The organism is Comamonas sp. JUb58, from assembly GCF_004364775.1.
GTDB lineage: Bacteria > Pseudomonadota > Gammaproteobacteria > Burkholderiales > Burkholderiaceae_C > Comamonas.
In genome coordinates this window covers 112,448-168,119 of sequence record NZ_SOAL01000006.1, presented here as the reverse complement: position 1 = coordinate 168,119, position 55,672 = coordinate 112,448, and the positions used below count along the sequence as shown (strand labels likewise).

General features: G+C 63.7%; 56 protein-coding genes (2 of these 56 cut by a window edge). 22 read left to right on the top strand and 34 right to left on the bottom strand.

Annotated elements, in window-relative coordinates; genetic code table 11:
• From moaA to EDF71_RS08280, 3 genes are all read left to right on the top strand, one after another.
• On the top strand, positions 1-25 hold the 3' end of the coding sequence (moaA, locus tag EDF71_RS08290) for a GTP 3',8-cyclase MoaA (protein ID WP_133856109.1). The gene continues 1,118 nt to the left of window position 1, outside the view; only the last 25 of its 1,143 coding nucleotides appear in the window; its start codon lies beyond the left edge, outside the window; the stop codon is at positions 23-25.
• 69 nt (positions 26-94) lie between these two features.
• The gene (gene mobA / locus EDF71_RS08285; protein WP_133856108.1) at positions 95-748 is read left to right on the top strand and encodes a molybdenum cofactor guanylyltransferase MobA; all 654 of its coding nucleotides are present in this window, start codon (positions 95-97) and stop codon (positions 746-748) included.
• 73 nt (positions 749-821) lie between these two features.
• The gene (locus EDF71_RS08280; RefSeq protein ID WP_133856107.1) at positions 822-1,151 is read left to right on the top strand and encodes a thioredoxin family protein; all 330 of its coding nucleotides are present in this window, start codon (positions 822-824) and stop codon (positions 1,149-1,151) included.
• A 55-nt stretch (positions 1,152-1,206) separates the two neighbouring features.
• Here the strand turns inward: EDF71_RS08280 and EDF71_RS08275 are convergent, their stop codons facing one another.
• The 3 genes from EDF71_RS08275 to EDF71_RS08265 all read right to left on the bottom strand — a co-directional run bounded on the left by EDF71_RS08275 (position 1,207) and on the right by EDF71_RS08265 (position 3,995).
• Positions 1,207-2,112: an adenylate/guanylate cyclase domain-containing protein gene (locus EDF71_RS08275; RefSeq protein WP_133856106.1), complete on the bottom strand. Its 906-nt coding sequence runs from the start codon at positions 2,110-2,112 to the stop codon at positions 1,207-1,209.
• A gap of 243 nt (positions 2,113-2,355) precedes the next feature.
• Entirely contained in the window at positions 2,356-3,369 is a 1,014-nt protein-coding gene (locus EDF71_RS08270; RefSeq protein WP_133856105.1) for an LD-carboxypeptidase, read from the bottom strand.
• 188 nt (positions 3,370-3,557) lie between these two features.
• The gene (locus EDF71_RS08265) at positions 3,558-3,995 is read right to left on the bottom strand and encodes a BON domain-containing protein (RefSeq protein ID WP_133856104.1); all 438 of its coding nucleotides are present in this window, start codon (positions 3,993-3,995) and stop codon (positions 3,558-3,560) included.
• Between the two features lie 246 nt (positions 3,996-4,241).
• Between EDF71_RS08265 and EDF71_RS08260 the strand changes: the two genes are divergently transcribed.
• Together EDF71_RS08260 and EDF71_RS08255 are read left to right on the top strand one after the other, a co-directional pair.
• The gene (locus tag EDF71_RS08260; protein WP_133856103.1) at positions 4,242-5,936 is read left to right on the top strand and encodes a SulP family inorganic anion transporter; all 1,695 of its coding nucleotides are present in this window, start codon (positions 4,242-4,244) and stop codon (positions 5,934-5,936) included.
• A gap of 123 nt (positions 5,937-6,059) precedes the next feature.
• Positions 6,060-6,809: a sulfurtransferase gene (locus EDF71_RS08255; RefSeq protein ID WP_133856102.1), complete on the top strand. Its 750-nt coding sequence runs from the start codon at positions 6,060-6,062 to the stop codon at positions 6,807-6,809.
• Positions 6,810-6,847: 38 nt separating this feature from the next.
• Here EDF71_RS08255 and EDF71_RS08250 read toward each other — a convergent pair whose 3' ends face one another.
• Entirely contained in the window at positions 6,848-7,258 is a 411-nt protein-coding gene (locus tag EDF71_RS08250; RefSeq protein WP_133856101.1) for a DoxX family protein, read from the bottom strand.
• A gap of 81 nt (positions 7,259-7,339) precedes the next feature.
• Positions 7,340-8,041 carry a pirin family protein gene (locus EDF71_RS08245; RefSeq protein WP_133856100.1) on the bottom strand — a complete coding sequence of 234 codons (702 nt, stop codon included), beginning with the start codon at positions 8,039-8,041 and terminating at the stop codon, positions 7,340-7,342.
• Between the two features lie 217 nt (positions 8,042-8,258).
• On the opposite strand from EDF71_RS08245, the gene EDF71_RS08240 reads away from it, so the two are divergent.
• From EDF71_RS08240 to gluQRS, 3 genes are all read left to right on the top strand, one after another.
• Complete coding sequence (locus tag EDF71_RS08240; RefSeq protein WP_133856190.1) at positions 8,259-9,191, top strand: LysR family transcriptional regulator; 933 nt, start codon at positions 8,259-8,261, stop codon at positions 9,189-9,191.
• 112 nt (positions 9,192-9,303) lie between these two features.
• Positions 9,304-10,419: an FAD-dependent oxidoreductase gene (locus EDF71_RS08235; RefSeq protein WP_133856099.1), complete on the top strand. Its 1,116-nt coding sequence runs from the start codon at positions 9,304-9,306 to the stop codon at positions 10,417-10,419.
• Positions 10,420-10,533: 114 nt separating this feature from the next.
• Positions 10,534-11,508 (top strand): tRNA glutamyl-Q(34) synthetase GluQRS, encoded by a 975-nt coding sequence (gene gluQRS, locus EDF71_RS08230; RefSeq protein WP_133856098.1) that lies wholly within the window; start codon positions 10,534-10,536, stop codon positions 11,506-11,508.
• Here the strand turns inward: gluQRS and EDF71_RS08225 are convergent.
• Genes EDF71_RS08225 through EDF71_RS08215 form a run of 3 tightly spaced genes read right to left on the bottom strand, consistent with a single transcriptional unit; the run spans position 11,501 to position 14,788 of the window.
• Complete coding sequence (locus tag EDF71_RS08225) at positions 11,501-12,766, bottom strand: ferritin-like domain-containing protein (protein ID WP_243854223.1); 1,266 nt, start codon at positions 12,764-12,766, stop codon at positions 11,501-11,503. The two genes, gluQRS and EDF71_RS08225, sit on opposite strands and share 8 nt — an antisense overlap.
• A gap of 5 nt (positions 12,767-12,771) precedes the next feature.
• A complete protein-coding gene (locus EDF71_RS08220) occupies positions 12,772-13,638 on the bottom strand; it encodes a PhnD/SsuA/transferrin family substrate-binding protein (protein WP_243854222.1) in 867 nt (288 codons plus the stop codon).
• A gap of 37 nt (positions 13,639-13,675) precedes the next feature.
• Complete coding sequence (locus EDF71_RS08215) at positions 13,676-14,788, bottom strand: acyl-CoA dehydrogenase family protein (RefSeq protein ID WP_208301011.1); 1,113 nt, start codon at positions 14,786-14,788, stop codon at positions 13,676-13,678.
• Positions 14,789-15,110: 322 nt separating this feature from the next.
• Here EDF71_RS08215 and trmB point away from each other — a divergent pair, with 322 nt between their 5' ends.
• The gene (gene trmB / locus EDF71_RS08210; protein WP_133856097.1) at positions 15,111-15,890 is read left to right on the top strand and encodes a tRNA (guanosine(46)-N7)-methyltransferase TrmB; all 780 of its coding nucleotides are present in this window, start codon (positions 15,111-15,113) and stop codon (positions 15,888-15,890) included.
• Between the two features lie 322 nt (positions 15,891-16,212).
• Entirely contained in the window at positions 16,213-17,187 is a 975-nt protein-coding gene (locus EDF71_RS08205) for a succinylglutamate desuccinylase/aspartoacylase family protein (protein ID WP_166656485.1), read from the top strand.
• A gap of 69 nt (positions 17,188-17,256) precedes the next feature.
• Here the strand turns inward: EDF71_RS08205 and EDF71_RS08200 are convergent, their stop codons facing one another.
• Together EDF71_RS08200 and EDF71_RS08195 are read right to left on the bottom strand one after the other, a co-directional pair.
• Positions 17,257-18,048, bottom strand: a complete 792-nt coding sequence (locus tag EDF71_RS08200) for an SDR family oxidoreductase (protein ID WP_133856095.1) — start codon at positions 18,046-18,048, stop codon at positions 17,257-17,259.
• A 47-nt stretch (positions 18,049-18,095) separates the two neighbouring features.
• Positions 18,096-19,736: a 3-(methylthio)propionyl-CoA ligase gene (locus EDF71_RS08195; protein ID WP_133856094.1), complete on the bottom strand. Its 1,641-nt coding sequence runs from the start codon at positions 19,734-19,736 to the stop codon at positions 18,096-18,098.
• A 267-nt stretch (positions 19,737-20,003) separates the two neighbouring features.
• Here EDF71_RS08195 and EDF71_RS08190 point away from each other — a divergent pair, with 267 nt between their 5' ends.
• The gene (locus EDF71_RS08190; protein WP_133856093.1) at positions 20,004-20,705 is read left to right on the top strand and encodes a pseudouridine synthase; all 702 of its coding nucleotides are present in this window, start codon (positions 20,004-20,006) and stop codon (positions 20,703-20,705) included.
• A gap of 27 nt (positions 20,706-20,732) precedes the next feature.
• On the opposite strand, the gene EDF71_RS08185 is transcribed toward EDF71_RS08190, so the two are convergent.
• Positions 20,733-21,437, bottom strand: coding sequence for an SDR family oxidoreductase (locus tag EDF71_RS08185; RefSeq protein WP_133856092.1), 705 nt, complete (start codon positions 21,435-21,437; stop codon positions 20,733-20,735).
• A gap of 240 nt (positions 21,438-21,677) precedes the next feature.
• Here EDF71_RS08185 and EDF71_RS08180 point away from each other — a divergent pair, with 240 nt between their 5' ends.
• Positions 21,678-22,436 (top strand): SDR family NAD(P)-dependent oxidoreductase, encoded by a 759-nt coding sequence (locus tag EDF71_RS08180; RefSeq protein WP_133856091.1) that lies wholly within the window; start codon positions 21,678-21,680, stop codon positions 22,434-22,436.
• Between the two features lie 152 nt (positions 22,437-22,588).
• Positions 22,589-23,773 (top strand): beta-ketothiolase BktB, encoded by a 1,185-nt coding sequence (gene bktB, locus EDF71_RS08175; protein WP_133856090.1) that lies wholly within the window; start codon positions 22,589-22,591, stop codon positions 23,771-23,773.
• 7 nt (positions 23,774-23,780) lie between these two features.
• Here bktB and pepE read toward each other — a convergent pair whose 3' ends face one another.
• From pepE to EDF71_RS08155, 4 genes are all read right to left on the bottom strand, one after another.
• A complete protein-coding gene (gene pepE / locus EDF71_RS08170) occupies positions 23,781-24,482 on the bottom strand; it encodes a dipeptidase PepE (RefSeq protein WP_133856089.1) in 702 nt (233 codons plus the stop codon).
• Positions 24,483-24,634: 152 nt separating this feature from the next.
• Positions 24,635-25,399: a M48 family metalloprotease gene (locus EDF71_RS08165; RefSeq protein WP_243854221.1), complete on the bottom strand. Its 765-nt coding sequence runs from the start codon at positions 25,397-25,399 to the stop codon at positions 24,635-24,637.
• A gap of 112 nt (positions 25,400-25,511) precedes the next feature.
• Positions 25,512-26,492, bottom strand: coding sequence for a CysB family HTH-type transcriptional regulator (locus tag EDF71_RS08160; protein WP_133856088.1), 981 nt, complete (start codon positions 26,490-26,492; stop codon positions 25,512-25,514).
• A 62-nt stretch (positions 26,493-26,554) separates the two neighbouring features.
• On the bottom strand, positions 26,555-27,601 hold the full coding sequence (locus EDF71_RS08155) for a sulfate ABC transporter substrate-binding protein (protein ID WP_133856087.1): 1,047 nt from the start codon (positions 27,599-27,601) through the stop codon (positions 26,555-26,557).
• Positions 27,602-27,906: 305 nt separating this feature from the next.
• Here EDF71_RS08155 and EDF71_RS08150 point away from each other — a divergent pair, with 305 nt between their 5' ends.
• The gene (locus tag EDF71_RS08150) at positions 27,907-28,182 is read left to right on the top strand and encodes an oxidative damage protection protein (RefSeq protein WP_133856086.1); all 276 of its coding nucleotides are present in this window, start codon (positions 27,907-27,909) and stop codon (positions 28,180-28,182) included.
• A gap of 134 nt (positions 28,183-28,316) precedes the next feature.
• Here EDF71_RS08150 and EDF71_RS08145 read toward each other — a convergent pair whose 3' ends face one another.
• Complete coding sequence (locus EDF71_RS08145) at positions 28,317-28,739, bottom strand: cupin domain-containing protein (RefSeq protein ID WP_133856085.1); 423 nt, start codon at positions 28,737-28,739, stop codon at positions 28,317-28,319.
• 166 nt (positions 28,740-28,905) lie between these two features.
• Between EDF71_RS08145 and EDF71_RS08140 the strand changes: the two genes are divergently transcribed.
• A complete protein-coding gene (locus EDF71_RS08140) occupies positions 28,906-29,862 on the top strand; it encodes a helix-turn-helix domain-containing protein (protein WP_133856084.1) in 957 nt (318 codons plus the stop codon).
• 39 nt (positions 29,863-29,901) lie between these two features.
• On the opposite strand, the gene EDF71_RS08135 is transcribed toward EDF71_RS08140, so the two are convergent.
• The 5 genes from EDF71_RS08135 to EDF71_RS08115 form a co-directional block, all read right to left on the bottom strand.
• Complete coding sequence (locus tag EDF71_RS08135; protein WP_133856083.1) at positions 29,902-30,465, bottom strand: lysine decarboxylase; 564 nt, start codon at positions 30,463-30,465, stop codon at positions 29,902-29,904.
• Positions 30,446-31,276, bottom strand: coding sequence for an ABC transporter permease subunit (locus tag EDF71_RS08130; RefSeq protein WP_208301010.1), 831 nt, complete (start codon positions 31,274-31,276; stop codon positions 30,446-30,448). Before EDF71_RS08130 ends, EDF71_RS08135 begins: the two co-directional genes overlap by 20 nt.
• The gene (locus tag EDF71_RS08125; RefSeq protein WP_133856082.1) at positions 31,273-32,355 is read right to left on the bottom strand and encodes an extracellular solute-binding protein; all 1,083 of its coding nucleotides are present in this window, start codon (positions 32,353-32,355) and stop codon (positions 31,273-31,275) included. The genes EDF71_RS08130 and EDF71_RS08125 overlap by 4 nt, the downstream gene beginning before the upstream one ends.
• 61 nt (positions 32,356-32,416) lie before the next feature.
• Positions 32,417-33,445, bottom strand: a complete 1,029-nt coding sequence (locus tag EDF71_RS08120; protein WP_133856081.1) for an ABC transporter ATP-binding protein — start codon at positions 33,443-33,445, stop codon at positions 32,417-32,419.
• Positions 33,442-34,209: an ABC transporter permease subunit gene (locus EDF71_RS08115; RefSeq protein WP_133856080.1), complete on the bottom strand. Its 768-nt coding sequence runs from the start codon at positions 34,207-34,209 to the stop codon at positions 33,442-33,444. Before EDF71_RS08115 ends, EDF71_RS08120 begins: the two co-directional genes overlap by 4 nt.
• Before the next feature lie 161 nt (positions 34,210-34,370).
• Between EDF71_RS08115 and EDF71_RS08110 the strand changes: the two genes are divergently transcribed.
• On the top strand, positions 34,371-35,294 hold the full coding sequence (locus EDF71_RS08110; protein WP_133856079.1) for a LysR substrate-binding domain-containing protein: 924 nt from the start codon (positions 34,371-34,373) through the stop codon (positions 35,292-35,294).
• Between the two features lie 200 nt (positions 35,295-35,494).
• On the top strand, positions 35,495-36,694 hold the full coding sequence (locus tag EDF71_RS08105) for a cellulase family glycosylhydrolase (protein ID WP_133856078.1): 1,200 nt from the start codon (positions 35,495-35,497) through the stop codon (positions 36,692-36,694).
• Positions 36,695-36,704: 10 nt separating this feature from the next.
• On the opposite strand, the gene EDF71_RS08100 is transcribed toward EDF71_RS08105, so the two are convergent.
• The 10 genes from EDF71_RS08100 to ppa form a co-directional block, all read right to left on the bottom strand.
• Entirely contained in the window at positions 36,705-37,982 is a 1,278-nt protein-coding gene (locus EDF71_RS08100) for an amidohydrolase family protein (RefSeq protein WP_133856077.1), read from the bottom strand.
• A gap of 54 nt (positions 37,983-38,036) precedes the next feature.
• Positions 38,037-38,960, bottom strand: coding sequence for an ABC transporter permease (locus EDF71_RS08095; protein WP_021025091.1), 924 nt, complete (start codon positions 38,958-38,960; stop codon positions 38,037-38,039).
• A 49-nt stretch (positions 38,961-39,009) separates the two neighbouring features.
• The gene (locus EDF71_RS08090) at positions 39,010-40,071 is read right to left on the bottom strand and encodes an ABC transporter permease (RefSeq protein ID WP_133856076.1); all 1,062 of its coding nucleotides are present in this window, start codon (positions 40,069-40,071) and stop codon (positions 39,010-39,012) included.
• Between the two features lie 9 nt (positions 40,072-40,080).
• A complete protein-coding gene (locus EDF71_RS08085; RefSeq protein ID WP_133856075.1) occupies positions 40,081-41,655 on the bottom strand; it encodes an ABC transporter ATP-binding protein in 1,575 nt (524 codons plus the stop codon).
• Positions 41,656-41,792: 137 nt separating this feature from the next.
• Complete coding sequence (locus tag EDF71_RS08080; RefSeq protein ID WP_133856074.1) at positions 41,793-42,797, bottom strand: BMP family protein; 1,005 nt, start codon at positions 42,795-42,797, stop codon at positions 41,793-41,795.
• Between the two features lie 411 nt (positions 42,798-43,208).
• The gene (locus EDF71_RS08075) at positions 43,209-43,550 is read right to left on the bottom strand and encodes a hypothetical protein (protein WP_133856073.1); all 342 of its coding nucleotides are present in this window, start codon (positions 43,548-43,550) and stop codon (positions 43,209-43,211) included.
• A 17-nt stretch (positions 43,551-43,567) separates the two neighbouring features.
• Positions 43,568-43,966: a phage holin family protein gene (locus EDF71_RS08070; protein ID WP_133856072.1), complete on the bottom strand. Its 399-nt coding sequence runs from the start codon at positions 43,964-43,966 to the stop codon at positions 43,568-43,570.
• 107 nt (positions 43,967-44,073) lie between these two features.
• Entirely contained in the window at positions 44,074-44,391 is a 318-nt protein-coding gene (locus tag EDF71_RS08065; RefSeq protein WP_133856071.1) for a DUF883 family protein, read from the bottom strand.
• A gap of 234 nt (positions 44,392-44,625) precedes the next feature.
• On the bottom strand, positions 44,626-45,738 hold the full coding sequence (locus EDF71_RS08060) for an NAD(P)/FAD-dependent oxidoreductase (RefSeq protein ID WP_133856070.1): 1,113 nt from the start codon (positions 45,736-45,738) through the stop codon (positions 44,626-44,628).
• A gap of 137 nt (positions 45,739-45,875) precedes the next feature.
• Positions 45,876-46,403 carry an inorganic diphosphatase gene (ppa, locus tag EDF71_RS08055; protein WP_116927687.1) on the bottom strand — a complete coding sequence of 176 codons (528 nt, stop codon included), beginning with the start codon at positions 46,401-46,403 and terminating at the stop codon, positions 45,876-45,878.
• A gap of 262 nt (positions 46,404-46,665) precedes the next feature.
• Here ppa and EDF71_RS08050 point away from each other — a divergent pair, with 262 nt between their 5' ends.
• The 5 genes from EDF71_RS08050 (at position 46,666) to EDF71_RS08030 (ending at position 52,294) form a co-directional block, all read left to right on the top strand.
• Positions 46,666-48,099 (top strand): aldehyde dehydrogenase family protein, encoded by a 1,434-nt coding sequence (locus EDF71_RS08050; RefSeq protein WP_116927686.1) that lies wholly within the window; start codon positions 46,666-46,668, stop codon positions 48,097-48,099.
• Between the two features lie 250 nt (positions 48,100-48,349).
• Positions 48,350-48,979, top strand: a complete 630-nt coding sequence (locus EDF71_RS08045; RefSeq protein WP_133856069.1) for a DUF2889 domain-containing protein — start codon at positions 48,350-48,352, stop codon at positions 48,977-48,979.
• A 445-nt stretch (positions 48,980-49,424) separates the two neighbouring features.
• Positions 49,425-50,408: a TRAP transporter substrate-binding protein gene (locus tag EDF71_RS08040; protein ID WP_133856068.1), complete on the top strand. Its 984-nt coding sequence runs from the start codon at positions 49,425-49,427 to the stop codon at positions 50,406-50,408.
• Positions 50,409-50,499: 91 nt separating this feature from the next.
• Positions 50,500-51,006 carry a TRAP transporter small permease subunit gene (locus EDF71_RS08035; protein WP_133856067.1) on the top strand — a complete coding sequence of 169 codons (507 nt, stop codon included), beginning with the start codon at positions 50,500-50,502 and terminating at the stop codon, positions 51,004-51,006.
• Positions 50,999-52,294 (top strand): TRAP transporter large permease subunit, encoded by a 1,296-nt coding sequence (locus tag EDF71_RS08030; protein WP_133856066.1) that lies wholly within the window; start codon positions 50,999-51,001, stop codon positions 52,292-52,294. Before EDF71_RS08035 ends, EDF71_RS08030 begins: the two co-directional genes overlap by 8 nt.
• 62 nt (positions 52,295-52,356) lie before the next feature.
• Here EDF71_RS08030 and EDF71_RS08025 read toward each other — a convergent pair whose 3' ends face one another.
• From EDF71_RS08025 to EDF71_RS08015, 3 genes are all read right to left on the bottom strand, one after another.
• Positions 52,357-53,247 carry a LysR family transcriptional regulator gene (locus tag EDF71_RS08025; protein ID WP_021025105.1) on the bottom strand — a complete coding sequence of 297 codons (891 nt, stop codon included), beginning with the start codon at positions 53,245-53,247 and terminating at the stop codon, positions 52,357-52,359.
• A gap of 82 nt (positions 53,248-53,329) precedes the next feature.
• On the bottom strand, positions 53,330-54,733 hold the full coding sequence (gene cycA / locus EDF71_RS08020; protein ID WP_133856065.1) for a D-serine/D-alanine/glycine transporter: 1,404 nt from the start codon (positions 54,731-54,733) through the stop codon (positions 53,330-53,332).
• A 131-nt stretch (positions 54,734-54,864) separates the two neighbouring features.
• A protein-coding gene (locus tag EDF71_RS08015) for a hypothetical protein (RefSeq protein WP_133856064.1) crosses the window boundary here: on the bottom strand, positions 54,865-55,672 show its 3' portion. The gene runs 56 nt beyond the window's last position; 808 of the gene's 864 nt are visible here — the last part of the coding sequence; its start codon lies off the right edge, out of view; the stop codon is at positions 54,865-54,867.

Below are 55,672 nucleotides of genomic sequence, written 5' to 3'. Positions count from 1 at the left end.
CGAGATGAGCTATATCGGCGGCTGACAGCGGCATCGCCCTCTGCTGATGGCTGCCACAATCAGAGGGTCTGAAACCCTGCTGCCTTTACCGACCATGCCCTCTTCCTCACCCGCCATTCCCCCTGAACACATCACCGGCCTGGTACTGGCGGGCGGCCAGGGCACGCGCATGGGCGGTGTTGACAAAGGGCTGCAACTGCTGGGCGGCCAGCCGCTGGCATGGCACTGCGCCCAAAGGCTGCAGCCGCAGGTGGGGCCCGTGTTCATCAATGCCAACCGCCATCTGGATGCCTACCGCGCGCTGGGCTACCCCGTGGTGGCAGACCTGAGTTTGCCGGACACCGAAGCCTATGCAGGCCCGCTGGCAGGTTTTGCCGCCGGCTTGGCGGCCTGCCAAACGCCCTGGCTGTTGACGGTAGCCTGCGATACGCCGCACTTCCCGCAAGACCTGGCCCAGCGCCTAGCGCAGGCAGCGGCCGCCCAAGATTGCCCCATTGCGATGGCCTGCACCCCGCCTGAGGAGCCCGGCAGCGACCGCCCGATTTTGCAACCCACCTTCTGCCTGATCCATGCCAACCTGACGGATAGCGTGCGCCAATTTGTGGCTGGCGGCGGGCGCAAACTGCGGCAGTGGGCGGCACAGCATGGCCAGTGCCGGGTGCAGTTTGACGATGCCCAGGCCTTTTACAACGCCAATACGCCCGAGGAGCTGGCCCGGCTGCAGGACATGACAGCGCCGCACAAGTGACTGGCGCTGACGAACGCTGGCTGTGCCAGTGCTATAACGGATTAGATCAGCATTCCCACCTTGGAGCCGCCTTTTGACCTACTCGGCACAGCACCTCAGCCAGGAGCCCCAGCGCTCAGACATCGATACCCAGCCCGGTTTGACTGTTCTGGAATTTGGCACGCCCTGGTGTCCGCATTGCCTGGGCGCACAAGGCCTCATCGAGCAAGCGCTGGGCCCGCGCGCCGATATCCAGCATCTGAAAGTGGAAGATGGCCCTGGTAAGCCATTGGGCCGCAGCTACCGCATCAAGCTATGGCCAACCCTGGTGATGCTGCGCGATGGCCAGGAAGTGGCCCGTGTGGTGCGCCCAACCGATGCGGCCAGTATCAACACCGCACTGGCAGCGCTGCAAACGCCATAAGTTGAAAATTATTGAAGCTGGCTCGGCGCATGCATGCCGGGCCTGCCATGCGTGCCTAGACCGGCGTCACCGAAAACGCCGTGCTCGGCGCCGTCGGGTCTTCGGGCGATACGCCAAAGTACATCACGCCCACGCCATGCAGTTGCACCGATTCACGGCGCACGGCGGTCGCGGGGTTGGCACCAAAGCTCACCCAGGTGCCATAGCGACTCAGGTCGGTGTAGATCACATTGCCACTGCGCCAGTCGATGCGGCCATGCTGGCGGGAAACACGTCGGTCCAGCACGACCCATTCGGAATCGGAGGAGCGGCCCACAAACAGCGGCATCTCCTGTGTGCTGAAAAAGCGCTCCACCCCGCCGGATGCCAGCCGCAGGCGCATCTGCACCACCGCCTCGGGCTTCATCGGCAAGACGGAGTCATAGGCGGTCACGATGTCCTGGGCTTCGGGCTCAATCCATTGCACCTGGTAGAGCATTTGCTGCTCGGCCTTGCCACGCACATCCATCCAGCCCATGGGCACAAATACCGTGTCCGCACGTGCGCCAGACTCCATCGTTGACGAGGCGGCCCAGATCTCGCGGTGACCGGCCTTTTCGCAGAGGCGCGCAGCCATGTTGACCGAGTCGCCATAGCAATCGCCCTCCATCAGCACCACTTCACCGGTGCTCATGCCGACACGTACATGGAATTTTTGTGAGGCAGGCAGGGAATCCCATTGCCCGTAGTGGCGGCGCATCAGCATGGTCATGGCGCTCACGGCCAGCGCACTGCTGTTGAAAATGGCCAGCACCCCATCGCCCAGGGTTTTGACCACCCGGCCCCCCGCTTGAACAACGACTTGCTTGAAAGCATCCGTCATGCCCGCGACTGCTCGTGCAGCACGTTCATTGCCCAAGGTTTCGAACAATGCGGTACTGCCCGAGATATCGATGAATACCACGGTGGCGACAGTTGTCATGGATTTTCTTGTTACTGCTGGTGCTACCTCCTCCCCAGGAGCAACGCCAGCTTATGCATGAGTAGCGACCATGCATATTACACTGCAAACCGGGCCTCGCGGCCAGTCCAAGCCCGTGGTAGAACTTACGAATTGTTTAGATTCCAACAGACGGGCTAAGCCAGGGTTCTGGCAAACCCCGGTTCCAGGCCGCTTGCAGCATGGCAAAGCGCCCATCCGCCAGACACGGTCTGGCGCAGTTACTTATTGATGGCCCCAATAAATCAAGGCATCCCGGCCTTCCACGCTCAGCGAGACCTGAGCGCCCACCGGCAGCAGCACCTTGGTCGGCACATGGCCAAAAGGCAGGTTGGTGAACACGGGAGCCTCGATCTGCGTGCGCAGCCACTGCACCACGCTGGCCAGCTTGAAGCCCTTGTCATGCGCATTCAGCTGGTAATCACTGAACTGGCCAAACACCACGGCCTTTTGCTGGGCCAGCACGCCGGCATGCAGCAGGGTGGTGAGCATGCGTTCGATCTTGTAGGGCGTCTCGCCGACGTCCTCGATAAACAGCACCCCGCCCTTGACCTTCGGCAGATAAGGCGTGCCCACCAGCGAGGCCACCATCGCCAGGTTGCCGCCCCAGAGCGTGGCCTTGGGAATGTAGACATCGTCCGAGGCCGAAGCGCCCGTCACCGTGCCGGCCTTTTCAGGTGCCAGGCGCCAGCCCGCGCCTTCACCCGCGCCGCTCAGCAGGTCTTCAAAGCAGTCCTGCATGATGTCGTCCACGCCGTCTTCGGCGCCAAAATCGCCCACCAGTGCAGGGCCGGCCCAGGTCATAGCACGGGTCTTGGCGTAGAGCGCCAGCTGGAACGCGGTGAAATCGCTCAGGCCGACAAAGCGCGTGCCCGAGGCCACGGCCTTGGCGATCTGTTCATAGTCCAGGCGGTGCAACAGGCGCGAGAGCCCGTAGCCGCCCCGGCTGATCATGGCCACATCGGCACCGCTTTGGCAGGCGCGGTCAATGGCTGCAAGACGGGTCTCGTCATCACCGGCGAAACGGGTGCTGGAAGCCAGCGCGTCCTGGTCCACTTCCACCTGGTGGCCCATGGCTTCCAGGCGCTTTACCGCCAGCTTGAAGGCCTTTTTGTCGCGCACCGCGCCCGAGGGCGAGTACACATAAATATGCTTGGGGCCGTGGGCATGGTGGTGCTGGCAGTGCTCGTGGTCGCAGTGACCATGGTCGTGGTCATGGGAGTGGTCGTGCTGGTGCATGGCGGCGAAGGGAGGTAGAGAAAGGCAGGCCCGAGGCCGCCCAATAATAAGAGCAGTGCCCGGCTCTGCATGCAAAACCGGCACCTTCGGTGTTGGGCGGCATTATGCGGCCAAGCGCCTTAGCTGCGGCGCAAACGGGGACTAAGGCCATGGATGGGACAGGGACGGCAGCACGTGAATGGCCTCGCTCAACCCAGCGCATCCGCACGCACCTGGATCAGGCTGAAGACGCCATGCACCCCGGGCGCGCTGTTCGCAATCGCCACCGCACGGTCCAGCAGCGGTCTGGACGAGACCGTGCCGCGCAAGGTGACCATCGCATGCGAGGTCTCCACCTGCAGGGCCAGCAGATCCTGGTTTTGCGAGGCCGCCAGCGCATCCATCACCTGCGACGAGATGGCGTCATCGTCAGCACGGCGGCGGTTGGCCTGCGCAGCGCGCTCTACCGCCTGGCTGGCGCGCTGGCCCGAGGCATCCAGCGTCTGCCCCACACCCTGGCTCCAATGCCAGGCCTGCTGCAGCGCCCCGCCTTGCCACAGCGCCGCCAGGCCAGCGCCCAGCAGGGCAAGTGCCAGCGCAGCGATGGCGAGGGTTTTGACAACGGAGGAGCGACGGATCAAGTGCATGGGAAGCGGGAGCCAAGGCAGGCACAGGAAAGGGGCTGGACCACGCCAGCATGGCGCTGGCAATGCTCACCATTGTGGCGGCGACCCGCACAGTTGCCTAGGCTCTGCGACAAGAAACTGCAAGCTATACCCGCAAGATACCTGGCCTTGGCAATTCTTCACAGTCCAGGCTTTACACAACCCCTGCAGTCACCCTTGCGCAAGCGCCGAGCTGCAAGCCTGGGTCGATGCAGCGACAATGCTGGCATGCAGTCCTCCCTGATCTACCGAATTTTCCCCTTCCTGCGCTGGCCCAAGCCGACCAAAGAGCTGTTGCGGGGCGAATTCATGGCGGGGATGACAGTGGGGCTGATGCTGGTTCCGCAGGGGGTGGCCTATGCGCATCTGGCTGGCATGCCGTTGATCACCGGTATCTATGCCTCGATCATTCCGGCGGCCGTGGCCATTCTCTTCAGCCCCTCGCCACGTCTGGGGGTCGGTCCCACCGCCCTCAGCACCTTGCTGATTGGCGCGTCGCTGACCGGCATGGCCGAGCCGGGCTCGGCCCAGTGGGTGGTGCTGGCTGCCTGGATGGCCATCATGGCCGGCCTAGTGCAATTGAGCCTGGGCCTGGTGCGCGCCGGCTGGCTGCTGAACCTGGTGACCTCGCCGGTACTGGCCGGCTTTACCCAGGCTGCCGCGCTGCTGATTCTGGCCTCGCAGCTGCCCAGCTTGCTGGGCATGCGCAGCGACTGGGCCACTGTCTGGGACAACCCCTCGCTGGGCCTGTTCGACTGGCGCTCCATCCTGCTCGGGCTGGCCAGCATTGCCCTGCTGGTGGTGGCCAAAAAGTGGCGCCCGGCCTTTCCCTCGGCCGTTTTTGTCATTGGCTGCACCGGCTTGATCAGCTGGGCCACCGATTTTGCCGACAAGGGCGGCGCCGTGGTCGGCCACCTGCCCACCGGCCTGCCCCACCTGGTCTGGCCCGGCATGCTGGACTGGTCGCAGTTTGGCCTGCTGGTCATGCCGGTGTTGGTGATCTCGCTGGTCAGCGCACTGGAGACGGCTTCGAGCGCCCAGGTCGAGCACCAACAGGCGGGCACCCGCTGGGACAGCAGCCAGGAGCTGGTGGCCCAGGGCCTGTCCAAGATGAGTGCCGGCCTGTTTGGCAGCTTTGCCACCAGCGCCTCGTTTTCGCGCTCGGCCGTCAATCTGCTGGCCGGCGCCAAGACCGGTTATTCCAATGTCTTCTCGATCCTGCTGGTTGTCGCCGTGGTGTTGTGGTTCATCCCCGCGCTCTACCATGTGCCGCAGGCGGCGCTGGCGGCCATCGTGATGACGGCCGTGGCCAACCTGGTCAAGCCACGCGCCCTGCTCTATTTGTTCAAGATCTCCCGCATCGAAGGCTGCATTGCGATGGCCACCTTTGGCATCACCTTGCTGACCGCGCCGCGCATCTACTGGGGCGTGCTCTCGGGCATCCTGCTCAGCTCCTGCTACTTTCTCTACAACCGCCTGCACCCGCGCATTGTGGAAGTCGGCCTGCACCCGGATGGCAGCCTGCGCGACCGCCATCTCTGGCAGTTGCCACCGCTGGCCCCGGATGTGCTCGCATTGCGCATGGATTCGGAGCTGGACTTTGCCTCGGCCGCCGCGCTGGAAGAGCGCGCCGCCAATGTCTGGACCCAGCATGCCCACTACCGGCAGTTGGCCCTGCTGGCCCAGCCGATGAACCAGATCGACATCACCGGCGTCGAAGCCTTTGTGCGGCTGGAGCGCATGGCTGCCAAGCGCGGCGGCATGCTGCATATCGTCGGCATGAAGCTGCCCGTTGAAGCCCGCCTCAAACGCGCCGGCCTGCTGCAGGACAACCCGCATCTGCGCATGTACCGCACCGATGCCGAGTTTTTGCAGGCGATGAACCGCGCGCACAGCGATGACGGCATCGAGTATTCGATCTAGAGATTCGGGCGCTGTCGCAAGGGCCTGAGCAGCGGCCCGTGCTTCCCTGGCTAAAATAGCCGCCCGCCATGCACTCCGGCACAGGCGGCTATTTCATCCCCTGAAGCTTTGCCAGAAACCACCGTGTCCTCGATTCTCAACATCTCCTGCTACAAGTTTGTCAGCCTGCCTGACTGTGAGGCGCTGCGCGAGCTGCTGGCCCAGCGCGCGGCCGATCTGGCGCTCAAGGGCACGGTGCTGTTGGCCGAGGAAGGCATCAATTTCTTTCTGGCTGGCCCCGCCGAGGCGGTACACGCCTGGGTAGATGCGCTGCGCGAGGACCCGCGTTTTGCCGACGTGCAGCCCAAGGAGAGCTGGTCGCAAACGGTGCCGTTCCGCAAGATGCTGGTCAAGGTCAAGCCCGAGATCATCCGCATGGACCACCCAGCCATCCGCCCTGCCAATGGCCGCGCGCCATCGGTCAGCCCCCGCGATCTGCAGCGCTGGCTGCAGCAAGGCCATGATGACCAGGGCCGCCCGGTGGTAACCCTGGACACCCGCAATGACTACGAGGTGGACGAAGGCGCCTTTGTCGGTGCAATCGACTGGCGGCTGCGCAAGTTCACCGAGTTTCCAGACCAGCTGCGAGCCCACCGAGACGACTTGCAAGGCAAGACCGTAGTGAGCTACTGCACCGGCGGCATCCGCTGCGAAAAGGCCGCCATCCTGATGCAGGAAGAAGGCCTGACGCATGTCTACCAGCTGGAAGGCGGCATCCTCAAGTACTTTGAAGAAACCGATGGCAGCGGCTACCAGGGCAGCTGCTTTGTGTTTGACGAGCGCCGCGCTGTCGATGACGACCTGCGCAAGACGGCGCTCAAGACCGAGCCCTGACAGCTAGGCTACTGCCCGGCTCGGCATGCTACGTACGATCAAGCAGCGTGGCGCTTGGCGTCCAGGCTCCAGGCTCCGGCCCCAAAGGCGGCAAAGGCCAGCAGACCGCCCACGATGGCGATGTTCTTGTTGAACAGCAGCTTGGTCACCATCACGGCCTCGGCGGGAACCGACCAGTAGGCATGGAAGATCATCGTCGCGGCCAGGGTAAAGATAGCCAGAATGGCGGCGGCATAGCGCGTGCCAAAGCCCAGCAGCAAGGCCAGACCACCCAGAATCTCGATCGCCAGGCCAACGGCCACGCCCACCTCGGGCATGGGCATGCCGGCGGATTGGGCATAGCCCACGGCCCCGGCAAAGCCGGTCAACTTGCCCCAGCCCGGAATGATAAAGAACCAGGCAATCAGAATGCGGCCCAACAGAGCCAGAGGATTTTGCAAAGCGTTCATTTTCTTCTCCTTGAATTAACACCACCACCACTCACACCCGCACACGGGGCGCTGTCCGCAATGGCAGCGCCCCTGTGAACATCAAGCAGCCAGATCAAATACCAGCACTTCGGCATCGCGGGCTTGCGCCAGGCGCAGCGATGTCTCCTGGTCCAGATAGGCAGCATCCCCGGTGTGCAGCGCCGTGTCATTCACAGACACATCGCCCCGCACCACATAGACATAGGACTTGCGTCCGGGCGACAGGCGCAGGCTGGCCTCTTCATCGCCATCAAGCAAGCCGGCATACATGCGCGCATCGGCATTCATCGTCAGCGAGCCTTCTGCCCCATCGGGCGACACCACCAGGCGCAGTTGGCCGCGCTTGTCCGCATCGGCAAACGTCTTTTGTGCATAGCTGGGCGCAATGCCCTTGCGATCGGGCTCAATCCAGATCTGCAGAAAATGCGTTTCCTGGCCGCTGGCATGGTTGAACTCGCTGTGCTGCACGCCGGTGCCGGCGCTCATGCGCTGCACATCACCCGGTGGCAGGCCTTCGATATGGCCCATGCTGTCCTTGTGGGCCAGGTTGCCCTCCAGCACATAGCTGATGATTTCCATGTCACGGTGGCCATGGGTGCCAAAGCCCTTGCCTGGTGCCACCCGGTCTTCATTGATCACACGCAGATTGCCCCAGCCCATGAAGCGGGGGTCGTAGTAGCCGGCAAACGAGAAACTGTGGTTGGAGCGCAGCCAGCCATGGTCGGCATGGCCACGATCAGCAGATTTACGAACCATCAACATTTTTGATCTCCTGTCTGGCAAACGGCGCCCATTGCGCTGTTCATCACCATGTCCATGACTGTAAAACCGCAGCTTCTGCCTGCGGGGCAGCGGTTTTGATGGCATCATTCAAAAAATCTGATGGGCCTATTCCAAGGCCGAAATCAAGCCGGCCTCAGCAGCGAAGATTTACCGATCTGCCCAGAGCCGCATGTAGGAAAGAACCGTCAAAATGGCCTTGTTGCGTGATCGCGATGTGCTGACCCCCGATACCCTGGCCTTGCTGCAGCTGGTGGCTGACTCCGGCAGCTTTGCCGCGGCAGCGCGCCAGCTGGGGCTGGTGCCCAGCGCCCTCACCTACCGCATCCGCCAGGTCGAAGACGCCTTGGATGTACTGCTGTTTGACCGCAGCGCACGCCAGGCAAGGCCGACCGAAGCCGGCCAGGAGCTGTTGCGCGAGGGCGCACGCCTGCTGTCCGAAGTGGATGCCGTCGCCAACCGCGTGCGCCGCGTGGCCACCGGCTGGGAGCCGGAGTTGCGCATTGCCGTCGATGGCGTCATCTCGCGCACCACCTTGCTGGAGCTGATCGAGGCCTTCTACACGATTGCACCGCCCACCCGGCTCAAGATCACCGACTCCATCCTGGCCGGCACCCTGGAAGCCCTCAGCTCGGGCCGCGCCGATCTGGCCATTGGCATTGCCGTCGATGCATCGCACGTCGCAGGCCTGCAGCAGCTGGACCTGGGTGAGATCACCTTCCGCTATGTTGTCGCACCCCACCACCGCCTGGCCGACGAGATGCAACCGATCAGCGACGAGGTGCTGCGCCAGCACCGCATCATCGCGGTCGCCGATTCCTCGCGCAGCGGAAACGGCCAGACCATCGGCGTGATCAACGGCCAGGATGTGCTGACGGTGGACACCATGCAGGCCAAGCTCCAGGCGCAGTTGCGCGGGATTGGTGGCGGCTTTCTGCCCGACAACATGACCATGCCCTATCTGCGCAGCGGCCAGCTGGTGGAGCGCGAATTGATGCGGCCACCGCGCAAGATCAAGCTGCGCTACGCCTGGCGCGGCACCAACCCGGGCAAGGCTTTGCAGTGGTGGCTGGACCAGCTGCAGTCCGAGGCCACACGCACTTCTTTACTGAGCAATCACTATGTGGGATAAATCCTGAGCAAAATGGGCGTGCACACCGTGTAGAGTGGTTCTCCAGATGGCGCTGCACCCGCAGCCATCTGTGACGCCTTATCGTTTGTCGAAACAGTACAGAAAGTCTTTCATGTCTTCTCGCATTCCCCCCAAACCCAAACGATCTGCATCCTCCTCCAACATTGTCCTGGCCACCCGCAAGCACTATGCCGTGGTGGGCGCTGGCATGGCCGGCGTCGTCTGCGCGCGCACCTTGCAGCAAGCGGGCCACCAGGTTACCGTGATCGAAGCACAACCCCAGGTGGGTGGCCGCATGGCCAGCCGCCACAGCGCACACGGCAGTTTTGATGTCGGCGCCCAGTTCTTCACGGTGCGTGACCCGCGCTTCAAATTGGCGCTGGACACCACGCCCCATGTCACCCGCAACTGGAGCGTCAACGCCATCCGCACCCTGGATGCCACCGGCAAGGTCGCCGTCACCACCCAGCGCGGCATGGAAGCCCACCTGATTGGCGTGCCCACGATGGACAGCCTGCTCGCCTCCTGGGCCGCACCGCTGGATGTGCGCCTCAACGAATACGCGCTGGCCTTTGAGCGCGATGCCCTCAACGCCAACCAATGGCAGCTGCGCACCGAAGATGTGGACGGCGGCGTGCATGTCTACGCCGGCCTCGATGGCGTCGTGCTGGCTATTCCTTCGCCCGAAGCGCAAGAGCTGCTGGCCGACAGCGAAACCCATGTGCCCGCCGACTGGCAGCTGTCCGATGTCTATATCGCTCCAAGCTGGACCCTGCTGCTGACCTTTGCCCACGCGGTCGACCCCAGCATCACCAATATGGGCCCGCAGTGGAATGCCGCCCGCACCGAACACCCCCGCATCACCTGGCTCTCGCGCGAGTCGTCCAAGCCCGGTCGCGGCAAGGTCGAGCGCTGGACCGTGCAGGCCAGCCCCGACTGGGCGCGCAAGCACGAGAACGACGAGCCCCAGCGCGTCGCCGCCAAGATGCTGCAGGCCTTCTCCGAGCTGACCCGCATCCGCGCCACCCCCAGCGACATCCGCGTCGTGCAATGGGGCTATGCCAAAACGATCAACCCCCTGCCCAAGGATGCCAAGGGCCAGCCCCGCAGCCACCTCTGGAACGCCAAGAGTGCCATCGGCCTCTGCGGCGACTGGTGCCTGGGCTACAGGGTTGAAGACGCTTTTGTATCCGGACTGGAACTCGCGCTGGCCGTGCTCGGCGAATAAGCGCAGCGCGCCCGGCAGCCTGCTGGGCGCATTTCCGTTCTCTCCATCCTCAGCCGTTGCCGATACCTGGCAACGGCTTTTCGCGCTGGCCAGCGGCATTACACTTGCTGTCCCATGAGCTCACGCGTTTATACCGGCCGTTTTGCCCCCTCGCCCACCGGCCCGCTGCATGCGGGCTCTCTGGTGGCGGCCCTGGCGTCCTGGCTGGATGCCCGCGCCCATGGCGGCACCTGGTTGCTGCGTATCGAAGACATCGACCCGCCCCGCTGCCCGCCCGGCATGGACCAGGAGATCCTGCGCCAGCTCCATGCGCTGCAGCTGGTCCCCGATGCGCCACCGCAGTGGCAGTCTGCCCGCCATGCCCTCTACGCCCAGGCCCTGGCGCAACTGCAGGCAGCCGGCTGGGCCTATCCCTGCGCCTGCACGCGCCGTGACATGGATGCCGCGCTCGCCGCCCAGGGCCATGTGCACGAGCGCCATGGCGAGCGCCCCTATCCGGGTACCTGCCGCGATGGCCTGCATGGCAAGACCGGCCGCAGTTGGCGCTTTCATACCCAGCGCTACCAGCAGCATGCCAGCGCAATCTCGGCCGAAGATGACTTGTTGCCCACACCCCACCACCCGGTGCTGCACAGCGACCAGCAGCTGCTGTGGCAAGACCGCTGGCTAGGCCCCATGCAGCAGGATGTAGCCGCCAGCGTGGGCGATTTTCTGGTACAGCGCGCCGATGGCCTCTGGGCCTACCAGCTGGCCGTGGTGGTCGATGATGCGGCGCAAGGCATCAGCGATGTGGTGCGTGGCGCCGACCTGGCCGACAACACGCCGCGCCAGTTGCTGCTGCAACGGGCGCTGGGCCTGCCAGCACCGCGCTATATGCACACGCCCTTGGTGCTGCAGGCCGATGGCGAAAAGCTCTCCAAACAATATGGCGCCCCGGCCCTCGTGGTGGACAGTGCCGAGCAGCGCATCGCCGTACTGCGCCAGTCGGCCCAGCACCTGGGGCTGGAGGCCGGCCAGGCCAGCAGCATCCCCGATGCGCTGGCCGACTGGACGGCGCAATGGGCGCGCCGCCATCTGGCCGCTACATGAAATTGCGCGTGTGCAAGGAGGCCAGCTCCTGCGCATGTCCACGCTCAAAGCCCAGCCGCACCAGCTTGGTGTAGCGGCCATCGGCCATGTCCTGCATCAGCTGCTGCACGCGCTGGCTGCCCAGCGCCAGCGCATCGGCGGACAAGGCACCGGCGCCCACCAGGATCAGCGCATCAAACACCTCTTCATTCAGGCCGGATGTGCCAGCCAGCGCATCGTGGCGCGCTTCCACCGCCTGCGCCAGCCGGTGGCGAAAGTCCGGCTTCAGCTTCAGGCGATGCAGCAGGTGCGACATGCCCAGCGCCACATGGCGTGCCTCATCGCGGGCAGCCAGGCGGCAGATCTGGCGGGTCAGCGGATCGGGCGCATAGGTCTGCAAGAACTGCAGCAGGTTAACAAAGCTGCCCTCGCCCAGCACCGACAGCAAAAAGCCCGCGACCGAAAAATCCTTTTCCGCCAACAGGCTCTGCAGCGATGCCTGGCCGCCAGCGGTGGAGAGCGCCGGCTCACGCCCATGGCGGCGAATGCGGCGGGTGAACACATCGATATGGCGGGCCTCGTCGGCCACCTGGATCGCCAGCGCCGCCTGCAGCTCGCGGTAATGCGGGTGCAGCTCGCCCAAAAAACGTGCCGGCACGATCAGCGCCGCATTCTCGTTCTCGACCATATAGGTCATCACCTGGACAATGGCGTCCTCGATCACCGCCGCTGGCTCGGATGCATGCGCCCAGTCGATGTCGGTGTCGGCATTCCACTGCGCAGCCACGGCCTGGGCATACAGGTCACCGGCCTGGTCGGTCCAGAACTCGGCCTTTTCCTGCAGGCGAAAGGCAAAGGCCGGTGCCCCGGCCTCCACCGCGGCACCGCGTGCTGCCAGGCCCCAGGCCGGATCGGCCTGCGCGGCCACCGCACCGGGCTGGCTGGCATCGCTGTGGCCCGCCACCGCCGCATGGCGCCAGCGGCCGGCTTGCGCACTGCCACGCCGCACCAGCAAGGCCGGCTGCCGCAGCCAACCAGTCGGCGTTTGCAGCGCATGGCCCTGGGCTTGGCACCAGGCGGCCAACTGCGCCTGCCAGCCCGGCGCCTGGCCGCTGACCCGAATGGACTCGCCGACAGCCACAGCGGCCAGGCCGTGCTTGACCAGCAGGTGCGCACCAGCATCAAAGCCCAGCCGGCCCAGATCCACCAGCGGCAGGCGGGTGGGATCGGCCTGGCCTGGGCTGCCAGAGCTGCTGGAGGCTGCGGGCGGTTTTTCCATGGGCATCAATACCGGTAGTCAGCCGCGAGGATGCGGCCCGCGTCATCATAGAAGCGCTCGTCGCGCACCGCACGGGCCAAGGGCACATAGCCCGAAGCACGGCCAGGGTGCCAGACCTTGAGGCCTTCCAACTCCAGCAAGGGGCGGATCAACGGGTCGTCCCAGGACATGGCCAGCAGGATCTCGGTAAAGCGCGCGGCATCGGCAGCGCTGATGCTGGGCCCGGAGGTCATATTGCAATGGTCAAAAGGCTGCGAGGTGTCGAGCACGCGCGTGGCGCCGGCAGGCAAAGTGCCTTCGGCGGCAAAGGCCAGGTAGTTCTTGGCAACCATCCAGGACGCCGCAATCTCGCCCGCCACCATGGCCTTGGCCGCCAGGCGCTCGCCACCAATATGGTCGCCATGCTTGCCGCCCAGAACATCAAAGCGGCGCGCCTGAAAATCCTGGCCCGCCAGCATGCCCTGTTGGCGCAGGTGGTCCAGCGGGATCAGGGTGGCCTGGGGCGAATCAATCGCGCCAAAGCCCAGGGTCTGGCCACGCAGGTCGGCCAGGGTCTGGGCCGGGCTGTCTGCGCGCACCACCAGCAGTGATTGCACGTCCATGTCGGTGTCGCGCATCGCTATCGAGCGCACCTGCTGGCCGGCAGCCCGCGCCATCAGCTCCGCACGCACAAAGGCCAGCGGAGAGTTCCAGGCCAGCTGCACCGTGCCATCCATCAGCGCCTCGGTCAGCGATTCATAGTTGGAATACAGCACATAGTCAAAGTACAGGCCTTGCTCGATGAAGTGGGCCTTGAAGCCCTCCCAGATGGTGATCACCTTGGGCGCATAGGCGACGGCGCCCATCTTGAGGGTCGTGTAGGAAGCGGTCATGGGTGCATGTCTCTCCAGTTAGTTGGGTCACGGGGGCTCAGGCTGCAGCGTCGCACAGCGCCTTGCCCAGCAGGTCATAGATCACATCGGTGGTGGGCGCCATCACAGAGGCCGCGCGGGCATCGCGGAACAGCCGCTCAATGCCCAGCTCCTTGCGGAAGGCCGCGCCACCGCAGACGCGCATGGCGGTATCGCTCACCTCCAGCGCCGCCTCGGCCGCAGCGGCCTTGCATTGCAACAGTCGGGTCTTGGCATCGGGGCGTCCTGCCAGCACCGCTTGCACGGCGTCATCGCGCAACAGGCGGGCCTGGTCGGCCTTGAGCTGGGCCTTGGCCAGGTAGGCGCGGATGGTGGGCAGGTCGGCCAGGCCGCTGCCGTTTTCGGCAAAGCGGGTGTGGGCCACATGCTGCAGCGCGCGGCGCAGCACGCCTTGCATCAGGCCGACCGAGGTGGTCGCGATCAGGGTTGGAAAGTAAGGCATCAGGTAGCGGGTCTTGACGTCCTCGCCCTGGCCATCCTCACCCAAGCGGCAGGCCAGCGGCACAGCCACATCTTTGGCGATGATCGGTGACGAGGCATTGCCGCGCAGCCCCATGCCATCAAAGCGCGACGGAATCTGCAGCCCGGGCAGGCGGCTGTCGACCAGCCACAGCGTATTGCCCTCGCCCGTGCTGGCCCGCGAGATCCAGACATAGGAATCGGCCTCGCCTGCCGAGGTGATCATGCTTTTCTGGGCATTGAGCAGAACCGCGTCCTGGCCCTGCGCAGCGGCGGTACCCGTTGGCGCCCAGATATGGCTGCGGGAGCCGGTCTCCGACACCGCCAAGGTAGTGATGTGGTGGCCCTGCGCGATCGAGCGGCGCGTGTCTTCGGCCGCAAAAGGCTCGATCAGCGCCACGCCACAGTAGTGCATGGTCAGCACCATGGCCGTGCAGGGGCAGTCCTGGGCAATGCGCTCCACCACTTGTACGGCTTCGGGCAGGCCTGCGCCCATGCCGCCCACCTCAGCGGCACTGATCAGGCCCAGCAGCCCCTGGCTGCCCAAGGCCTGCAGCGCCTGGCGCGGGTAGACCGCCTGGCTATCGGTATGCGCGGCCGCCGGCGCGATGAGGTCGCGCACGATCGGCTCCAACGACGAAAGGATGTCCATGCTGCTCCAGATGCTGGCGCAACTGGCAGGCCCATACCGGAACCCATGGGGCAAAAAAAAGGCCGCCAGGCGCATGCCGCGCGCGGGCCCCAATACCCCGTGTTTCCTGCCGCATACAGACCTGCAATCACGACAGACTTCACATTGAAAAGGGCATTATAGGCAGCGACTTTGCCGCCAGATGGCAGCCAGCACGCACGGCGATTGCCCAGTGTTTTGCCACTGCAGACCGGAAAAATCTACAATAGCCCCTTTTTTGACGCGGCCGAGCGCCCCTTGCCGGGCAAGCGCCACCCTGCCGCTTGTGCTGAGCGGCACCTCCATGACCATGCAATCTTCTTCGACGCCTGCTGCTGGCCCCGTGCCCGAGCCCATCATCACCAACGCACGCGATGCCAGCAGTGCCCCCGGCCATGCGCCTGCGGATGTCGCCCATCCCAAGACCATCCGCTCCTATGTGCGCCGCGCAGGCCGCACCACCACCGGCCAGGCCAAGGCCTTTGAAACCCTGGGCACCCGCTATGTGCTTCCCTATACCGGTGAGGCCTTCAATGCCGAAGCCGCCTTTGGCCGCCAGGCCAAGGTGATTCTGGAGATCGGCTTTGGCATGGGCGAGGCCACCGCGCACATTGCCCGCGTGCGCCCGGACGACAACTTTCTGTGCTGCGAAGTGCATGAGCCGGGCGTGGGCGCACTGCTCAAGCGCATTGGCGAGCAGGACATCACCAATATCCGCATCTTCCAGCATGACGCCGTGGAAGTGCTGGAGAACATGCTGCAGCCGGGCTCGCTCGACGGCATCCATGTGTTCTTCCCCGATCCCTGGCACAAGAAAAAGCACAACAAGCGCCGCCTGATCCAGTCGCCCTTTGTGGCCCAGCTGGTGGCCCACTTGAAGCCCGGTGGCTATATCCACTGCGCCACCGACTGGCAGCCCTATGCCGAGCAGATGCTCGAAGTGCTGTCGGCCAACCCCGACCTGAAGAACACGGCCGACGGCTATGCGCCGCAGCCCGAGTACCGCCCTCTGACCAAGTTCGAGAACCGGGGCCTGCGCCTGGGCCACGGGGTCTGGGACCTGGTCTTCACCCGCGCCGCATAAGCGTGCTGGGCCCGGTTGCCCACGCTCCCGCAAAGGCTGCCTTGGCAGCCTTTCTCATTTTTGGCTGCCCCGGGCACCGAGCTGGCCAGGTAACAATTGCTTTGCGTATCAAAATTGATAGCAGAATCGACCGCCTGCAGCGCCCGATGCGGTAGGATGGCTGCTGGCACCTGCTAGCAGCTGCCAATGGCACACGCCGCCCCCTGCCCCACGGTTGTGGGTATAAACCTTGCGCCCTGCTCTGGTGCGACAGTCCCTGGCGGGATGCAAGGCTTGTGACGCAGCGGCCCGGGCTGGCATGCCATCACACCGGAAAACTGCAATGACTGTCTCTCGCTTCCACATTCCGCAACTGGACCACAGCCCCTCCGCCGAGCAGCCCGCGGCCTTGCGCAGCTACGGCTGGGCATCGTCCGTGCCGGGCCCGTCCCTGCTGATCTTTGGTGCTGTGCATGGCAATGAACAAAGCGGCACGCATGCGATCCGCCGCTGGATCGAGCGCTTTGAATCGGGCCAGGTGCGCCTCAAGCGCGGGCGCCTCACCATGGTGCCCGTGGCCAACCCCAAGGCCTTTATCAAGAACGAGCGCGAAGGCGACCGCAACCTGAACCGCAACTTTGTGCCCCAGGCCGAGCCGCAGAACTTTGAAGACCACATGGTCAATGCACTGGCACCGCTGCTGGAGAGCCATGATGCGCTGCTCGATCTGCACTCCTACAGCGGCGAAGGCCGGGCCTTTGCGATGACCGGCCCGCTCAACAACACCGGCACGCTGGAGCCCTTTGCGCGCCAGCAAGAGGAAGAGGCCTTTGCCAAGGCCGTGGGCCTGCCCGTCATCGTGCAAGGCTGGCTGGAGGTGTACGAGCAAGCGGTCAAGGCCAGCGGCGGCGCCATTCGCCCCGAGCATGGCATCGGCACCAATGAGTTCATGCGCAGCCGGGGCGGCTATGCGATCACCGTGGAATCAGGCTCGCACGAAGAGCCGCAGGCCATCGAGGTGGCGGACCGCTGCATCGCCGGCGTGCTGAACCTGCTGGAGATGGCCGATGTGAGCGTCGAGCCCGTCGCCCAGTACACCACCCACCACATGAAGCAGGTGTTCATGCGCCAAAGCGCCGATGACCGCATGCAAAAAGAGTGGCAGAACTTTGACCCGTTCAGCCAAGGTGACCTGCTCGCCACCCGCGCCGATGGCAGCCAGATTCTGGCGCCCTTCGATGGCTGCGTGATCTTCCCCCAGCCCGATGCCGCAGTGAACCGCGAGTGGTTCTACCTGGCCCAGACGGACCACAGCTGATCCAGCGAAAGCGGGCTGCCCATTAAAGGCAGCCCTTTCAATTTCCGGGACCGAATCAAGCTGTCCGCGTCAGCCGGCCGTGACGATGCTCACCCCGCCATCGACGGCCAGGCATTGGCCGGTGATGTGCTTGCCGGCATCGCTGGCCAGCAGCACGGCAGCGCCCTTCAAATCATCATCCCCGCCCAGGCGCCCCAGTGGCACGCCGGCGGTCATCGCATCCTCGCCGATCTGGTCAATCAGGCCATTGGCCATCTTGGTGCGGAAAAAGCCGGGCGCCAGCGCATTGACTCGGATGCCGTAATGCCCCCATTCGGCGGCCAGCGCGCGGGTGAAGTTGATGACGGCGCCTTTGCTGGTGTTGTAGGCAATGGTTTTCATTGCCACCGGGTTGCCGCCCAGCCCAGCAATCGATGCCAGGTTGATGATGGCGCCCTGCCCGCGTGCAATCATGCAGCGCTTGGCCAACTGCTGCGACAGCAGAAAATAGCCACGCACATTCAGGCTCATCACCTTGTCCCAGGCGGCAGCCGGGTGGTCTTCGGCGGGCGCGCCCCAGCTGGCTCCGGCGTTGTTGACCAAGATGTCCACATCGCCCTCGCGCGCCAGCACCTCTTGCGCCAGGCGCTCGATTTCGCTGTCCACCGCGCAGTCGGCGGCAATCCAGCGTGCATCAATGCCTGCGCCCGCCAGTTCTGCCACCGCGGCTTCGAGCTCGCTGGCCTTGCGGCTGGTCACCACCACCTTGGCACCAGCCTCGCCCAGCGCATGGGCCAGCTGCAGCCCCAGGCCGCGCGAGCCGCCGGTGATCAGTGCCGTCTTGCCCGTCAAATCAAATAATTGCCCAATCTTGCGCGTCATGCAAAGGCCTCCTGGTCTGCCTGAAGAAATGGATCAAATGGAAGCCATCAGGCCGGCAGCACATAGTCCTTGAACTGCTCGCGCAGCCGGGTCTTGAGCATCTTGCCTGTGGCGCCCAGCGGAATCGTATCGACAAACAGCACCGCATCGGGAATCTGCCACTTGGCCATCTTGCCCTGGTAGAAGGCCAGCAAGTCCTGCTCGCTCACAGCCGCATCTTTTTTGAGCGCCACAAACACCACGGGCCGCTCGTCCCACTTGGGATGGGGCATGCCCACACAGGCGGCCATGGCCACGGCCGGGTGGGCCATCGCGATGTTCTCGATATCGATGGAGCTGATCCATTCACCGCCGGACTTGATCACATCCTTGCTGCGGTCGGTGATCTGCATAAAGCCATCGGCATCGATGGTGGCCACATCGCCGGTGGGGAACCAGTCGCGCCCCTGTGCATCGGTGACCAGTGGCGAGGCGCCTTCGCTGCGGTAGTAGTCCGCCACCACCCAGGGCCCGCGCACCAGCAGGTCGCCATAGGTCTTGCCATCCCAGGGCTGGTCCTGGCCATCGTCGCCGACGATCTTCATGTCCACGCCAAAGATGACCCGGCCCTGTTTGGCCAGCAGCTGTGCCTGGGTGTCGGCCGGCAGCTCCAGGTGCTTGTGCTTCAAGGTGCAGACGGTCCCCAGCGGGCTGAGCTCGGTCATCCCCCAGGCATGCAGCACGGTGACGCCATAGTCTTCCTGGAAGGTCTTGATCATCGCCGGCGGGCAGGCCGAGCCGCCAATGATGGTGCGCTGCAGGCTGCCAAAGCGCAGGCCCTGGCTTTGCACATGGCTCAGCAGCATCTGCCAGACGGTGGGCACGCCGGCGGCAAAGGTCACCTTCTCCGCCTCCATCAGCGCGTAGACCGAGGGGCCATCCAGCGCCGGGCCAGGAAACACCAGCTTGGCGCCATTGAGCGGCCCGGAAAACGGCAGGCCCCAGGCATTGACGTGGAACATCGGCACGACCGGCAGCACCACATCGCGCGAGGAGATATCCATCACATCGGGCAGCGAAGCGCCATAGGCATGCAAGACGGTGCTGCGGTGCGAGTACAGCACGGCCTTGGGGTTGCCCGTGGTGCCGCTGGTGTAGCACATGCCGCAGGCGGTGTTTTCGTCAAACTCGGGCCACTGGTAGACGCCGTCGGCGCCGGCGATCCAGGCCTCGTAGGCGACCAGGCCCGGGATGCCGGCATCGGCGGGTAGTTTGTCGGCATCGCACAGCGCCACCCATTGGCGTACCGTCGGGCAGCGCGCGTGGATCGCCTGCACGATCGGCAGGAAGCAGCTGTCAAAGCACAGCACCTCGTCCTCGGCATGGTTGACGATCCATACCACCTGGTCCGGGTGCAAGCGGGGGTTCAAAGTATGGATGACCCGGCCCGAGCCGCCCACGCCGTAGTACAGCTCCATATGGCGGTAGCCATTCCAGGCCAGACTCGCCACGCGCGTGCCTGCGGCCAGCCCCATGCCATCCAGGGTCTGCGCCAGCTGCCGCGAGCGCTGGGCAAACTCGCCATAGGTGTAGCGGTGGATATCACCTTCCACACGGCGCGAGACGATTTCGGTATCGCGGTGGTAACGCTCCGCAAACTCCAGCAGGTTGGAAGTCAGCAGTTGCTGCTTTTGCATCAGGCCTAGCATTGGGTCTCCTTGTGATATGGCCAGTGGCGGCGCGCAGTCAAGGCTGCACATACCACCACCGGCATGCATCTGTTTTTATAGCGCTTGTGCGCGGCAAAGGGCATCGTAGCAACCCGCACTGCCAGCGGGCTGCATGAGCAAATGCCTGCAGCTTATGACGAGGCATACAGTACAGGCTGCGGCGCGCAACGCGCACTGCGCGCTGTCACCTAGGCTGCAGCCCTTAAAATCTGGCGCATTTCTCCGCTGCCTTTTTGCCCTGTTGCCATGCTGATCCCCGCCTACATCGACGAGCACCTGCTGGTGCTGAACAAGCCATCGGGCCTGTTGTGCGTGCCCGGCCGGGGAGAAGACAAGCAGGACTGCCTGAGTGCCCGGGCCCAGCAGCAATGGCCGGATGCGCTGGTGGTGCACCGGCTGGACCAACCCACCTCGGGCCTGGTGGTGATGGCGCGCAGCCTGGCCGTGCAGCGTGCGCTGGGCGATGCCTTTGCGGCACGTGCCGTGCGCAAGCGCTATACCGCCGTGGTCTGCGGCAATCCAGCTGCACAGCCTCTGCCACCCGAGCATGCGCTGCATTCCGCGATGCCGCAGGATGGCCACGCATGGAGCCTGGTGGACCTGCCTCTGATCACCGACTGGGAGCGCCGCCCTTTGCAGCGTGTGGATTGGGAGATGGGCAAGCCCAGCCAGACCTGGTGGCGGGCGATGGACGCTGAAGAAGCGGCCGCGCTGCCGGCCATCCCCGCTGGCAGCACGCGCCTATGGCTGGAGCCGCTGACCGGCCGCACGCACCAGCTGCGCCTGCATATGCAGGCCATCGGCCATGCGATGCTGGGCGACGGCCTGTATGCCAGCGCCGCAGTGCAGACCATGGCGCCACGCCTGCTGCTGCAAGCGCAGCAGCTCGGCTTTGCCCACCCGGTGACCGGCCAGTGGCTGGACTGCCGGCTGGTGGCCGATTTCTAAAGGCCGTCCTGGAACGGCCGGTTCGTCTTAGACGTGGCGCATCAGGCCGCCATCCACGCGGATGTTCTGGCCGGTGATGTAGGCCGCCCCTTCGGAGGCCAGAAAGGCCACGGTGGCGCCAATCTCGTCCGCCTTGCCATAGCGCTGCAGCGGCACGGCCGCCTGGCGCTCGTCCTTCTTGGGCAGGCTGTCAATCCAGCCGGGCAGCACATTGTTCATGCGGATGTTGTGCTTGCCGTATTCGTCGCAGAAGATCTTGGTGAAGGCCGCCAGCCCTGAGCGAGCCATGGCCGAGGTGGGGAACAGCGCTGCGGGCTCAAACGCCCAGGCCGACGAGATATTGATGATGGCGCCGCCGCCCTGCTTTTGCATGATGGGGGCGACCAGGCGCGTGGCACGCACCACGTTCAGAAAGTAGACCTCCAGGCCCTTGATCCAGTCCTCATCGCTGATCGACAGCAGGCCACCCTTGGGGCCGTGGCCTGCGCCATTGACCAGCACATCGATGCGGCCGTAGCGCGCCATCACGGCATCCACCAGTTTTTGCATGTCGGCCACATTCTGGTTGGACCCCGTCACCCCTACACCGCCCAGCTCCTGGGCCAGCGCCTCGCCCTTGCCCGAGGACGACATAATCCCCAGCGCATAGCCGGCCTGGTGCAACTGGCGTGCCGCCGCTGCGCCCATGCCGGATCCACCGGCGATCACGATGGCTACTTTGGATTGGTTCATGCTGTGCTTCCTTTGTCTCAATGGTTCCAAAGCTGTCGATCCTAACCAAGCCGCCGCGCCTGTGCAGGCATCCGGGAAAAACGCCGCTGTTGGAAGCTGTTTGCCATCTTGACGCAGCCGCGTTGGAGTGCAATCGGGATGAGTTCGAAGGGCTGGTTCCGCAGCTTGCACTAGGGTGCAAGCAAGAGCCAGCGCGAAGAAATCGCCCGATTTCACTCCAACCCGTTACGATAGCTGGCTATGACTACCAAACACCTCTCCATCCTGACCGGCGGCTCGCGCGGCATGGGCCTGGCCATGGGCCAGCAACTTCTGGCCAAGGGCCACACCGTGCTGAGCATCGCACGCCGCAGCTCCAGCGAACTGGCCGCTGCCGCCCCATCGCCTGACCAGCTCATCCAGTGGGAGCAGGACCTGGGCGATACCGATGCCGCCGCTCAGCGCCTGGGCGACTGGCTGCGCAGCCTCCAGCCCGCAGACTGGGCCAGCATCACCCTGATCAACAACGCCGGAGTGATTCCGCAGATCGCCCCGCTGTCCGAGCTGGCCACGCCTGACCTGCGCAATGCACTGCGCGTGGGGCTGGAGGCGCCGATGGCGCTGACGGGGGTGTTCCTGGGCGCCACCGACAGCTGGACCGTGCCCAAGAAGGTGCTGAATGTGTCCTCCGGCCTGGGCCGCCGCCCGATGGCATCGCAGGCCGCCTACTGCACCGCCAAGGCCGGCATGGATGCCTATGCGCGCTGCGTGGCGCTGGAAGAAGCCCACAAGCCCCATGGCGCCAAGATCGTCTCGCTCGCGCCGGGCGTGATCGATACCGACATGCAGGTGCAGCTGCGCAATGCCGATGCGGGCGCCTTCCCCGATGTGGGCAACTTCAAGGGCCTGCATGAAGGCGGCAAACTCAGCAGCCCGGCCGAAGCCGGCGCCAAGGTGCTGGGCTGGCTGGACCGCGCCGACTTTGGCCAGAATGTGATCGCCGACGTCCGCGAGCCTTGAACCACGGCGCGCACCGCCGGGCCCATACCCTTATGGACTGTCACCAAGGTGCGCGCTGACCGCCTGCGGTTTGCACAGCGGCGGTCTGGCTGGCAATAATGCTGCAAGGCAACATTTGCATGCCCATTCCAACTTAAACAGGAGACCGTTCCATGTCCCGTGAAGTACTTGTCTGCAGCGCCGTGCGCACTGCCATCGGCACCTTTGGCGGCAGCCTCAAGGATGTTCCACCGACCGAGCTGGGTGCGCTGGTCGTCAAGGAGTCGCTGGCACGCGCCGGCATTGAAGGCAAGGATGTGGGCCATGTGGTCTTCGGCCACGTGGTCAACACGGAACCCAAGGACATGTACCTGAGCCGCGTGGCCGCCATCCAGGGCGGCTGCCCGCAGGAGACGCCGGCCATGAACGTCAACCGCCTCTGCGGCTCGGGCCTGCAGGCGATTGTGACGGCCAGCCAGGGCATTCTGCTGGGTGACTATGACGTGGCGATTGGTGCCGGTGCCGAGAACATGAGCCGCGCACCCTATGCCAGCACCACCAGCCGCTGGGGCGCACGCATGGGCGATTTCAAAATGATCGACATGATGACCGGCGCGCTGCACGACCCCTTCCACAATATCCACATGGGCGTGACCGCCGAAAATGTGGCCAAGGAATTTGGTGTCAGCCGCGATGACCAGGACCAACTGGCCTTGAGCAGCCACCAGCGCGCCGAGCAGGCCTGGGCAGAAAACCGCTTTGCCGGCCAGATCGTGCCGGTCATCCTGAAAAGCAAGAAGGGTGACATCAGCTTTGACAAGGACGAGCACTTCCGCGCCGGCGCCAAGATCGAAGACTTTCAGAAGATGAAGCCCGTCTTCATCAAGGAAGATGGTACGGTTACCGCCGCCAATGCCTCCGGCATCAACGACGCCGCAGCCGCCGTGGTGCTGATGGAAGCCGCCGCCGCCCAAGCGCGTGGCGCCAAGCCGCTCGCCCGTCTGGTGGGCTATGCCCATGCCGGCGTGGATCCCAAGATCATGGGCATTGGCCCAGTGCCAGCGTCCAAGGCCGTGCTGGCCAAGACCGGCCTCAAGCTGGACCAGATGGATGTCATCGAAGCCAATGAAGCCTTTGCAGCACAAGCCTGCGCGGTGACCAAGGGCCTGGGTGCCGACCCGGCCAAGGTCAACCCCAATGGTTCGGGCATTTCGCTGGGCCACCCGATTGGTGCCACCGGTGCGATCATCACCGTCAAGGCCATCCATGAGCTGCACCGCACCGGTGGCCGCTATGCACTGGTCACCATGTGCATTGGTGGCGGCCAGGGCATTGCCGCCATCTTTGAGCGCGTCTAAGTAAGCCTTAAAGCGCCAGCGCAGTCCCCACGGGCAAGTCCTCAACCGGCTTGCCCGCCGCAAAGCGCTTGGCCGCAAACTGCCCCGCCACCTCAGCCTGGCCGCCCTGCACGCGCAGCCAGCTGCCTTCGGGCAATGCGACCACCTGCTTGTCCGGGTTGGCGATCAAGAACTCCGCCAGGCGCTGGTCGCGCGTTTCGCCCTGGTGGCCGGGCGGCAGGCTGTTGTTGTAGTGCGGGTTAATGCAGAACGGCACCAGGCCCAGCGCGCCAAAGCCTTGGGGGTCGACGATCGGCATGTCATTGGTGGTGTTGATCGTCAGGCCCGCCAGATTGGCGCCAGCACTCCAACCGGTGTACGACATGCGGCCCGAGCGCACCGCATCGCCGATGCGCACCAGCCAGCCCCGCTTGCGGCATTCAGCCAGCAGCTGGAAGGTATTGCCGCCGCCGACGATGATGGCCTGAATATCTCCAGCCAAGAACTGGCCCAGGGCATCATCCTGGTGCGCGCCCACCAGCTGCACGCCGGTGTGTGCAATGGCCGCCTGCACCTGAGCGCAGTAATCATCCCAGCTGAGGCTGACCCCAGCAAAGGGCACAAACAATGCTTTTTGCAGGCCCTGCATCTGGGCTGCCAGCGCATCGCGGCAAAAAGTCAGGTAGCCGCCATCGGGGGCACGGGAGTTGCTCAACAACAGTAACTGCATAACATCTCTTGGAGTTGGGCAGCCAGCATAGCAGCCCGCGCTGTGCAGCAAGGTCGCAGAGGCACCGGCGGCAGGCCCCTCCGCGAGGTGCAGACGCAAAAAAGGACTGGTCAGCTGCCTTGCAGCCTGCCAGTCCTTGGTGTTGCGGAGGTTTACTTGCCGCTGTCCAGGCGTGCCTGCATCGCCTTGGCGCGGGCTTCCGACGGGGGGTGCGAATCCATCAAGGAGCCGCCGCCACCGCCGCTCAACTTGGCCAGCTTCTGGAAGGCCGTGACAAGGCCCTTGCGTTCCATCTTTTGCTTGGTGAGCAGGTCAAAGGAGTAGTTGTCGGCGGCAGACTCGTTGGACTGCGAGAACTGCGCATGGATGAACTTTTCACCCAACTCACCCGCTTGCGAGCTCGACAGCGATGCCAGGGTGGCATTGCCGCTGCTTGCAGCGATTTGGCGCGCAGCCGATGTGGCATAAGCGGTTTGCATGCGGCGCTTGCTGTGGCCCAGGGCCACGTGGCCGATTTCATGGCCGATCACGCCGCGCAGTTCGTCGTCGTTCATCAGGTCCATCAGGCCGCTGTAGACGCGGATGCAGCCATTGGCCATGGCCCAGGCATTCACATCGCTGGTCAGGTACACCTTGTAGTCGGCCTTCTTGCCTTCCACTTCTTGCGGCATGTTGGCCACGACCTTGGCCAGGCGCTGGCTGTATTTGTTGTTCGCGGGTGCGAGCTTGTTTTGCTGGTCCAGCGCAGCGCAGGATTCATTGGACAAGGCCACGACATCGCCATCGGTCAATGTCATGGCCTTCATCGCTGTGGAGCCAGAATCCATCAGACCGCTCAGGTTGCCCGCGTCCATGGTCTTGCAGCCAGCCAAGGCCATGGCTGCGACCAGACCCGTGAGCATCAAAGTTTTGCGCATTCGCTATCTCCTCATCTACACGTTGAAAACGTGCATCATAGCTTGCGCATATTGAAAACTTTGTTTCTATTCTTGTCAGCCGGGGTCCCGTCGCTATGTCAGTGCCAGCCGTTCAGGCGGCTTTTTGCGCTGTGGCAGCCGCTGCTGGCTCGTCGGGCGCGGTGGCAGAAACCGCCTGCAACACCACCTCGCGCTTCAAGGTGGGCACAAAGCTTTCGATGAACTGCAGCGCATAGGCGCGCAGCCAGACCCCCTTGCGCAGTGCAATGCGGGTGGTGTTGACCTTGAACAAATGCCCGGCATCGATGGCGCGCAGATTGCGGTCGCGCTCCTCGTCAAAGGCGATCGAGGCCACGATGCCAATGCCCATGCCCAGCTCGACATAGGTCTTGATCACGTCGGCGTCCATGGCGGTCAGCACCACATTGGGCGTCACCTCGGCGGCGGCAAAGGATTCATCGATGTGCGAGCGGCCGGTATAGCCCTGCTCATAGGTGATGATCGGAAAGCGCACCAGCGACTGCAGGGTCAGCGGGCGGCCGGATTCCTGCTGGGCCAGCAAGGGGTGGCCTGGCGGCACGACGACCGAGTGGGTCCAGCGGTAGCCCGGCAAGGTGGCCAGGCTGGCATAGCCGGTCAAGGCCTCGGTGGCCACGCCGATATCGGCCGCGCCGCTCAGCAGCATCTCGGCCACCTGGCGCGGTGAGCCCTGGTGCAGGTGCAGGGCCACATCGGGAAACTGCTCGCGGAAATCACGCACCACCAGTGGCAGCGCATAGCGGGCCTGCGAGTGGGTGGCGGCAATGCTCAGCTGGCCGCTGCGGCTGGCATGGAAATCGGCACCGGCGCGGCGCAGGTTTTCGGACTCCAGCAGCAAGCGGTCCACGATCGGCAAAATGGCTTCACCCGGCGGGGTCAGCCCGGTCAGGCGCTTGCCGGCGCGGATGAAGATATCCACGCCCAGCTCGTCTTCCAGTTCGCGGATCTGGCGGCTCACGCCTGGCTGCGAGGTATAGAGCACATGCGCCACCTCGGTCAGGTTGTAGCCATTGCGGGCGGCCTCACGCACGGCCCGCAGTTGCTGAAAATTCATAACATTCACCTTTTGGGAACAAGCCGCCAGGGGTTACCCGGCGGCTTGTTCAGCGTCCTTGCTTATTTCTTGGTGTAGATCTGGTCAAAGCTGCCGCCATCGGCAAAGTGCGCAGCATCTGCCTTGGTCCAGCCACCAAAGGCTTCGTCGATGGTGAAGAGCTTCAGAGTAGCGAACTGGCTGGCGTACTTGGCCTTGGCTGCTTCGGCCGTGGGGCGGTAGAAGTTGCGGCCGGCAATGTCCTGGCCTTCATCCGAGTACAGGTACTGCAGGTAGGCATCGGCAATCTTGCGGGTGCCGCGCTTGTCCACCACCTTGTCCACCACGGTCACAGTGGGCTCGGCCAGGATCGACAGCGAAGGCGTCACGATCTCGAACTTCTCGGGGCCAAATTCCTTCAGCGCCAGGTAGGCCTCGTTCTCCCAGGCCAGCAGCACATCGCCCTGGCCGCGCTGCACAAAGGTCACGGTCGAGCCGCGCGCGCCGGTATCGAGAATCGGCACATTCTTGAACAGCTTGCTGATGTAGTCCTTGGCACCGGCTTCACCGCCGTAGGTGCGTTTGCCAAATTCCCAGGCAGCCAGGTAGTTCCAGCGTGCGCCGCCGCTGGTTTTGGGGTTGGGGGTGATCACCTTCACATCGGGCTTGATCAGATCGCCCCAGTCCTTGATGCCCTTGGGGTTGCCCTTCTTGACCAGGAACACAATGGTCGAGGTGTAAGGCGCGCTGTTGAGCGGCAGGCGCTTTTGCCAATCGGCCGGCACCAGCTGGCCGTGCTTGTTCAGTGCATCGATGTCACCGGCCAGTGCAAGGGTGGCCACATCGGCTTCAATGCCGTCAATGATGGCGCGCGCCTGCTTGCCCGAGCCGCCATGCGACTGCTTGATGGTCACGGTCTGGCCGGTCGTGTCCTTCCAGTGCTTGGCAAAAGCCTGGTTGAACTGGTTGTAGAGCTCACGGGTCGGGTCATAGGACACATTGAGCAAGGTCACTGGGGCGGGTGCCTGGGCATGGGCTGCGCCGCTAAAAACGGCAGGCGCAAGCGCCATCAGAGACGCGACTGCGGCTGCGGCTATCGGAAACTTGATAAAGTGGCGGCGTTGTTGCATGGAACACTTTCAGAATGGCAAAAGTCGTAGGGCTAGAGGCCTGAACACATTCTGAAACGCAGCCATAAAAACTCAAACTACTATTAATTCAGTTTTTTATGACTGAAACTTATTAACAAGACGCGAAAACGCATCGCCGGGCCCGGTTTCGGGGCTGGCAAGGCAGGAGGCTCACCCGCACCCAAACCCTGGTTGGTGGTGCGGACAAAGCAGGCACAGCTTGGCAAGCGCCAGCAGACTGCGGCAGCATCGGGCGAGCACCCTGCCAGTGCAACAGCGTCAACCCAACGAAGGAAGCATCTCCCATGGCACGTATGGTCAACTGCGTCAAACTGCACAAAGAAGCCGAGGGCCTCGACTTTCCCCCCTACCCTGGTGAGCTGGGCAAGCGCCTCTGGGAAAACGTCAGCAAGGAAGCCTGGGCTGGCTGGCTCAAGCACCAGACCATGCTGGTCAACGAAAACCGCCTGAATCTGGCCGATCAGCGGGCCCGCCAGTACCTGGCGCGCCAGATGGAAAACCATTTCTTCGGCGAAGGCGCCGATGCCGCCGCCGGCTACGTGCCACCTACGGCGGATTGATTCCAGACTTATAAAAGTACAAGCCCGGGACAAGTTCCAGGCACAAAAAAATGGCAGCCTAGGCTGCCATTTTTTATGTCCCAACGCGATGGACGCACTGCCAGGGCAGTAAATCATCCATCAGTGGAAATATATTATTTAGTCACCAAATCAAAACCACCGCTTTGGTATTGGAACAGCAGGCAGTTCATACCCGCCACGCAACCGCTTTCATGGACCAGGCCCGCGGGCAAATCGTAGAAAGAACCCGCAGGGTATTCGGTGCGCTTGCCATCAATCACCGCATAGAACGTGCCTTGCACCACCACGGTAGGCAGCGACTTGGTATGGTGGTGGGTGGGGTTGTCACGGCCTGCGGGGAATAGCACAAAGGCCTCGTAGGGGCCGTTGCCCGTCAGACTGCCACGCACATTGGCATACATGATGCCGTTCGAACCGGTCAGTTCGGTCCACTTGAGCTGGGACACCGGAACCGAGACCAGACCATCCGCAGCGCCAGCCGCGCAGGCGATCAACGAAGAGGTGGCCAGAACGGCGGCAGCGATGGAAAACTTCATCATTAACTCCTTGCATTAAAAGATTGAATAACTTCCTCGATTAAGGCTTTTAGGATTTCGCGTTGGCCTGAATCGATGGCTCTATTCTGTTTATTCCCCCAAAATGCAAAAGTAGCCAAATAGACAAGTTGCGCTAAGATCCGGCCAAATCCACCGATTCAACGCCATGCACACGATCGCTGTTATTGCCTACGACGGGATCAGCCCCTTCCATTTGTCCGTCCCCTGCATCGTGTTTGGGGACGATTTGCTGCGTCTGGGCGCACCGCGCTATGCGCTCCAGGTCTGCGCTGAGCGCCCTGGCGCTGTGTCCACGCTGTCCGGATTCGCGATTCAGGTCGAGCACGACCTGGCAGCGCTGGAGCAGGCCGATACGGTCATCATTCCGTCCTGGAGTTCACCCGAGGCGCTGCCCTCTGCCGCCATGCTGGTCGCGCTGCAGCAGGCGCATGCGCGCGGCGCGCGCGTCGTAGGCCTGTGTCTGGGCACCTTTGTGCTGGCCCAGGCCGGGCTGCTGCAAGGCCGCTCGGCCTCCACGCACTGGGCCTGGGCCGATGATTTCGCCAAGGACCACCCCGACGTCAAGCTGGACCGCCATGCGCTCTACACCGACGACGGCAATATCACCACCTCGGCCGGCACGGCTGCCGCCATTGACTGCTGCCTGCACCTGATCCGCCTGGACCATGGCGCAGAAATCGCCAACCGCGTGGCACGCCGCCTGGTCGTTGCGCCGCACCGCCACGGCAACCAGTCGCAGTACATCGAGATGCCGCTGTCCGAAACCGAGCGCCCGGATGCCGTCTCCGCCGCACTGGACTGGGCCATGGCCCACCTCAACGAGCCCATCAATGTCGAGCAACTGGCCCAGAAGGCCCATATGAGCCCGCGCAACTTCAGCCGCCATTTCAAGCGCAAGACCGGCGCCACCATCGTGCAATGGCTGCTGCACCAACGCCTGGCCGTCGCACAGCGCCTGCTGGAACGCGGCGATGGCTCCATCGACCAGGTGGCAGAGACGGCAGGTTTTGGTTCCACCGTGTCATTTCGCCTGCAGTTCAGGCGGATGTTTTCGATTTCGCCGGCGAGCTATAGAAAGCAGTTCTTGCACCGGGAGGGGTAGGCGCCCTCCCGGCCACATTGGCGGCGTTCAGCCCGGCATTCAGGCAGACGCAGCATCGCCCAACAGGCAGTCCACGACGCAGCCCAGCATCTGCTGCACATCTGCCACCTCCACCGCGCCGGGCAAGGACAGCTCGCCGTGCAGCACGAACACCGGGCGCTCCCACTTCAGGCCCAGGGCCATCTCGGAGAGCGTTCCCATGTTGTAGCCCACGGCGACCAGGCACAGGGCGCTGCGCGCAATCAGGGCATTGCGCATTTCGCCGATGCCCGTGGGCAAGGCCACGCTGAGATAGGGATTCGCATTGCGCTCGTCCTCCTCGGGCAGAATGCCGATGGCGACCCCGCCCACTTCGGTAGCGCCTTGCGAGGCGGCAGCCATCACACCGCCACGCCCCCCGCACACAATCGCCATGCCGGCAGCGGCCAGCGCGCGGGCGATCAGGCGTGCATCGGCGTAGACCTGGCCATCGGCATCACCCGGGCCGATCACCCCGACCGGCCGACGGTGGCGCGCCGGGCTGGCTTGGCGCTGGGCCAGCCGCCGCAGCGCCTCGGTCAGCCCGGGCGGCAAGCCCAGGGCCTCAATGTGATCCTGCTGCATGTTGTTCACGTTGGCGTGCAATCGCGTCTCCCAATCCCATGACGATGACGCACAGCGCCATCAAAAGCAATGACAAGGCGGATGCGACGCTCAGGTCCGATCCGCCATCGCTGACCTGTGCAAACAGCATCAGCGGAAGAATGTTCAGCTGTGTCCCCACCAGCGCCAGTGCCGTGCCGTAGGTGCCCATCGCAATGGCAGCCACCAGGCAGGCGTTGGACACCACCGATGGCGCCACCTCGGCCACCACCGTGTCGCGGAACGCGCGCCAGCGCGTGGCGCCCAAGGTACGCGCCGCCAGCATGGGCCGCAGGTCGAGGTTGGCAAACACCGGGTAGAGCGACAGCGCCACGCGGGGCACAAGGTAGTAGGCATAGGCGCAGCCCAGGCCGACCGTGCCATAGATCCAGCTGCCCACGGCAGCGCCGTCAAAGCCCAGCGCCACCAGCAGCTGTGTGACAAAGCCCGAGCGCCCAAAGGCCAGGATGAAGCCATAGGCGATCACCAAGCCCGAGAAGGCCAGCGGCAGTCCTAGCAAGGTCATCATCCAGCGGCGGCGCTGCAGCGGTTGGCGCCCCAGCTCAATGGCGATCACCGTGCCGACCAGGCCAGAGACAGCACCGGCGGTCAGGCCCAGCACCAAGGTGTTCAGCACGGCCCGGCCCAGCAGTGGATTGCTCCACAAGCGGGCAAAGGCGCTGCCGCCGTCCGTCATGGCCTCGGGCACCAGCGATGCCAGGGGCAGCACAAAGAACAGCGCCATGAAGCACCAGGCAGGCCAGGCGCCGAAACGGCGGATCCAACCGCTCATGAGCGTCCCAGCGTGGCCTGCGCCCAGAGCTGGTCGATCTCTGCCTTCTTGGCCGAGGCCTTGATGACATCGAGCGGACGGATCTGCGCTGCCGCCGGCAGCTTGCTGGCCACATCGTCGGGCAACTTGACGCCTGGCACCGCAGGACGCACAAAGCCCTTGGCAAACAGCTGCTGGCCGGCCTCGCTCATGATGAAGTTCAGCCACAGCTTGCCGGCGTTCGGGTTGGGGCCGCCCTTCACCAGGCTGATGGCATACGGTGCAGCCACGCTGGCTTCCTTGGGGATGACGACCTCGCAGGCATCGCCCATGCCATCGCTATGCTTGGCCTTGAGGCCATCGTTCTCGTAGCCGATCCAGATGGGGATCTCGCCCTTGATGAACTTGGCATAGGGGGTGGTGCCCTCCACGCGCTGCACATTGCCGGCGGCATGCAGTTTGCCCAGGTAGTCCGTGCCGGGCTTGACGTTGTCCACGCTGCCACCGTTGCCATAGGCTGCGGCCAAGGTCAGCACTTGGCCCACACCGGCACTGCGCGGGTCCAGGTAGGTCACGCTGTTCTTGTACTCGGGCTTGAGCAGGTCGGCCCAGCCGGTGGGCACATTCTTGACCAGCTTCTTGTTCACCAGGAAGGCGATGTTCAAGGTATGGATGGTGAACCAGCGCCCTTCCGCCTCGCGGAACACCTCGGGCAGCTTGTCGAAGTGGATGGGCTTGAACGGCGCCACCACATCCTTCTTCGCGGCATCGACGGCCGAGGCCGCAAAGTAGTACGCGGTGTCTGCCTGGGGGCGGCGGCGCATCTTCTCCAGTGCGACCACGGTGGCGGCCGATCCCAGGTCGTTGTAGCTCAGCTCAACATCGGGGTAGCGCTTCTTGAACTCGGCGAACAAGGCCTTCCAATTGGCCCATTCCGGGCCGGTGTCGAAGGACACGCAGAAACCTTCTTTTTTGGCCAGCTCGTAGAGTTCTTTTTCTCCGGCATAGAGCTCCGCCCCCCCTTGTGCCCAGGATGTGCGCTGGACCAGGGCTGCCAGGGGCAAAGCAGCAGCGGCTTGGATGAGATGTCGGCGTTGCATAGCGGTGTTCCTTCGTTGAAAAAGTACGGTGTCGGTGTGGTGTTGAACGGATGTGCGGTGCTTAGGCATCCAGCAGGCGAATGTGCTCGGGTGCGATGGCAATGGCCCGGCCTGCCGGCTGCCGGCCCTCGGCCAGGAAAGCGCGGGGTGCGCCCTCCACTGCAAAGTCATAGCGCGTGAGCGATCCCAGATAGCGGCAGGCGCCCGGACGCCCCTGCAACGTATTGGTCTGCCCGGGCTGCGGGTCTGGCTCGACGTGCTCGGGGCGGATCAGCGCATGCACCTTCTGCCCGGGGCGATAGCTGCCGGTGGGCACGGACAGCTCGGCAAAGCCAAAGTCCACGCGGCCGCTGGAGGCCACCTGCCCTTCCAAAATGGTGGAGAGCCCGACGAACTCCGCCACGGCGCGGCAGTTCGGCATTTCGTAGATGTCCTTGGGCGTGGCGATCTGCAGCAGCCGCCCTTCCTTGAGCACCGCCACGCGGTCGGCCATGGCCAGCGCCTCTTCCTGGTCGTGGGTGACCAGCAAGGTCGTGGCACCAAACTGCTGTTGCAGTGCACGGACCTGGTCGCGCAGATGGCCGCGTACGCTGGCATCCAGCGCAGACAACGGCTCGTCCAGCAGCAGCGCACGCGGATCGATGGCCAGCGCACGCGCCAGCGCCACCCGCTGCTGCTGCCCGCCAGAGAGCTGCTGCACACCGCGCTGCGCAAAATCCGAGAGGCCCACCACTTCGAGCAGCTCTGCTGCCCGGACATGGCGCTGTGCGGCTGGCATCTTGCGCAGCGCCAGCCCGTAGGCCACGTTGTCCCGCACCGACAGGTGCGGAAACAGCGCATAGCTCTGGAACACCATGCCAATACCGCGCTGGTGCACCGGCGTGCCCGCCATGTCCTGGCCAGCCAGTGCGATGCGGCCCTGGTAGCCGGTCTCCAGCCCCGCAACCAGCTTGAGCAAGGTGGACTTGCCCGAGCCACTGGGGCCGATCACCGCCACCAGCTCGCCCTGGCCAATGTCGAAGGACACCTCGTGCAGCCCTTGCTGGCTGCCGGGGTAGCGGTAACTGACGTTCTGGAAAGTCAGGCTCATGGGGATTTACGCAAAAGAGAAGAAGACAGCAGTGCGGCCAGGCTGGCCAGCAGCAGCAGGATCACCGTGGCCGCGCAGGCAAAGCCGGTTGCGCCATAGAAGGCCTGCAGCAGCACCACCGGATAGGTGCGGTTCTGGAAACCGACCAGCAGATTGGAGAGGTTGAACTCCCCGATCGATAGCGCCGCCACCATCACCAGCCCGGATAGCATGCTCTGGCGCAGGCTCGGCAGCACGATGCCGCTGAAGCGCTGCCATTCGCCGGCCCCCAAGGTGGCGGCCGCCTGCTCCAGCCGCTCGATGCCGAGGTGGCGCAGGTCGGTCAGCAAGGTGTTGGTGAGATAAGGCAGGGTTGCAATCACATGCGCGGCGATCAGCAGCGGTGTGCTGCCCAGCCAGGGCAAGGTGTCGGTGTTGAAGACAATCATGTAGCCGAAGCCCAGCGTGATGGCGGGCACCGCCACCGGCATGGCGCTCACGATGCGGGCTGCAAAGGCGCGGCCACGCGTTGCACCCTGGTGCAGGGAATAGGCCAGCGGCAGCGCCAGCACCGCGTTGATCGCGCAGGTGGACAGCGCCACCACCAGGCTGGAGATGAAGCCCTTGCGGAACGACGGGTCGGTCCACAGCTGCATGTACCACTGGCCGGTAAAGCCGGAGGGCAGCAGTGAGTTGGTCCAGTTCTGCCCAAAGCTGCCTACGGCCAACAAGGCCATCGGCAGCAGCAGATACAGGCCATAGACGATGGCAATGCCACGAACCATCTTGTCTCCCAATTAAAAACGGATACTTTCCTTTTCAGACACGTTAGTGTAGCGATCGGGCCTTATATTGGTATTGCATTGCTGTGACAATGCGGCTCCATGATTGAATTAATGGAAAGTGTTCTCGCAACTTTTCATCAACAAAACCGCTGACTGACACTATGAAACGGGACTGCCCCACCATCCAGGAACTGCTCGCGCTCGACGCCGTAGCCCGCCATTCCAGCCTGACCCTGGCCGCCTCCTCGCTGTGTGTGACCACCAGCGCGGTGAGCAAGCAGATTGCCTCGCTGGAAAGCTTTCTGGGCACCGCCCTGCTGCAAAAAGTGGGGCGCGGCGTCGAGCTCACGCCCGTTGGCCGCAGTTACTGGCTCAAGATCACCGGCAGCCTGCGCAGCCTCGAAACCGCTACCTACGAGGTACGCGCCGGCGCAGACACCAATGTGTTGACCCTCAGCTGCGTGCCGACCTTTTTCACCCGCTGGCTCATTCCCCGTCTGCCCCGCTTTCGCCAGGCCCACCCGCGCGCCACGCTCAGCTTCAGCCGCCATCTCGCGCCGCTGGAGAACCTGCCGGCCCATGTCGATGCCGCCATCCGCTACAACCCTGCTGACTATGCCGGCGTGGTCAACGAATACATAGCAGGACGCGAGTTCGTGGTGATCGCCTCCAACGAACTGATGCAGGGCCTGCACAAGATCCAGGACCCCGCCGACGTGATATCGCACACCTTGCTGCACCATGAAGAAGCCCAGGGCGCCTGGTCCCAATGGGCTGCAGCCCATGGCATCACCCACCAACTGCTGATCGCGGGCCCACGCTTTGCGCAGTACTCGGCCTTGATCCAAGCGGCGCGCTGTGGGCTGGGCATCGCCTTTGTTCCCCTCATCCTTGTCGAAGACGAACTGGCCGAGGGCGTGCTGGTCACGCCATTCGAGGGCAGCACCGCCGTTGAGCATGGTCACTACCTGTGCTACCGGCCCGATCGCATGCAGTTTCCCGCTTTTGCGCAGCTGCGGCAATGGCTGCTGGGCGAAGGTGGCAGCCAGGAACCTGTTCCAACTTCGCCAACACCGTTAGCGTAGACAAAATCTTCCAGCTTTCGCAGTACCAACGGGAGGACGAAGCCATTGTGTGAGCAAACGCAGGGGTTGGGCCAGACGCAATATCTCGAAAAACGGCCCACAACGGCGACCAAGCCTGTTGCAAACAGAAATCAATCAAGGTGATGCCAGTGATAGCATCACCCACATCTCCAGCCACCGGCCACCAGCGCCCTGCTCCGATGTTCAAGATCTCTGTACCCAGCTTCGCCCTAGCCCTGGCGCTATCCGCATCTGTGCAAGCGGCCGACCACGCGTCCTTTTGGACCCACACCCAACGGGGTGGCAACAGCTTTAACCGCCTGCCGCCGGATGCCAGCTACTACGAAGCGCTGCGCGGATATGGCGCCAGCTGGGTGCGGCTGTCGTATGACAAATGGAAGCCCGAGCAGCGTGACTTCCTGATGGGCAATGCCGATGATTACCAGCGCCTGTCCGCCGTGGATCTGGCCACCTTAAAGGCAGCGGTGGCCAAGGCCGATGCGGCTGGGTTGAAGGTGGTGATTGCACCGCTGTCACTGCCGCTGTCGCGCTGGTCGCAAAACAACCAGGGGAAGTTTGACGACCGCATCTGGCAGGACAAGGCGCACTGGAAAGCCGCAGGCCAGTTTTGGCAAGACCTCGCCCGCGCCTTGAAGGACACGTCCGGCATTGCGGCCTACAACCTGATCAACGAACCCGCGCCCGAGAAACAAGGCGGCCTGCCCGAGCATGCCAGCCCAGCGGACATGCGGGCCTGGTATGCCAAGGCTAAAGGCGGCTCACGCGATTTACTCGCCTTCTATAACTACCTGATTGCCCAGGTCCGCGCCGTCGACCCGGACACGCCCATCATGGTGGATGCCGGCTGGTATGGCGCGGCCGATGCCTTCACCTACTGGCCCGAAGCACTAGAGGACAAACGGGTGCTGTACAGCTTTCACATGTACGAGCCCTACCAGGCCACCAGCGGCCCCAACCTGAAGCGCAAGCAGCCCTACCGATACCCGGGCGAAGTGCCGTTTGCCGGCAAGACACAGCCCTGGAACCAGCAGCGCGTGGCCCAGTACCTGGATGCCGTCAACAGTTGGGCGCGCTCCTTGTCAATCCCGCCCGAGCAGATAGTGATGGGCGAGTTTGGCTGCGTGCGCATGCTCGACAGCTGCAGCCAGTACCTGGACGATGTGCTTTCCTATGCCGAGGACAAGCGCTACCACTGGGCCTTCTACAGCTTTCGCGAAGATGCCTGGGACGCCATGGACTACGAACTGGGCCAGGCCAAGGTGCATTGGCGCTACTGGGATGCGATGGAAAAGAACCAACCCGACCCGGTGAAGCGCAGCGCGACACCGGAGTTCGAGCCCATCCGCAAGCGCCTGCAACAGCGCTTGCAGCCGCGCTGAAAGCTGCCGATTAGCGTGCACTCAGCAACGTAGTGCTGCCCGGGCGCCCTGGCACATTCAAGGTGGCCACCGGTGCCGGCGTGCTGGCAATGCGCTGGCCACGGCGCCATACGCCCAGGCGCGTGGCCTTCAGGCGCAGGGCCTCCACCGGGTCCTTGGCATGCAGCAGCACAAAGTCGGCATGGGCACCCTTTTCAATGCCATAGCCTTGCAGGCCCAGCAAGCGCGCGGGGTTCAGGGTGATGGCATCAAAGCATTGCTGCATGCCGGCGCGGCTGGTCATCTGTGCCACATGCAGGCCCATGTTCGCCACATCCAGCGCATCGCCCGATCCCAGGCTGTACCAGGGGTCCATCACGCAGTCATGGCCAAAGGCAACGGTCAGGCCGGCGGCCATCAGCTCGGGCACGCGCGTCATGCCCCGGCGCTTGGGGTAAGTGTCATGGCGGCCTTGGATCGTGATGTTGATCAAGGGGTTGCTGACAACGCCCAGTTGCGCCTCGGCCATCAAGGCCATCAGCTTGCTGACGTAGTAGTTGTCCATGCTGTGCATGGAGGTCAGGTGCGAACCAGTCACGCGGCCATGCAGGCCCAGGCGCTGCGTATGGTAGGCCAGGGTCTCGACATGGCGCGACATCGGGTCGTCCGACTCGTCGCAGTGCATGTCCACCAACTTGCCGCGCTCGGCCGCCAGTTCGCAGAGAATGCGCACGCTCTCGGCGCCATCAGCCATGGTGCGCTCAAAGTGCGGAATGCCGCCAACGACATCGACGCCCAGGTCGAGCGCGCGCTTGAGGTTGTCCAGCCCGCCTGGTGTGCGCAGCACGCCATCTTGCGGAAAGGCCACCAGCTGCAGGTCGATATACGGCGCCACGCGCTTTTGCACATCAAGCATGGCTTCGACCGGCAGCAGGCTGGGGTCGCTGGTATCCACATGGCTGCGGATAGCCAGAAGGCCGCGCGCCACTGCCCAGTCGCAGTAGGCCAAGGCGCGTTCGACCAGCGCCTCATGCGTCAGCTGGGGCTTGAGTTCGCCCCAGAGCGCAATGCCTTCGAGCAAGGTGCCGCTTTCGTTGACACGCGGGATGCCGTAGCTCAGGGTGGCATCCATGTGGAAGTGCGGGTCCACAAAGGGTGGGCTCAGCAGCAGGCCCTGGGCGTCCACCACCTCGGCAGCGGGCGCCTGCAGGCCCTCGCTGACCTCGGCAATCTTGCCGTCCTGCACAGCGACCGACATGTTCTTGCGGCCATCGGGCAGGCTGGCATTGTGAATCAATAAATCAAGCATTTTTTATCCTTTGTAGGCAGGCCAGGGCCTGCATCGTGGGGCGCGAAGCGCGGCTCAGCGCTCGCCTTTGCGGTAGGGTTTCATCAAGGCCTGCGGGTAGGCGGCTTTGCGGGCCACCAGCACCAGCGCCAGGATCGACAGCAGGTATGGCAGCATCAGATAGAACTGGTAGGGCACGAGGCCATCGCCCGACTGCTGCAGCCGCAGCTGCAGCGCATCGAAGAACGCAAACAGCAGCGCGCCCAGTAAGGCCTTGCCCGGCCGCCAGGATGCAAACACGACCAGCGCCACACAGATCCAGCCCCGGCCGTTGACCATGTTGAAGAAAAAGGCATTGAAGGCCGACAGGGTCAGGAAGGCACCGGCCACGCCCATCAGCGCCGAGCCGGCAATGATGGCACCACTGCGCACCGCCATCACAGCCACGCCCTGGCCTTCTGCGGCTTGCGGGTTCTCGCCCACCATGCGCACCGCCAAGCCCAGCGGCGTGCGAAACAGCACCCAGGCCAGCAACGGCACCAGCAGTAGCGCCAGCAAGGTCAAGGCGGTCTGGTCGCCCAGAATCGGGATCGGCAGCCAGTCCATGGCCTCAAACGGCGTGATCGTGGGCGGCGTGTTCACCTTGGGAAAGCTCACCCGGTAGCCGTAGTACGACAAGGCCGTCGCCAGCATGGTAATGCCCAGGCCCGATACGTGCTGCGACAGCGCCAGACCCACCGTCAGCCAGGCATGCAGGCTGCCCAGCACCGCGCCGGTGAGTGCGGCCACCAGCACCCCCGTCCACAGGCCATGGCCGGCATACACGGTCAGCCAGCCGGTAAAGGCACCGGCCACCATGATGCCTTCGATGCCCAGGTTCAGCACCCCGGCGCGCTCGCACAGCAGCACACCCAGGGTGCCCAGCAGCAGCGGCGTGGCCGTACGCAGCACGGCCACCCAGAAAGAGGCATTGGCCAAAATATCCATCACGTCGCTCATAGGGCACCTCGCGCTGCGCTTTGTTCTTGGGGTTTCAACATCGCAGCTCTCACTTTCTGCGCAAGCGGTATTGGGTCATCAGGCTGGCCACCAGCACCGACAGCAGCGAGGCCGCCACGATCACATCGGCAATCGCATTGGGCACGCCCACGGCGCGGCTCATGCTGTCGGCCCCCACCAGCATGCCTGCCACAAACACGGCCGAGGCCACCACACCCAGCGGGTGCAGGCCCGCCAGCATCGCAATCACGATGCCGCTGTAGCCATAGCCGGGCGACATGTCCAGGGTCAGGTAGCTGGTGCGGCCTGCCACCTCGATGGCGCCGGCCAGGCCTGCGAGCCCGCCCGACAGCAGCGCCACCAGAACCACGGTGCGGGTCACCGGCACACCGGCAAAGGCCGCCGCGCGGGGGTTGGCACCGGCAGCGCGGATGTCAAAACCCGGCACCGCCCGCTGCAGCAGCAGCCACAGCGCTACGGCCAGGCCCACGGCGATCAGCAAGCCATTGTGCAAACGGGTCTGCGCAATCAGCTTGCCCAGTTCCAGGTCACCCTGCAGCGCCACGCTCTGCGGCCAGCCCATCGCCATTGGGTCTTTCATCGGGCCATCAAGCAGATAGGACACTGCCAGCAGCATGACAAAGTTCAGCAGCAAGGTGGTCACCACCTCGTCCACGCCCAGCTTGGTCTTCATCAAGGCGGGGCCCAGCAGCAAGGCCGCGCCAGCCAGTGCTGCTGCCAGCAGCATCAGCGGAAACAGCAGATAAATGGGCAGCTCAAAGCCCGTGCCGCCATGCATGCCCCCCACGGCCACGGCCGCCACCGCGCCGGCGTAGAGCTGGCCCTCGGCACCGATGTTGAACAGCCGCGCCCGGAACGCCACAGCAGCGGCCAGACCGGTCAGGATCAGCGGCACGGCACGCGTCAGGGTCTCGGACAGCGCAAACAGCGAGCCAAAGGCCCCTTTGAACAGCGCCACATAGGTGGCACCCACGGGCGCGCCCGCCCACAGCACCAGCAGGCCGCTGATGGCCAAGGTAAATACCACGGCACCCAAGGGCGCAGCCACCATGGCCAGCTTCGAGGGGGTTGCTCTTTTTTCTATACGCATTGCAGTCTCTCAGCCCTGGCCCACAGGCGCTGTCATAGGAGATCCGGCCATGGCCAGACCGATGGTCTCGCGGCTCCAGTCCGCAAAAGGCAGCACGGGCGACAGGTGGCCCTCGTGCATCACGCCGATGCGGTCACCCAGCGCCAGCACCTCGTCCAGATCGTCCGAGATCAGCAGCACGGCAGCGCCCGCATCGCGGGCCGCCAGCAGCTGCTGGTGCACAAAGCGCACCGCGCCAATGTCCAGGCCCCAGGTGGGTTGGTGCGCCACAATCAGGCGCGGCGCCATGCCATCGGCGCCCTGGGGTGCCAACAACGCCCGGCCCAGGATCAGCTTTTGCATATTGCCACCGGACAGCGAACGGGCCGGCGCATCCAGCCCGCCGCCGCGCACATCGAACTGCTGGGACACATGCTGGGCCTGGCTGCGTGCCTGCGCACGGCGCACCCAGCCCCAGCGCGAAAACCAGGGGCTGCGCAGCCGCTCGGAGACGGCGTTTTCCCAGACCGGCAAATCACCGACCACGCCGGTGCCATGGCGGTCTTCCGGGATGCGCGCCACGCCCTGGGCGACCAGGGCCACGGCCGACGCCGGCATGGGCGCACCCAGGTACTGCACCGTGCCCTGGCCCGGGCGGCGCATGCCGCAGAGCATATCGGCCAAGGCCACCTGGCCGTTGCCCGAGACACCGGCAATCGCCACCATCTCCCCGGCCCTGAGCACCAGCGACACATCCACCAGGCGATCGCGCGCGGTGGATTTGGCCGAGGCCGTCGTATGCACATTGCGCAGGCTGCAGACCTCATCCCCCACTTTGGACGCAGCTTGGCGCTCGGGCAGGCTCACCGCCTCGCCCACCATCCACTGCGCCAGCTGCGCCTGGGTGCTGCCGGCGGTGGGCGCCTCGGCCACCAGCTTGCCGTGCCGCAGCACGGCCACGCGGTCGGCCACGCGCAACACTTCGCCCAGCTTGTGGCTGATGAAGATGATCGACAGGCCTTGGGCCACCATCTGGGACAGGGTCGCAAACAGCGCCTCGCTCTCCTGCGGAGTCAGTACGGCAGTCGGCTCATCCAGAATCAAGATCTTGGCGCCCCGGTACAGCGCCTTGAGGATTTCCACCCGTTGGCGCTCGCCCACCGACAGGCTGCCCACGCGCGCATCCGGATCGACCACCAGGCCAAACTGGCGCGCGACCTCGACCAGCTTGGCGCGGGCCTGGCGCTTGGCCGACTGCAGGCGCAGCAGCGATTCGCTGCCCACCATGATGTTATCCAGCACGCTCAGGTTGTCGGCCAGCGCAAAGTGCTGGTGCACCATGCCGATGCCGGCGGCCAGCGAGGCACGCGGCTGGCCCGGCGGCAGCGGCTGGCCCATCACCGCGATCTGCCCCTCCTCGGCCACATAGTGGCCAAACAGGATCGACATCAGGGTGGATTTGCCCGCACCGTTCTCGCCCAGCAAGGCCACGATCTCGCCCCGGTGCAAGGTCAGCGAAATGGAATCATTGGCCACCAGGGGGCCAAAGCGTTTGGTGATGCCATGCAGCTGGAGCACGACAGGAGAGGAACTTGGAGGTGACATGGGCAAAGGGGCCGCTGGGTTCGCTGGGCAGGCGACAGGGCCTGGTCGCTGGCACAAAAACAGCCCCGGTATTTGCCGGAGCTGGAAATGGGTGGCGCCGTGCTGGGGGCACAGCGCCTATGCAATCCAAGCCCGGCTTACTTGGCCGTGGACTTGGGTTGCGAGTCGTCGACCTTCACGACGAACTTGCCCGACAGGATGTCGGCCTGCTTGGCCTGCACCTTGGCGATCAAGTCGGCTGGCAGCTTCTTCTCGAAGGTGCCAAACGGTGCCAGCGACGAGCCCTTGTACTTCATCATCGAGTACGGGCCGTAGTCCTCAGCCTTGTAGCTGCCATCCTTCACGGCCTTGATCGCGCGCTCCACGCTGGGCTCCATGTGCCACAGGGCCGAGGCCACCACGGTATCGGGGTACTGCGCCTGGGTGTTGATCACATTGCCAATCGCCAGCTTGCCCTTTTCCTTGGCGGCATCGCTCACGCCAAAGCGCTCGGCGTAGAGCACATCGGCGCCCTTGTCGATCATCGCAAAGGTGGCTTCCTTGGCCTTGGGTGGATCAAACCAGCTGTTGATGAAGCTGACGGTGAACTCCACCTTGGGGTTCACTTCCTTGGCGCCCGCCATGAAGGCGTGCATCAGGCGGTTGACTTCGGGGATGGGGAAACCGCCGACCATGCCGATCTTGCTGGTCTTGGTCATGCCACCGGCCACCATGCCCGACAGGTAGGCAGGCTCCTGGATGTAGTTGTCGAACACGCTGAAGTTGGGCGCCTGGACCTTGCCGGACGAGCCCATCACAAAGGCGGTCTTGGGGAAGTCCTTGGCCACCTTGCGCGCTGCCGCTTCCACACCAAACACCTCGCCAAACATCAGCTGCGCGCCGCCCGTGGCGTACTCGCGCATCACGCGCTCGTAGTCGGCATTGGCCACATTCTCGCTGGACTTGTACTCGATCTCGCCACGCGCCTCGGCAGCCTTCAGCGCCTCGTGGATGCGGCTGACCCATTGCTGTTCATACGGCACGGTGTAGACCGCCGCGACCTTCACCTTGGTCTGCGCCCAGGCCGGTGCAGCCGACAGGCCGGCCAGCGCGAGGGGAAGCGCAGCCAGGCAGGTTTGAACAATACGACGCCGTGTAGTCATCAAGAAACTCCTTAGGGGTGAGATCCACTTGCGATCAAGTGGGCGGGCGAGAGAAGCAAGTTCTGTACCGTGTGTTGTGCCCACATGCTGCATCTGCTGGTGGTCGCTCTTTTTTTGAGAGCAACAGTGTTCGACTGGACTAAGCACACCACAGGTTTGCAAGGCCAAAAACACGCACAAAGCAGACGCAACACGCAATGCGTATATACACAGCGCGCCGCGCATTCTAACCAGATAAGCGGGGCTTGAAACCGTATTTTCACTATGCGTCAACCAGCGACAAGCGGGCTGTCCCTATGGCCGGGACTGCGCAGCTGGCGATAGCCGATGAAAAAACCGCCATGCTTTGCGGCATGGCGGTCGGGGATCAGGGTGTCAGTGGCGGCGCCGGGGCAACCTGGGCACCGCGGCTCAGTGGTTGCGGCGCAGCTTCATCACAATCGGCATCGCAATGGTGGCCATGCGGATCAGCTTGCGCGGCCCCAGCAGCAGGCCGGCGCCGACGAGGCCGGCGCAGACGACGGGATGCTCACGGCCAAAGTTGATCAGGCGCTCGACCAAGGTGCCATAGGCCATCGGGTTGTGCTGCGGGGCACCACCGGCATCACGGCGCAAGGCCAGTGCCTGTTCGCGCGCCAGGCGGCGGCCATCGAGGCGTTCGCGCTGGTTTTGGATGCGCAGCAGCACTTCGCGGGCCTCTGGATCGGTGGCCTGCAGCAGTTGCAGGTCAGCGTCTTTGCTTGGGTTGATCATCGCTTGGGTCCCCCGCATTACTTGAGACGGCCCTTGACGGCTTGCCAGTCCTGGCGCAGCACGGTCTTGGTCAGTTGGAAGGGGTTGGCCGCCTTCTTCGTGGTCAGGTAGATGAAGGCCAGCACACCCAGCCACAGCACCAGCCACACACCAGCCACCAGCCAGGTAGCCAGCATGCGGTTGGGCGTATCCCAGAAGGAAATGATGATGGCACCCGAGAGCACCGTCAGGGCCACAATGGTCAGACCTGCGACCACCAAACCCATCAGGACCAGCCAGATCAGGTTCTTTTTCTGCTCCTGCCATTCAATGGCCAGCAGATCCATTCGGTCTTCAGCCGCTATGGCGCTTTCAGACAGCAAGGCGCGAAAACGCGCCAGCATGTCATCCACGCCCAGCACAGACAACCAGTTCATGGACTCTCCTCGTGCATATGGGGCACCTGGGTGCCCCTTGTTCTTGGTGTCGGCCCGGCGGGCCGTGCCAGCGCGGCTATGGTGCCGGCGCTGGCTTCGGGCTCAGCTTAGCGGCGCGAGAAGATAAAACCGATCAAGGCACCTACGGCCAGCGCGGCACCGGCAACGCGCCATGGCTCGTCATGCGCATAGCGGTCTGCGGCCAGCGCAGCTTCCTTGGCCTGGCGGGCGGCTTCCTGCGCAGCGCGCACAGCGCCTTCGCGGGCGTCACCGGCTGTGTCTTCCAGACGTTGGCGCAGTTGCTTGATATCGGGCACGCCGTCCAGGTCCTTGCTGGACAGCACGCCGCGCAGATCGCTCACCAGTTTTTCCAGATCAGCCTGGGCATTCTCAACGGTATCGCTCAGCAAATTGGATTTACGCATGTTCATCATCCTTTTCTTGGTCAGGCTACAGGAAAGTTCCGGCTACACGACGGGCAGCACAGGCAGGCCGCTACATCGCGTTAGCTCCGTTACATGTTAACGGAGAAACATACAGCTTCGGGTTCCGATATGCAGCCCTGCCTGTCAGAAGATTCCGACTATCGCCGTCAAACTGCAGCTTTTGTCGCATTTATGTGCGCATCACGGATCCAGCGCCAATCCCGTCGGCTGCCTTCAGCCCGCATCCTGCGCCACCGCTTGGTTCACTGCCTTGGCAATTGCCAGGCAACTGGTCAGGCCGGGCGACTCGATGCCCAGCAGATGGAACAGTCCCGGCGCGCCATGCACCTCAGGCCCTTGCAGCACAAAGTCGGCGTCTGGCTCGCCCGGGCCGCTGATCTTGGGGCGGATACCGGCGTAACCTGCGGCCAGCGCACCATCCTGCAGACCGGGCCAGTAGCGGCGCACAGCCGCATAAAAGGCGTCGCCGCGCGCGGGATCCACCACCAGGTCGTCAGCACTGGCCACCCACTGCACGTCGGGGCCAAACTTGGCTTGGCCGCCCAGGTCCAGGGTCAGGTGTACACCCAGGCCGCCCACTTCGGGGACGGGGTAGATGAGCTGCTTGAACGGCGCGCGGCCGCCCAAGGTGAAATAGTTGCCCTTGGCATAGTGGGCCCTGGGCAGCTGCGACCCATCAGCGCCTTCAAACTTGCGCGCCAGATCGGGCGCCCACAGGCCTGCGGCATTGACCACGGTCCTGGCCTGCAGCTCGGTGCCATCTTCGGTGCGCAGCAGAATGTGGCCATCCTGGCATTGGGCAGCGGCCAGCGGGCTGTTGAACACCACCATGCCACCGGCGTTTTCCAGATCGCCCTGCAGGCTCAGCATCAGCCCATGGCTGTCCACAATGCCGGTGCTGGGCGAATGCAAGGCGGCCACGCATTCCAGCTCGGGCTCCATCGCCCTCGCCTCGTCGCGGCTCAGCAGCACCAGGTCATCGACGCCATTGGCGGCGGCATGGCGGGCAATGTCCTGCAGCTTGGCGCGCTGTGCCTCCGAGGTCGCCACGATCAGCTTGCCGCAGCGCTGGTGGTCAATACCGCGTTCCTGGCAGTAGGCATACAGCAGGGCCTTGCCCTCCACACACCAACGCGCCTTGCGCGAGCCTTGGGCGTAGTAGATGCCGGCATGGATCACCTCGCTGTTGCGCGAGCTGGTGCCCGTGCCAATGGCGTCCTGCGCCTCCAGCACCAGCAACTCACGGCCCGCCAAGGCCAGTTCACGGGCGACCGCCAGCCCCACCACACCTGCACCAATCACCACGCAATCGACGACATCAGCCACTTGCTCGCTCCTTTGCTTTCTGTATGCCTGCCAGCTTAGCGCCTGGCGCATCGCCCAAAAGCAAAAAGCCGGTTAAAAACCGGCTTTCGTCAGCGTTGCCTGCCCAGGGCCGCAGGGCCCCGGCAGGTGGCGCCTTCTTACTTGTTGTAGTTGGCGATGCCGTCCACGATTTCCTTGTGGGCTTCGTCCACACCCTTCCAGCCCAGCACCTTCACCCACTTGCCCTTTTCCAGGTCCTTGTAGTGTTCGAAGAAGTGCGAGATCTGCTGCAGCACCAGGTCATGGATGTCGCTCAGGTGGTTGATCTTGTCGTAGGCTGGCAGAAGCTTTTGGGTGGGCACAGCCAGCACCTTGCCGTCCACGCCGGACTCGTCTTCCATGTGCAGGATGCCGATCGCGCGGCAAGGCACCACCACGCCGGTAGGCAGTGGGAAAGGTGTCATCACCAGCACGTCCACGGGGTCGCCGTCGCCCGACAGGGTTTGGGGCACATAGCCGTAGTTCACGGGGTAGTGCATGGCGGTGCCCAGGAAGCGGTCCACGAACACGCAACCCGAATCCTTGTCCACTTCGTACTTCACAGGAGCGGAGTTGGCCGAGATTTCGATCACAACGTTGAAGACATCAGGGGCCTTGGAGCCAGGGGTCAGTTTTTCGAAGGACATGCGATTCCTATGAGGTCAATTGAATGGAGGGCCGACAGCGCGCGAGCGGCCCGCCAGCGGCAAAACCCCGTGATTTTAGGTGCATTGGCCAGCCATTGCCCAAAAAATGCCTACAGCCTGGCCAAATGGGCCGGTCAAACCCGTGACAACCGCGGGCTCATCCCGGTAGGCGCTGGCCCATTCCTGCGCTATCGTGGTGGCCGTTTCGAGCCTGCCATCTGGCAGACTCAGCAGCCTATTGCACCCAGAACGGAACAACGCCATGCAATTGCATTACATCGCCAACGCCTCTGTGCCCTCGCTGTCGGGCAAGACCATTCCCGTCATCGACCCGTCCGACGGCCAACCCTTTGATGAAATCCAGCGCGGCAATGCGGAAGACGTGGACCACGCGGTGCAAGCCGCGCGCCTGTGCTACGACAACGTATGGCGCAAGACCAGCCCCGCTGAGCGCAGCCGCCTGATGATGCGCCTGTCGGCCAAGGTGCTGGAGCATGCCGACGAGCTCGCCGCCATCGAGCAGCGCGACTGCGGCAAGCCCACCAAGCAGGCCAAGGCCGATGCGCTGGCCCTGGGCCGCTATTTCGAGTTCTATGCCGGCGCAGCCGACAAGCTCCACGGCGAGACCATTCCCTACCCCAATGATTTCAGCGTGCTGACCTGGCGCGAGCCCCATGGCGTGACCGGCCACATCGTGCCCTGGAACTACCCGATGCAGATCTTTGGCCGCTGCGTGGGTGCGGCACTGGCGGCAGGCAATGTCTGCGTGGTCAAGCCTTCTGAGGATGCCTGCCTGAGCCTCATCCGCGTGGCGCAACTGGCAGCCGATGTGGGCTTCCCTGCCGGCGCGATCAATATCGTCACCGGCTTTGGCCATGAAGTGGGCGATGCGCTGGCCCGCAACCCCGATGTGGACCACATCAGCTTTACCGGCAGCCCCCGCATCGGCACCTTGATCGAGCAGGCTGCTGCCGAACGCCACTGCCCCTGCACCCTGGAGCTGGGCGGCAAGAGCCCGCAGATCGTGTTCGCCGATGCCGATCTGGATGCCGCCATCCCGACCATCATCAACGCCATCATCCAGAACTCCGGCCAGACCTGTTCGGCCGGCTCGCGCCTGCTGGTAGAGCGCAGCATCTACGAAACCCTGCTGGCCCGCCTGGGCAGCGCCTTTGAAGCGCTGCGCGTCGGCCCCGCCAGCCTGGACCTGGACCTGGGCCCGCTGATCCGCCAGACCCAGCAGCAACGCGTCTGGGATTTTCTGAGCGATGCGCACAACGACGGCATCTCCGTCGTCGCCCAAGGCCAGATCATCGATGAAGCCCCAGAAGGCGGCTACTACCAGGCCCCTACCCTGCTGCGCGATGTGCCGGTGGACCACCGCCTGGCCCAGGAAGAGATCTTTGGCCCGGTCCTCAGCGCCATGGCCTTCGACAGCGAAGAAGAAGCCATCAAGATGGCCAATGCGACCCAGTTTGGCCTGGTGGCCGGCGTCTGGACGCGCGATGGCGGCCGCCAGTTCCGCGTGGCCAAGCGCCTGCGCAGCGGCCAGGTCTTCATCAACAACTACGGCGCCGGCGGCGGCGTGGAGCTGCCCTTTGGCGGCACCAAGGCCAGCGGCCATGGCCGCGAAAAGGGCTTTGAAGCGCTGTACGGCTTTACCACGCTGAAGACCGTCGCCATCCGCCACGGTTGATACCGGGCTTGCGGGCACTTCGGGTGCCCTACCCCCTAGCGCCGCCCCTGCTCTGCAGCGGCGGCGCGTTTGTTTTTACAATAGAGGGCTGTGCGCAGCCGACAGCCCGCCTGTCACCTGCTGCACAGACAGCCCGCAGCAACAGTCGCATAGTGATCAGCACTGTTGGCATGGCAGCGCAGCCAGCTTGCGCCGTCTGCACCAAACCGGGTCATTCATAAAAAACAATCCCACCGCGACACCCTCTCCCATGCCTTTGTCTCCCGTCCCCAACCGCGTCCCCAAACATTTGCGCGATGTGCGCTACCGCAGCTTCGAGCGCGAGGATGGGCTGTGGGATGTAGAAGGCGAACTGGTGGATACCAAGGCCTATGACCTGGTGCTGTCCGGCGAGCGCAAGCGCAAAGCCGGAGAGCCCATTCACCACATGTGGATTCGCTGTACCATTGATACAACACTTACAGTTGTTGCGATCGAGGTGGCGATGGATGCCCACCCGCTGGGTGAGTGCCCGCTGGCCCTGCCCGCCATGCAGAAGATGGTGGGCTGTTGCATGGCCCGGGGGTGGCGCAAAGCCATCGAAGCCAACCTCGGCAACATCGAGGGTTGCACCCATATGCGCGAGCTGTTGTTCAACATGGCGACCGCCGCCTTCCAGAGCGTGAACCAGGCCTTTGCGCGCCCCCAATCGGACCAGCCACCCCGCCATCTGGGGCAGTGCAAGGGCTGGGATTTCAATGGCGCCGGCGTCGCCACCATCTACCCCCAATTCATCGGTTGGCAAGCGCCCAAGCCAGGCAGCACCGGCGCTGCAGCGGTGGCAACCACTAGCGCCAACCCCGCCGACAAGCCTGCCGACGACAGCACCAACAAGGGCTGAACCGCCGCCCTAGGGCACCGCTGCCTCCACCCAGCCACCACCGCGCTCCAGCCGCCGTGGTGGCTTTTTTACGCCCGTATTTTTCAGGTTTCTGCGGCTTCTTAAGGCTGTCTTAAGGTCTTGCTGGGGCATCCCCCAGCCTGTTCAATTTTTGAGCAGACCTGGTATTAACCCTAGGACACTATGACGGCAAAAATAATGGACGTGTTCGTTCAAAATCAAAATTCGTTGAACAATTTTTAATACCACATCCCACAAAAGAGAATTTGAAACCTACAAAAATTAATTATTGTTGAAACCCCGTATAGCGTTACTTTGCAATAACTGTTAATTTTGGCAAACAATTCACCAGCATAGCAGTTGTTTCTGGCACTGCCGTGGCTGGTGATCGTATTCATCCCGGGCAGCATCTGCTGCGCCCTATTTATCTCTATAAGGATCCGTCATGAAGCGTCGCGTTTTTTGTGCCACCGCCACCCTGGTGGCCAGCTTCGGTTTTGCCACCGCAGCTGTTGCCCAAACCAAATGGGATTTCGCCACGGCGTATGCGCCATTCAACTTCCACTCCAAGAACAACGAGCAGTTCGTCAAGGATGTGGATGCAGCGACGAGCGGCAAAGTCAAAATCACTCCCCATTTTGGTGCATCGCTTTTCAAAATGCCCGAAATCAAGCGCGCCGTGCAAACCGGTAATGCGCAGATGGGTGAGTTCTTTCTGGTGAGCTTCCAGAATGAATCGCAGCTCTTTGGCGTTGACGGCCTGCCTTTCCTGGTCGACAGCTATGAGCAGGCATTCAAGCTCTACCAAGCCCAAAAGCCAGCGCTGCAAAAGCTGCTGGACAAGCAAGGCCAGGTGCTGCTGTATTCGGTGGCATGGCCACCCCAGGGCATCTACACCAAGAAGCCGATCAACTCGGTGGCTGACCTCAAGGGCATGAAGTGGCGCGTCTACTCGCCCACCACCGCCCGCATTGGCGAGCTGATTGGCGCGCAACCGGCCACCGTGCAAGAGGCCGAACTGTCCCAGGCGCTCGCCACCGGCGTGGTCGATGGCCTGATCACCTCGTCGGCCACCGGCGCTGACAACAAGCTGTTCGAAAACCTGAAGTATTACTACAACGTGCAGGCCTGGATCCCCAAGAATGCCGTGACCGTGAGCAAGAAGGCCTTCAACGCGCTGGGCAAGGCCGAGCAGGAAGCGGTGCTCAAGGCCGCTGCCGCTGCCGAAGAGCGCGGCTGGAAGGAATCCAAGGAAGTGGATGCCAAGTCGCTGGCGACCCTGAAGCAAGGCGGGATGAGCATCGAGCTGCCATCGGCCCAACTCAAGGCTGACCTGGCCAAGGTCGGTGAGACCGTGGTCAAGGAATGGACCGACAAGGCCGGCGCCGAAGGCAAGGCCATTCTGGACGCCTACCAGGCCTCCAAGTAAGCAACGGCCTCCTCTGTACAACCCATGCGGGGCCATCGCGGCCCCCGCTGGGCTGTGCAGTCAGCAACCTTTACTGCTTTGAATGACAAGCATGCGCAAGCTATTAAATGGACTGTATGACGCCTCTGCCTGGCTGGCAGGGCTGTCGATGATCGGCATCCTCGTGATGGTGCTGCTCACCGTGGTCAGCCGCCTGATCGGCTTCAGTGCCCCCGGCACCGATGCCTATGCCGGCTACGCGATGGCGGGAGCGGGCTTCATGGCCCTGGCCAGCACCCTCAAGAAGGGCGAACACATCCGCGTGACCCTGCTGCTGGGCGCGCTCAAAGGTGGCGCCTTGAAGACCATGGAAGTGATTGCCCTGGGCATCGCAACCATCCTCTCGGGCTTTCTGGCGTTCTATTCCGCACGCCTGGTCTGGCAATCCTGGGAGATCGATGACATCTCCGTGGGCATGGACGCCTCGCCACTGTGGATTCCGCAACTTTTTATGGCACTGGGTACCCTGGTGTTTTTTATCGCCTTTTGCGACGAGCTGGTACTGGAGCTGACAGGCAAACGCCAGGCTGTGGTCAAAGAGGACGCCCACCATGAATGAAATTACCGCCAGCATTGCGCTGATCGTGGTGCTGCTGGCCCTGTTGGGCGGCGGCGTCTGGGTGGGTCTGACCCTGGCCGGTGTGGCCTGGTTTGGCATGGAGTTCTTCACCGCCCGCGCGGCTGGGGACGCGATGGCGATGACCATCTGGGGATCGGCCAGCAGCTGGACCTTGACGGCGCTGCCGCTCTTTGTCTGGATGGGCGAGATTCTCTACCGCACGAATTTATCGGAGAGCATGTTCCGGGGCCTCGCACCCTGGGTCAACCTGCTGCCCGGCCGCTTGCTGCACACCAATGTGATCGGCTGCACGATTTTTGCGGCGGTGTCCGGCTCCTCGGCCGCCACCTGCGCCACCGTGGGCAAGATGAATGTGCCTGAGCTGATGAAGCGCGGCTACCCCGAGAACATGGTCATCGGCTCCCTGGGCGGCCCGGCCACCCTGGGCCTGCTGATTCCGCCATCGATCATTCTGATCGTCTACGGCGTTGCCGCTGAGATGTCGATCTCCAAGCTCTTCATGGCCGGCGTGCTGCCCGGCATCATGCTGGCCCTGATGTTCAGCGGCTGGATCATCATCTGGTCCCTGCTCAACCCGAACAAGATCCCCAAGGCCGATGGCACGATGAGCTTCAAGCAAAAGCTCTATGAGTCCCGCCACCTGATTCCGGTGGTGCTGCTGATCGCTTCGGTGATTGCCAGCATCTACTCGGGCATTGCGACCGCCACCGAAGCCGCAGCGATTGGTGTGCTGGGCTCCCTGGTGCTGTCTGCCGCCCAAGGCGCGCTGACCTGGAAGAACTTCAAGGATTCGCTGTTCGGTGCCACGCGCCTCTACTGCATGATCGCGCTGATCCTGGCCGGTGCCTCGTTCATGACCCTGTCGATGGGCTATATCGGCCTGCCACGCCAACTGGCCGAGTTCGTCGGCAGCCTGAACCTGTCGCCTGCGATGCTGATCATTGTGCTGGGTATCTTCTACATCCTGATTGGCTGCTTCCTCGACGGTATCTCCACCATCGTGCTGACCATGGGTGTGGTGCTGCCCATCATCCACGCCGCAGGCATCGATCCGCTGTGGTTCGGCATCTTCCTGGTGATCACCGTGGAGACCGCCCAGATCACGCCGCCGGTGGGCTTCAACCTGTTCGTGCTGCAAAGCATGACGGGCAAGCAGATCACCTACCTGGCCCGCGTCTGCGCACCCTACTTTGTGCTGATGGTGCTGGCCCTGGTGATTCTCTGGTTCTTCCCCGAGATCGTCACCGTGCTGCCCAACAACATGTAAAGCGCGCGTTGATCCGCTACGAACCGGCTGCCCAGGCAGCCGGTTTTTTTATGCGCCAGCGCTCAGCACAGCAGCAGGTCCTGCTGCTCCTGCACCGTGGCCTGCAAAAAGCGCCAAACCACCTGGATGCCGGGCACTGAGCGCAGCTCGGGCGGCATCGACATCCAGAAGGTGCGGGTGAACTGGGCCTGCTCCGGCAGCACGCGCTGCAGTAACGGGTCCTTGTCGGCCAGAAAGCCGGGCAGCACCCCCAGGCCCGCGCCGGTGCGCACGGCGGTGTACTGCGCCAGGATGCTGGTGCTGCGAAAGCTGAAGCGCTGCGGCGCGCTCAGGCTGTCGAGGAACTGTAGTTCCTTAGTGAACAGCTGGTCGTCGACATAGTGCACAAAGCGGTGGCTGGCCAGGCCTTCGGTCGAGGTGATCAGCGGGTGGCGCGCCAGGTATTCGCGCTGGCCATACAGATAAAGGCGGTACTCGGTCAGGCGGCTAGTGACGACGGTATCGCGCACCGGGCGCTCCAGCGAGATGACGATATCGGCTTCGCGGCGCGAGAGCTGCAGCATGCGTGGCACCGCTAGCAAGTCGATCGTCAGCAAGGGGTAGCGCTGGGCCAGCAAGGCCAGGTGCTTGGCCAGCACCTGGGTGCCAAAGCCTTCGGTCACGCCAATGCGCACCACGCCGCTGGGGGTTTCGGCGCTTTGGCTAGCCGCAATCGGGGCGATGCCGCGCGCAATCTGGTCCATGGCCTCGGCGCGTGGTTGAAGCTGGCGGCCGGCATCGGTCAGCTTGTAGCCGCTGCCCTCGCGGGTGAACAAGGTGGCGCCGAGCTGCTTTTCCAGCGCCTGGATGCGGCGCGACACCGTTGTGTGCTCCACCCCCAGCGCCTTGGCCGCCCCCACCAGGGTGCCCGCCTGCACCAAGGCCCAGAAAAAGCGCAAATGATCCCAATCCATGCCAGCCCCTTGTCGATGTTGCACAGCATTATTGTGCAAATTTGCAACAGGGGCAGCAGACCGTGTTGGTGCCTGGCTCCGATCAGCCCTGTTTGGCGCGCTTGCGCTGCCAGGCGTAAGCCAGGCCCAGCAGCACAAACCAGGCCGGCGTGGCGATCAGCGCCTGGCGCGTGTCCAGCTCCAGGCTGAGCAGCACCAGCACGGCGGCAAAGAAGGCCAGGCAGACCCAGCACATGAACACGCCGCCCGGCATGCGGTAGTGGGAGGCCTTGTGCAGCTCTGGGCGCTGCTTGCGGTAGCTGATATAGGACAGCAGGATCAGCGACCAGACAAACATGAAGAGGATGGCCGAGACGGTGGTAACCAGGGTGAAGGCTTCCACCAGGTTGGGCACCACCCACATCAAAAAGGCACCGCCAAGCAGGCAGACGCAGGAAAACAGAAGCCCGCGCGAAGGCACGCTGCTGGCCGAGAGCTTGCCAAAGGAGCGCGGAGCATCACCCTTGAGCGCCAGCCCAAAGAGCATGCGGCTGGTGGAGAACACGCCGCTGTTGGCCGACGAGGCGGCGGAGGTCAGCACGACAAAATTGATCACGCTGGCCGCTGCAGGCAGACCGGCCAGCACAAACAGCTCGACAAAGGGGCTCTTGCTGGGCACCACATCGCGCCAAGGCGTGACGGCCATGATGGCGATCAGCGCGCAGACGTAGAAGATGATGATGCGGATCGGGATGGAGTTGATCGCGCGCGGCAGGGTGCGGTGCGGGTCCTTGGCCTCGGCGGCCGTGGTGCCGACCAGTTCGATACCAACAAAGGCAAACACCGCAATCTGGAAGCCGGCAAAAAAGCCCATGGCCCCATGGGGGAAGAGCCCGCCATCGTTCCAGAGGTTGGCGATGTTGGCCTGGCGCCCGGACGGCGAGCTGAATCCGGTGCTGACCATGTACAGGCCCGTGCCCACCAGCGCAACGATGGCCACAATCTTGATCATCGCAAACCAGAACTCGATCTCGCCAAACAGCTTGACGGTCAGCAGGTTGAGCGACAGCAGCACCGCCACACAGGCAATCGCTGGTGCCCACTGCGGCAGATCAGGCCACCAGAACTGGGCATAGGCCGAGATCGCAATCACATCGGCAATGCCGGTGATGATCCAGCAGAACCAGTAGGTCCAACCGGTGAAGAAACCGGCCCAGGGGCCCAGCAGGTCGTCGGAGAAATCGATGAAGGACTTGTACTGCAGGTTGGACAGCAGCAGCTCACCCATGGCCCGCATCACAAAGAACAGCATGATGCCGATGATGGCGTAGACCAGCACGATGGAGGGCCCCGCCAGGCTGATGGTTTTGCCAGAGCCCATGAAGAGCCCTGTGCCAATGGCGCCGCCGATGGCGATCAGCTGGATATGGCGGTTGCTGAGATTGCGTTGGAGATCGTCGGTGCCATGCTCGGCCCTCGATTGCTCCGCTGGGGCCTGTTTGTTCATAGAGTAAAGCGCCTTGCGTTAGCGAAAAAGATAGTGCGCTTTCCGGGTTGAGCCCAGGACGCACCGCGAAGGTGCGCAAGGATAAAACAGCGTTTGGCCTGAAAATACAAAATGGTTATTTTGTTGCGCAACTAATTGTGCAAAGCCAGCAATTTACCGCCTACCCGCTTCGCCAATGCCTGCAAAGGCGCGACAGCGCTGCTTTCCAATACTGACAGCGGATAACAGTCGGTATCGATATCGATACTGACCAAACTCAGGCCTTGGCTGCGCAGGTAGTCGCCCGCCTCCTGCAAGGCCTCATGGTTCAGCGCCTTGCTGCCCGCCAGCGCTTGCAGGTCCAGCCCCCGCTGCTGCACGGTTTGCAGCTGCTGCAGCGCCCAGATGGCATCGTCCATGTTCAGCTTCCAGTCCAGCTCAAAGTTCTGCTTGCGGCGCTGCAGTCCCTCGACCAGCGCCAGCCATGGCGTCACGTGTTCCGGCTCTTCTATCCCTCGGTTGATCAACTCATCGGCAAAGCGGTCGAGGTACTGCGCCGGCTGCTCGATCGCTTGCCGCACCTCGCCCCAGAGTTCATCGCTATCGTCCAGGGCCAGCGTCTGGCCGAGGGCCATGCACAAGGCCTGCCAATCGTCCATCTTGGGCTCCGATAGGGTTTCAGGCGCAAGCGCATGCGCCGCACCCTCGTCTGGCACAGGCGGCTTGGCGCCTAACAGCTGACCGATTTTGTCCAACCAACCCATGGCAGTCTCCTTGTTACAAGCGATCAAAACAGTATGCACCAGGCCGCCGGCAAGCCGGCAGATGTGCAGGACCGCACAGCCCTGTGCAGCCAACCTCTTGTTTGGGCGAATGCGCACATCTACTATGTGCAGTAACGGTAGCTTGCCCGCTGGCAGCCTGCCGCCGCTCGTGACCCAGATACCCAGGAGACAAAAC

Bases quoted from the DNA above. Each gene is read 5' to 3' on its own strand.
- EDF71_RS08195 (WP_133856094.1), bottom strand. From the start codon at position 19,736: ATGCTAGGCCTGATGCAAAAGCAGCAACTGCTGACTTCCAACCTGCTG.
- EDF71_RS08145 (WP_133856085.1), bottom strand. From the start codon at position 28,739: ATGAAGTTTTCCATCGCTGCCGCCGTTCTGGCCACCTCTTCGTTGATC.
- ppa (WP_116927687.1), bottom strand. From the start codon at position 46,403: ATGTCCTTCGAAAAACTGACCCCTGGCTCCAAGGCCCCTGATGTCTTC.
- EDF71_RS08190 (WP_133856093.1), top strand. From the start codon at position 20,004: ATGCTGATCCCCGCCTACATCGACGAGCACCTGCTGGTGCTGAACAAG.
- mobA (WP_133856108.1), top strand. From the start codon at position 95: ATGCCCTCTTCCTCACCCGCCATTCCCCCTGAACACATCACCGGCCTG.
- EDF71_RS08050 (WP_116927686.1), top strand. From the start codon at position 46,666: ATGCAATTGCATTACATCGCCAACGCCTCTGTGCCCTCGCTGTCGGGC.
- EDF71_RS08100 (WP_133856077.1), bottom strand. From the start codon at position 37,982: ATGCTTGATTTATTGATTCACAATGCCAGCCTGCCCGATGGCCGCAAG.
- EDF71_RS08185 (WP_133856092.1), bottom strand. From the start codon at position 21,437: ATGAACCAATCCAAAGTAGCCATCGTGATCGCCGGTGGATCCGGCATG.
- EDF71_RS08125 (WP_133856082.1), bottom strand. From the start codon at position 32,355: ATGCAACGCCGACATCTCATCCAAGCCGCTGCTGCTTTGCCCCTGGCA.
- EDF71_RS08265 (WP_133856104.1), bottom strand. From the start codon at position 3,995: ATGCACTTGATCCGTCGCTCCTCCGTTGTCAAAACCCTCGCCATCGCT.
- EDF71_RS08065 (WP_133856071.1), bottom strand. From the start codon at position 44,391: ATGCGTAAATCCAATTTGCTGAGCGATACCGTTGAGAATGCCCAGGCT.
- EDF71_RS08030 (WP_133856066.1), top strand. From the start codon at position 50,999: ATGAATGAAATTACCGCCAGCATTGCGCTGATCGTGGTGCTGCTGGCC.
- EDF71_RS08115 (WP_133856080.1), bottom strand. From the start codon at position 34,209: ATGGTTCGTGGCATTGCCATCGTCTATGGCCTGTATCTGCTGCTGCCG.
- EDF71_RS08150 (WP_133856086.1), top strand. From the start codon at position 27,907: ATGGCACGTATGGTCAACTGCGTCAAACTGCACAAAGAAGCCGAGGGC.
- EDF71_RS08120 (WP_133856081.1), bottom strand. From the start codon at position 33,445: ATGAGCCTGACTTTCCAGAACGTCAGTTACCGCTACCCCGGCAGCCAG.
- EDF71_RS08090 (WP_133856076.1), bottom strand. From the start codon at position 40,071: ATGCGTATAGAAAAAAGAGCAACCCCCTCGAAGCTGGCCATGGTGGCT.
- EDF71_RS08095 (WP_021025091.1), bottom strand. From the start codon at position 38,960: ATGAGCGACGTGATGGATATTTTGGCCAATGCCTCTTTCTGGGTGGCC.
- EDF71_RS08140 (WP_133856084.1), top strand. From the start codon at position 28,906: ATGCACACGATCGCTGTTATTGCCTACGACGGGATCAGCCCCTTCCAT.
- EDF71_RS08270 (WP_133856105.1), bottom strand. From the start codon at position 3,369: ATGCACCAGCACGACCACTCCCATGACCACGACCATGGTCACTGCGAC.
- cycA (WP_133856065.1), bottom strand. From the start codon at position 54,733: ATGAACAAACAGGCCCCAGCGGAGCAATCGAGGGCCGAGCATGGCACC.
- EDF71_RS08040 (WP_133856068.1), top strand. From the start codon at position 49,425: ATGAAGCGTCGCGTTTTTTGTGCCACCGCCACCCTGGTGGCCAGCTTC.
- EDF71_RS08070 (WP_133856072.1), bottom strand. From the start codon at position 43,966: ATGAACTGGTTGTCTGTGCTGGGCGTGGATGACATGCTGGCGCGTTTT.
- EDF71_RS08225 (WP_243854223.1), bottom strand. From the start codon at position 12,766: ATGGAAAAACCGCCCGCAGCCTCCAGCAGCTCTGGCAGCCCAGGCCAG.
- trmB (WP_133856097.1), top strand. From the start codon at position 15,111: ATGACCATGCAATCTTCTTCGACGCCTGCTGCTGGCCCCGTGCCCGAG.
- EDF71_RS08110 (WP_133856079.1), top strand. From the start codon at position 34,371: ATGAAACGGGACTGCCCCACCATCCAGGAACTGCTCGCGCTCGACGCC.
- EDF71_RS08260 (WP_133856103.1), top strand. From the start codon at position 4,242: ATGCAGTCCTCCCTGATCTACCGAATTTTCCCCTTCCTGCGCTGGCCC.
- EDF71_RS08035 (WP_133856067.1), top strand. From the start codon at position 50,500: ATGCGCAAGCTATTAAATGGACTGTATGACGCCTCTGCCTGGCTGGCA.
- EDF71_RS08080 (WP_133856074.1), bottom strand. From the start codon at position 42,797: ATGACTACACGGCGTCGTATTGTTCAAACCTGCCTGGCTGCGCTTCCC.
- EDF71_RS08205 (WP_166656485.1), top strand. From the start codon at position 16,213: ATGACTGTCTCTCGCTTCCACATTCCGCAACTGGACCACAGCCCCTCC.
- pepE (WP_133856089.1), bottom strand. From the start codon at position 24,482: ATGCAGTTACTGTTGTTGAGCAACTCCCGTGCCCCCGATGGCGGCTAC.
- EDF71_RS08275 (WP_133856106.1), bottom strand. From the start codon at position 2,112: ATGACAACTGTCGCCACCGTGGTATTCATCGATATCTCGGGCAGTACC.
- EDF71_RS08165 (WP_243854221.1), bottom strand. From the start codon at position 25,399: ATGCGCAAAACTTTGATGCTCACGGGTCTGGTCGCAGCCATGGCCTTG.
- EDF71_RS08200 (WP_133856095.1), bottom strand. From the start codon at position 18,048: ATGACGCGCAAGATTGGGCAATTATTTGATTTGACGGGCAAGACGGCA.
- EDF71_RS08160 (WP_133856088.1), bottom strand. From the start codon at position 26,492: ATGAATTTTCAGCAACTGCGGGCCGTGCGTGAGGCCGCCCGCAATGGC.
- EDF71_RS08155 (WP_133856087.1), bottom strand. From the start codon at position 27,601: ATGCAACAACGCCGCCACTTTATCAAGTTTCCGATAGCCGCAGCCGCA.
- gluQRS (WP_133856098.1), top strand. From the start codon at position 10,534: ATGAGCTCACGCGTTTATACCGGCCGTTTTGCCCCCTCGCCCACCGGC.
- EDF71_RS08220 (WP_243854222.1), bottom strand. From the start codon at position 13,638: ATGACCGCTTCCTACACGACCCTCAAGATGGGCGCCGTCGCCTATGCG.
- EDF71_RS08180 (WP_133856091.1), top strand. From the start codon at position 21,678: ATGACTACCAAACACCTCTCCATCCTGACCGGCGGCTCGCGCGGCATG.
- EDF71_RS08085 (WP_133856075.1), bottom strand. From the start codon at position 41,655: ATGTCACCTCCAAGTTCCTCTCCTGTCGTGCTCCAGCTGCATGGCATC.
- EDF71_RS08075 (WP_133856073.1), bottom strand. From the start codon at position 43,550: ATGATCAACCCAAGCAAAGACGCTGACCTGCAACTGCTGCAGGCCACC.
- EDF71_RS08025 (WP_021025105.1), bottom strand. From the start codon at position 53,247: ATGGATTGGGATCATTTGCGCTTTTTCTGGGCCTTGGTGCAGGCGGGC.
- EDF71_RS08135 (WP_133856083.1), bottom strand. From the start codon at position 30,465: ATGCAGCAGGATCACATTGAGGCCCTGGGCTTGCCGCCCGGGCTGACC.
- EDF71_RS08215 (WP_208301011.1), bottom strand. From the start codon at position 14,788: ATGGACATCCTTTCGTCGTTGGAGCCGATCGTGCGCGACCTCATCGCG.
- EDF71_RS08105 (WP_133856078.1), top strand. From the start codon at position 35,495: ATGTTCAAGATCTCTGTACCCAGCTTCGCCCTAGCCCTGGCGCTATCC.
- EDF71_RS08130 (WP_208301010.1), bottom strand. From the start codon at position 31,276: ATGAGCGGTTGGATCCGCCGTTTCGGCGCCTGGCCTGCCTGGTGCTTC.
- bktB (WP_133856090.1), top strand. From the start codon at position 22,589: ATGTCCCGTGAAGTACTTGTCTGCAGCGCCGTGCGCACTGCCATCGGC.
- EDF71_RS08250 (WP_133856101.1), bottom strand. From the start codon at position 7,258: ATGAACGCTTTGCAAAATCCTCTGGCTCTGTTGGGCCGCATTCTGATT.
- EDF71_RS08045 (WP_133856069.1), top strand. From the start codon at position 48,350: ATGCCTTTGTCTCCCGTCCCCAACCGCGTCCCCAAACATTTGCGCGAT.
- EDF71_RS08235 (WP_133856099.1), top strand. From the start codon at position 9,304: ATGTCTTCTCGCATTCCCCCCAAACCCAAACGATCTGCATCCTCCTCC.
- EDF71_RS08245 (WP_133856100.1), bottom strand. From the start codon at position 8,041: ATGTTGATGGTTCGTAAATCTGCTGATCGTGGCCATGCCGACCATGGC.